Source organism: Sphingomonas sp. ERG5, from assembly GCF_000803065.1.
Taxonomy (GTDB): Bacteria; Pseudomonadota; Alphaproteobacteria; order Sphingomonadales; family Sphingomonadaceae; genus Sphingomonas.
The window spans coordinates 1-46,064 of sequence record NZ_JSXI01000028.1 but is presented as its reverse complement, the minus strand read 5'-3'; the positions used below and the strand labels follow the sequence as shown (position 1 = coordinate 46,064).

Below are 46,064 nucleotides of genomic sequence, written 5' to 3'. Positions count from 1 at the left end.
CGCTCGGCAACACGATCACCCGCACCTACACGGCCAAGAACGAGCTTCAGACCGAAACCCGCTATCTCGTGCCCGATCCCGATGGCGCCGGCAGCGGCACCCCGGGCACGCCGCAAACCACACGCTATCTTTATAACGCCGCGGGGCATGTCATCTATTCGGTCAGTGCCGAAGGCAAGGTCAGCTGGTTCGATTATCAAGCGACCGGCGAGCAGAAGACGTCGATCGTCTATACCGCTTCCTCATACGATCCGGCGACCTTGGTTTCGCTAACCGACGCCGATGCGATCACCGCTCTTAACAACTGGCGCACCGGCGCGGTGATCGATCGCTCCGCCGCGGTGCGCACTGATCGAACTTATGATGATGTGCGTGGGACACTGACCAGCGAGATCAGCTGGTCCAAACTCGATTCCACCGGTGCGTTCATTACGGCTGCAAACTCGGGTTCGGAGAAGAGCGAGACGAACTATCTCTATAATGCGCATGGCGAGCTTGTGGAGCGCAAGGTCGTCATCAACGCCAACGGCGACAAGAAGACCGAGACGTTCAGCTATGACGGGCTGGGCCGGGTCACCTCGACCACCGATCTCGAAGGCCGCACCACCACCGTCGCCTTTGGCGACACGCAGCAAAAGACCACCGTCACCTTCGCCAACGGCTCAACCGAAGTGTCGGTCTACAACCTTGCCGGCCAGCTCATCACTTCGACCCGCTCGGCGTCGGATGTCTCTGCCCAGGTGACCAGCTATAAATATGACGCGCTCGGTCGCCTGCGCATCGCCGCCGATCCGCTCGCCGTCAATGGCACGGTCGGCCATCGCACCTTCTTCTTCTACGATAATGTCGGCCGCAGGGCCGCCGAAGTCGATGCGGATGGCACGCTTACCGAATATCGCTACAATGCCAACAACGGCGTCACCAGCACGACGACATACAACACGCGCTTGCAAGCGGCCCTGTTGACACCCGCGTCGGGAACACCCCCGACTTCCCTGGTTGACCTGAACGGCAACCCGACCTCGCTCACGCTCGATGCGATCCGGCCTGTCGCCGATCCTGTGGCGGATCGCTGGAACTGGAATTATTACGACGCGTCCCAGCGCCTGATCCGCACGATCGATGCCACCGGTGCGGTCACTATGTTCGCCTATGACGGCGCATCGCAGCTGACCTCGACCACCGAGTTGGCGACACGGATGACGGCCAGTGACCTGGCCGCGCTCAAGAATGCAGCCGTGCCGGCCAATCTCTACACGAACCAGAATGTCGCGTCCTTCTGGTACACGGTCAATGCGACGCTGACGCCAAATGGGACGATAGACGGCGTCAACGCCTTCACGCTATCGGCCATCAACGGCGGACAGCAAACGATCGCGGCAAGCTATGGTCAACAGATCGCTGTGGCGGCCGGCGATACGCTCAGTTTCACGATTCAGTTCAAGTCTGGCTTGGTCTCTGCCGCGATGGCCGGCTTCCTCGGAACCCTGAGTTCGCTTGGTGACCCAGCGGATTCTTCGGCAGAGATACTCTCGGGCCCCGGCACGCTGACACGCGCCGCGGGCTCCGACTTCGCGGTTTCGGGGTTGAGTTCGTCCACCATCACCACCGTCAGGGTGACACGAACTTTCAAACAGGCAGAAAGCGTGTCGACGCGACTCTATGTCGGATCCAGTTACACCGGCCAGGCCGCAAACGACTCGGTCGTCTTCGCCAATCCTGTCCTGACCAAGAAAGCTGCCCCGGCGAATATCTACCCCAACCCGAACGCGCCGTCGCAATGGAATGCGGCGCAGTGGGGATCGACCCTGGTTGCCGATGGGACGATCGATGGCGTGACCGCGTATCGAATGGGTGTGCAGGCGGCTGGGCAACTCGCCGGCATGTGGTCGACGACTGCGGCTTCGGTCGTGGCCGGCGACGCAGTGTCGCTCACGCTGCAACTCAAAGCGGGAATCCGTGACACGGCCAGCATCGCGCTACGCGGCAGCGCGAGCGATTATGGCGTCAATGGCGATACGACCGCCGTGATCGTCGAAGGTCCGGGGACTCTGTCGCAGATAGGCGGCGGCCTGTGGATTATCACGGGGCTGAGCACGACAGTTGCCACCAAGGTCAAGATGGTGCGCACGATGCGCCAGACCGAGAATCTCTACACTGTCCTGTATGTTGGTCAGTTCCCGAACGGGGCAGCGACGGCGAATGATTCGATCATAGTCGCCAACCCGATACTCACGCGGCCTGTCAACGCGCCGCCGCCACTCCCGGCCGCCGACCCCGCCAACGACCGTGTCTCGCGGATGTTCTACGGCGCCGACGGCCAGCTGATCGGGACACTCGATGCCGAGGGGTATGTCTCGAAGATCGTCTACGACAAGGCGGGACGCAAGATCGAGACGATTGCGCGCAAGACCAGGGCGGGCACCACGACGGGTGACTTTGCGACGATCTTCGCCAGCGCCTCCACCAATAATGCCGCCGCCGACAATGCCATCGATATCCACAATTGGTGGCTGTATGACGCGCGCGGCTTTCTCGCCGCGACCATCGATGGCGAAGGCGGCCTGACGCGTTTTCACTACACCCCGGCCGGTTATGTCGATCTGCAGACCAAGGGCCAGAAACTCGATCCCGCGACACTGATCAACACGCCGCCAACGCTCGCAGGCTTGCCGGCAGCGCCTGCCGGTACGACCCTGGAGACGATCGGCTGGACTCGCAACGCGTTCGGCCAGGCATTGACCGAGACCCGCAGCCTGACCGGTACCGTCACGACGACTACGACCTATGGCTATGACGTCATGCGTCAGCTGATCTCGACCGTTACCCAGGCGGGTGGAACCGATCCGCGTACCTATAACCAGCGCTATGACGGGCTTGGCCGCCTGACCAGCGAGCTTTCAGGCATCGGCAGTTCCGTCCTCGCTGCGCTGTCCAGCCCCACCCAGGCGCAGATCGATCAGGTCTATATCGATTACGGCACGACCTATAGCTATGACGCGGCCAACCGGCTGACCGCCAAGCGCGGTCCAAAGGGCGCGGAGACCGAGGGCGCCCGGACGCTCTATTACTACACCGCCGACGGCGATCTCGCCTATCAGATCGACGCGCTCGGCGATGTGACCGAATATCGCTACAACAGCTTTGGCCAGCGCAGCGATACGATCGTCTATGCCGGCAAGCTTGCAGCCGCGACCATCGCCAGTTGGACCGGCGGAGAAATGACGGCGGCGGTCAGAAACGCCGTCACCGGCCTGGCATCGGCCGCGCTCGATACCGCGGTCCATCTCGATTTCAACATCGATGGGACGCTCAAGCAGTCGACTGACGCCAATGGCAGCATCTCGACCTTCACCTATAACGCATTTGGCGAACTGGTCGGCAGTATAGTGCAGCGCGATGCCGCGACCATCGCCGCGACCCGCAGCTATGATCGCCGTGGCCTGCTCAAGACCGAGATTGTCGATGCCGCCGCCGGCGGCAAGGCGATCACCACCAGCTATGGCTATGACGCGTTCGGACGCGCGATCCAGCTGACCAACGCCAACAACAAGATCACCAATTCGGAATATGATCGCGACGGCCGGCTCGTCAAAGTCACCGATGCGCTCACCAACAGCACCAGCTATACCTATGATGCGCGTGACAATCTGGTCGCGGTCACCGATGCCGATGGCAAGATCACACGCTATGTCTATGACAAGGCAGGCCGCAAGATCGCCACGATCGATGCGCTCGGCGGGCTTTCCAACACGACCTATGACGCCGACGGCCGGGTCGTTGCCACGCGCGACTATCTGAATCCGATCAGCCTCTCCGGGCTCGCGACCGAAGTCACCCAAGGCGATGCGGCACTTACCACGGCGCTGGGCAACACCAATGCCGGCGACCGCGTGACGCGCTACGCCTATGACAAGGATGGCCGGCTCCGTTTCGAGATCGACGGGCTCGGCCATGTCGTCGAACATGTCTATGACGCACGCGGCAACGCCATCCGCACGGTCGCCTATGACGGCGCCATCGGCGCCGATGGTACCGGCCTCTATTCCGCGGCGTGGATCGCAAGCCAGGTCGCAGGCCTCGCCACCGCGCCCGGCACGCGCATCTCACGCGCCGTTTATGATGCGGTCGGCCGGTTGACCTACAGCATCGATGCCCTGGGTCAGGTCACGATCGCGACCTATGATGCCAAGGGACAGCTGACCAAACAGGTCCAGGTCGCAGCGCTCTACACCACCGCGGGCGATCCGCTGCTCAGCGCGATGAACACATGGGCGACATCGAACGCCAATGCGACCAACGATCGCACGACCCGTTCGCTCTACGACCGCAAGGGTCAGCTCGCCTATGGCGTCGATGCACTCGGCTATGTCACGCGCTACGAGTATGACAAGCTCGGTAAGCTGCTGAAACAGACGCGCTACGAGAGCGCCCAGTCGGTCAACGATGGAACCACCGTCGACACCATCAGCATCACCTCTCCGGCGGCCGCGCGCGTCACCCAGTTCAGCTATGACAGCGCCGGCCGGCTCGAAACGACCACCGATCCTGCTGGCTTCATCACCAAATTGACCCTCGACCAGATGGGCCAGATCCTGTCGTCGACCGACGCGTTCGGCACCAGCGATGTCAGCACGACCGCCTATGAATATGATGCGGTCGGCAGTGTCACCAAGGAAACCCGCGGTTCAGGCACCGCCGAAGTGGTCGTCACCACCTCTATCTACGACAAGCTGCGTCGCCTGACCGACCGCACCGTCGCGGCCAACACTATCGATGCGGCCACCACTCACTGGGACTATGACGCGCTTGGCCGTGTCACCAAGGAGATCCGCGCATTCGGCATGACCGAACATGCCGACACATCGTTCGCTTATGACGCGCTCGACCGGCTCGTCACGCAAACCGACGCGCGCGGATCCGTCACCACCCGCGCCTATGATGCGCTCGGCCAGCTCTCATCCATCAAACAGGAGATGGAAACAGGGGCAGCGGACGACATCGTCACTGCCTATACCTACGACAATTTTGGCAATGTCTGGCGGGTCACCGACCCACGCGGCAATGCAAGCTACAGCTATTATGACAAGAAAGGGCGCCTGACCCTCAAGGTCGATGCCGAGGGCTATGCCACCGGCACCACCTATACCCGGTTCGGCGAAATCGAGTCGGTCACCCGCTATGAAAATCGGGTCGTCGGCACGCCAATTGCCGGCACGCCGCCTTCTCTGACCATCCTGAACCGCCTCGATAACAGTGAGTTCGCGGGTCTGAATGGCTGGATGATCGGCTATAATCCCGCAAACATCGTCAACAATGGATCACCCTTCACCGATGTCGGGTCTGGCCGTAGTTACATCAGAAGCGATTTCACGGCGACCACGGCGGGCCAGGTCGCGTCGATCGCGACGGATGGCAAGAATTGGTTCGCCGTTACCGAAGGCGCACGACTGTCGGTTCGGGCCGGGGTCGAAGGCCTGGGTGCGATCGGCACGCTCTATCTTGTCGTAAATTGGCGCACCGCCGATGGTACCTTTATCGGTGGCAGTGTTGTCGGCACGCTGAGCGGCCCTCAGTCGTTCAACACCAACATATCCGGCTTTGTCACTGCCCCAGCCGGAGTCGTTGATGCACGGTTCGAACTCTATATGTATTCCTCCGGAGCCGGCACTGGCTCCTTCACTCTCATCGAACCGATGGTCAGCCCTGCGACGTCAACTCAGACATTGGTCCCGGCCTATGCGCCCACCGGCCACAACGCGACGACCTGGTTCAACTACGACAAGCTCGGGCGGCTGGTCCGCACGACCGACGCCGAGAATAATAGCGAAGTCTATACGCTCAACGCTTTTGGCGACCGCACCCAGGTCAGGAACAAGCTCGGCGCGGTCATAACAAACGTCTATGACAAACGCGGTCTGTTGCTGACCACAACGCTGCCGACGACCGCCTATGACAACGCCGGCAACCTGACCAGTTCGACTGTCGTCAATCGCTATGAATATGACGCGCGCGGCAATCGCACCAAGATGGTCGAGGCGGATAATCTCTCCTACAAGCGAACCACCAGCTACACTTATGATAAGCTCGACCGGCTTGTCAGGACGACTCACGACGCCGTCGATGTCACCGCGAACGACTTGACCACGGTGACCAACGTCACGCCTTTTGAAGAGCTGACCTATGATGGACGCGGCAATGTCATCAAGAGCCTCGATGCTGCGGGTGCCGTCACCTGGTCCTACTATGACAAGCTCGATCGCCGGATTGCGCAGGTCGATGCGCGCGGTGCGCTGACGGTATGGACCTACAATGCCAGTGGCACGATTGAATCGGTTAAGGCCTATGGCACCGAAATCACCATGCCGCCGGGCCTTGGCGGTGCGGCGCCGGTTCCGGTCAACCCGACCGATGTCCGTACCACGACCTTTCAGTACGACCGGAACAACCGCATCACGACAAGCGTTGTGTCGGGCGGCAAGACCGGGTTCTGGAATGGCTCCGCCTATGTCGTCGTGGCGGACGCGATCATTACGACCAGAACATATGACGCCGCCGGCAATGTTACATCACTGACCGGCGGACGTCAGAATGCGGCATTGTCCTGGTATGACGCCAATGGTCGACAAATCGCACAGGTCGACCAAGAAGGATATCTCACGACGTTCGCGCGCGACGCCGACGGCAATGTCACGACCGAGAAGCGTTTCGCGACCAAGATAACCGCCACGGTCACCACCGATACGGCGGTAGGCACGCTGGCTGGCCTGGCCGGCACCAGCACGGACGATCGTACCACCACATTCGAATATGATCTGATGGGACGGCGTACCAGCGAGACACGCCTCGGCGTCGCCGCCGGCACTGTCGATGCGGCCGGCGGGCTGACCACAGGCACCGCCAACGCCCGGATCGAATATAGCTACAACGCACTTGGCGAAGCTCTCTCGAAGAAGGAAGCCAATGGCGACGTCACGACATGGAACTATGACGGCATGGGCCGTCAAATCGCCGAACTCGGAACGGCACATGTCAATCAGAATGGGGCGACCGTTCAGCAGCGGACAGAGTATAGCTATAACGGCTTGAGTGACGTCGTGCGGATCCGCGTCTTCGATGCCAATGGCAATTCGGGCGGCGAAGAGCATATCGCCACTTCCAGCTATGGCGCTGGCGGGCGACTGCTCTCGAGCACCGATGCGAACAACAATGTCCGTAGCTATCGTTACGATGCTGGCGGCCGGGTTATCGCAGAGCTCTACAACCGCACGACAACCGATGGCACGATTACAACGATTGAGAATGATGCCGTCACCTATCGCTACGACATTCTCGGACGCCTCATCTACCAGAGCATTGCGCGCAAGGCACCCGCCGCCTCATCATGGACCTTCGACCTCGATTCCACCCAGATACGCTACAATGCCTATGGCGAGATCACCGGCCGCGGGATGAATGGGCAGTGGCAGGAGAGCTATGATTATGATGCCACCGGGCATGTCTGGCGCTCAAATGCGGGCGATGGCAGCACCCGGGTCTATCTTTACGACAAGAACGGCAATGCCTCGCTGACCATCGAAACCTCGGGCGGCACAAGCGGCGTCAATCTGGCCGGCTATACGCTCGACAATGCCCTGGCCCTGGTGACGGGCTCATCCGGGATCGGCAACAGCGCTGTGGCCGGCGCGGTCGTGACCATCGGCGTGTTCGACAAGCGCAACCAGCAGGTCGAAACGCGCGCGCCGTTCCGCGAGCTCAATCCCACCGAAAGCGCGCTGATCCGCCGCCAGGTTAGCTATAATGCGTTTGGCGAAGTCGCGACCGAGATCGATGCGCGTGGGCTTGTCAGCAACGCCATGCCCGCGATCATCGCCGATTTCACCACGACCTATAGCTATAACACGATGGGCCGGCTGGTCGCCAAACAGGGCCCGGCGATCAACGTAACCGCAGAAAATGGCCAGGTCAGCGAGAAGGTCCATGTGACCGAAAGCTATGCCTATGACTTGTCGGGTCGGCTCGTCGCAAAGACCGATGCGAACCTGCACACCCTGACGCAACAACTGCTCGCCGGATCAGGCCATGGCGATGATGCGGTGCTGGTCTTGAAGGAATTCCACGGCGACGGCGGCATATTCGAAACAAAATACGACGTGTTCGACAATGCCCGCATCCTGCGCAACGAACTCTACAGCAGCAGCCTCAACAACGCGACTGGCAGCGACGAGGTGCGCAGCTACGACGCATTGGGCAATGTCACCAAAGTAACGCATCGCGGAGGCCTGCTCAGCGACTATTATCGTTATGACGAAACCGGACGGCGGATCTTCAGCTGGAACGATCAGTTCAACACCAACCCGCTGGCTCCCACGATCCAAGACATCACCAAATATGACGCGCAGGGGCGCATCGTCAGCCAGACGATCGCTGCGGGATCGAATGACGCCGTCACGTCCAGCACAGCTTTCGTCTGGGACAACGCCCATGGCTATTGGGTCAAGACCGAGACCAACAGCGCCGGGCTGACCGCGACCGAGTATGACGATTATTTTGGCCGCGTCCTTGAGCGCACTGATTTTGGTCAGCACCGCAGCGTCTACAGCTATGACAATGCCGGGCGGATCAGGTCACTGACCAATAGCGACGGCGGCACCGTGGCTTATAGCTGGTACAACAGCGGCAAGATCGCGATGATCGTCTCGAACTCCGAAAATGACAAAGCAGCCAGCACCGCAACCTCGAAATACAAATATGACATTGCCGGCAATCGGGTAGGCGAGAGCCATGCGGTTGTCGGCCATACCTATCGCTGGTTCTTCAACACGCCGGTTCCCTTCGCCACCTCATACCAGGACGCCAACGTCACTTGGGACGCGATGAATCGCATGGTGAGTTTCACCGACAGCGGTGCGAGCGGTTCCGCGCCGGTCTCGATCAACTATGAATATGATGCGGTCGGCAATGTCCGACACATGGTCGCCAATTACCGCACGCTGGACGATCAGGGTGCAGCCGCATCGACCCCGACGACGCAGGACTATTGGTACCGCTACGACGGTATGAATCGCTTCGTAACCACCATGGGCACGCTGCAGGGAGCGCGCGGTGCCGGCGTGATCGTGCGCGGCCTCACCGGCAGCGATATCGTCTATGGCAAGAGCGGACTGCGCCAGAGCGTTAGCCGTACGGTGGAGCGATCGTTCAAATACCATTTCAATGACGTCAAATGGTCCCGGGTTCCTTATTTGTCGGAACATCGCGAAGACTTCATCTATCGCGATGACGGCCAGTTGATCCAGGTCAAAGCCGCGGACGGCCTGATAGAGGATGATTACCCCTACACTCCGCCTGCGATCACTGCGGCACCGGCGATCGCAGCACTCCGCAGCATGGATGTGCGCGATGCGCTGGGGAGATCGACGAGTCATATCGAATACGCCGCCAATGGTACGGATGAGGTATATCGGGCGGCGTCAGATTATAACTACCGCAACGAACTGGTTCATCAGGATACGACGGTTGTGCGCGCTGGGGACAGTTATCGTTCGAACACGTATTACGACTATCGCGCGCAGAACGGTCCATCGAGCTTCACCGGTGCCTATATGGACGGCGCTGCAACGCATTCGATCTCGTATAATTACAAGAACGGGAATCCCGATCTGGCCGACAATCAGAGCTGGACCGGCTTCACATGGTGGGACACGGCAAAAGTATCGTCGACCGCGTACCAGCCCGATACGACCAACGGGGCGACCAACGATTCGACCTATTATTTTGACGACATGGGTCATCTGGCTTCGGTCAAGATCGATGATGACCGTGACCGCACGGTTACCTTTTTCAACAATGCCGAAGGCCTGATCGTCGAACGCAACGAAGAGGATGGAAACAGCACGGGCGATCCGGAGGAGATCCATTACTACTTCAATGGCGTGCGTCTCGGCGACACATCCAACAACGGCACTTCAAACATCGACTATGTCCAGTCGATTGCACAGCGCACGGCAACATCAGGCACCGGCCCGTTCGCCGGCGGCGCCACCAACGGCACACCCTATGGCGATTTCGACCAGAGCTATGATCCGATCAACGGCTTGAATTATTCCGCCGCGCCGAGCCGCTATACCGCCACCTCGGGCGACACATTGAAATCGGTCGCGACCCAGCTCTGGGGTGACGCCAGCCTGTGGTATATGCTCGCCTCGGCCAATGGGCTGAGCGATCCGGACGCGGTGCTGGTCGCGGGCCAGAGCCTGATCGTGCCGGCCGGAGTTTATTCCAACTCTAACTCGGCATCGACCTTCCGTCCCTACAATCCGAGCGAGGCACAGGGCGACCTCTCACCTACAGCACCCAAGCCGAACGGGAACAACAGCTGCGGCGTCGTTGGGCAGATCTTGCTGGTCGCGGTGGCTGTCGCGGTCACCTTGATCATCAGGGCCCCGATTTCACACTTCCTGACGGGACTTTTGGCAGGCCCCGGAGCGGTTGCCACAGCGGGCAGCGTGGCTGCCGTGGCCGGCTCGATCGCTGGGGCGGCGATAACTGGGGTGATTGCCAGTGCGGTCAGTCAGGGTGTCGGACTTGCGACCGGTATCCAGCAAGGAGGGTTCAGCTGGAAGAGCGTGGCGCTGGCCGGCATTTCGGCCGGCGTTGCACAAGGCCTTGGCGAGGTCGGTTTCCTGAACAATGCCAAGGGAATATTGGGCACGCTCCAGGATATTGGTCGGGGCGCGGCGGGTAACGCTTTCACTCAGGGCATTGCGGTTGCAACTGGCCTGCAGCACCAGTTCAGCTGGTCCGGCGTTGCGGTTGGCGGGGCCGTTGGTGGCGTGGTCGGTGGTATGAATCTTCCGGATCCTGCAGGCCGACTGCTCTCAGGCACGGCGGGTGCAATCGTCGGCGGAGCGGTTCGCAGCCTGATCGACGGAACCAACTTCGGCGACAACGTCCTGGCCGCATTGCCGGACGTGATCGGCAGTACTATCGGTGGGATCATCAGCGACAAGCTTGTCTCAATTGACAAGCCAATCAATCTCATCCCTGACAATTTCTGGGATCCGGTCCCGGATAGCGGTTACGCAGGCAGTGGTGACACAGGCGGCGGCTACTTCGCTGGCGGATTCTTCGGCGGTGGCGGTGGTGATCGCAACCTCTCTGGGAATGCTGGAGATATGATCTGGTCGAAGAACGCCGCCGCTGGTCAAACAGAGCAGGCACCAGATGATGTCGGCACGCTTTCTTCTACTGGCCCCTACGACAAGTGGTTGAGCGCTCCGTCCGGTCCTCTCAAGGATGGATTTGTTTTCGACGATATCGTGGTTACGACCACAAGGCTTCAAGCCGCTGAGGAGAAGCATGGTTTCGGCTGGAAGTTCTTCGAAGCACTGGGGATGCACAAAGGCGGAGTCATTTACAATATCTTCAATAACTTAGATTCCGGCGGTCGCCCTATCGCTGCTTACACGGCCCGCGTGCAGGTGGAGAGAGCTACTGCAGATGCAGTCCCGCGTATTATTCGCAACGTGGGAGCGGCGAGCGGCCGCCAGCTTGTTCGGTATTCTAAATGGGCAGAGGTACCCATGGGCGGGGAAGTGTCGCGCGTATACGATTATGCACCCGAGGATCCCGTCCAAATAGCCACGCTCCTTGCCAACGTGCCGGAATCACGGGGCATGCGGCCTGTTGACCGCGGAGATTTTGTCGACATGGGGCTTTCCGCGTTAGGCCTTGCCGGTGAAGCTGGTGCTGCCCTCCGAATTAGCTCTAAGGCTACAAAATTATTGGAAGCCGCAGAGGGAACGCTATACAAAGTGGGATCTGGTGGCGTGCGCGGCGAGAGCGCACTCAACCTCGCGCAACGGGCAGAAGTTGACGGTTATCTATCCAACTTCGATTTGAGAGGTGTCACCGTTCGCAATGTCGATCATTTGAATCTCAACACCGCTTACGGACATAGCTTCGAGGTTCTACAAATTGGATCAGACCTAGTGCCAGGAAACGTTGGTCTAGGAACTCTCACTGCGAATTCTCGCGTAAGCATTCGAGGTGCCCTGGGGCATGAAATCGTCGGCCATCGTGAGGCCGCATTGGCGGGAAGAACGCAGATGATCGACGCACTTGAAGAGGCCCAAGCTAGCATACGCGCAGCCCGGTTCGCGCCGGGCCTATCTTCCACTGAGCGAGTCACGCTTCTTCGCGATGGGGTCAGCCGCCTGCAAACGGCTCCGGGCGGACCAATTAGAGTTCGCGATGTGCGCGATTCGCTTTATATCAACCAGCGCTAGGAGGGCTATGAAATGCAGATCGCCCGGGTCGAAGACAGCTTTCCTCTCAACGGCCAAATCGTGTTGAACGGTATTGTCGTTATGGAAGGGTCACCATCACGCTCCCTGGTGCGTGAGCAGCTGGGGGCGATAGTCCTCCTTAGAACACCGGAGGGGCAGGAATTCCGCGCTGAGCTTCTAAAGGTTGATGTTCACGAGGCGTTTGGCGGCCAAATGCAAGTGATGATCGGGATTTCGCCATTGTCGATTGCGGGCGAAATTCCTCCGGGCACCGTCGTTCACTCGCTCAACTGACGGAGCTCTGTTGCCGCAGAGAGGGGTTTCTCCGCTTCAGGACGTGGTCTCGACACTATCCCGCTTTCCAGAAGCCCTGAACTGGGGAGCATCAGCACTACATCGGAGTTGCTAGAGCGAGGTTTGATCCCTGGCCGCCAAGGGGTTACGTTAGGTCAGAGAACTGAACCGCGCCGGGTTTGTCGGAGGCTCCAACTCCTGAGAAGGTGGAGCCTGTATGAGCAAGACGACGAACAAGTTTGCGCCCGAGGTACGCGCCCGAGCGGTGCGGATGGTGCTGGATCACGAAGCCGATCATCCCTCTCGGTGGGCGGCCATTGTGTCGATCTCAGAGAAGATCGGCTGCGTTCCGCAGACGTTATTTGAGTGGGTGAAGAAGGCCGAGGTGGACAGCGGCAAGCGTGCCGGTGTTCCCACCGAGATGGCTGATCGCCTGAAGGCACTGGAACGCGAGAACCGCGGTAAGCGAGGTCTGAAGGCCGCCTTGCGGGCTGGGCCATCGACGGGCTGATAGCCGCTCTTTGAGCGGGGCGGTGATGTCGGACGAGATCGGGTCAGCGGACGAAGGAGCGAGTAGTCATACGAGGGCTCGTATGACTACTCGGATGGAGATTGTCGGCAGGGTGTCAGGCCGTCGGCACTGGACCGTCGAGCAGAAGCTGGCGATCCTGCGCGATGCCTTTGGGCCGGAGGGCTCAGTCCGCGCGGCCATCGAGCGCCATGAGGTCGGTAGTGGCGCGATCTACACCTGGCGCCGCCAGGCGATGTCGGGTGCCCTGACGGGGATCACCAAGCCTGCGGTGCCGAGCTTTGCTGAGGTCCAGATCAGCGAGCCCACAGCGATGTTGCCGGCGCCGTCGCCGGCCGCGCCAGGCAGCGGGCAGATCGGGATTGAGCTCCCGTCGGGCGTACGGCTGACCGTCGACGCATCAGTCGATGCCGAGGCGCTGTCGCGGGTGATCGGTGTCCTGGCAAGATGATCCCGCTTCCCCCGCTGACGCGGATATTCCTCGCATGCGGCGCGACCGATATGCGCAAGGGGTTCGACGGCCTGGCGGTGCTGGTTCAGCAGGTGCTGGGGGAGAGCCCGCATTCCGGCGCGCTGTTCGCGTTCCGCGGCAAGCGCGGCGATCTGGTGAAGCTGCTCTGGTATGATGGGCAGGGATTGTGCCTGTTCTCCAAGCGCATGGATCGAGGCCGGTTCATCTGGCCATCCACCGCAACCGGCTCGGTCGCGATGACCGCGGCACAGCTATCGATGCTGCTGGAAGGCATCGACTGGCGGCGGCCGGAACGCACATTTACACCGTCGCTGGCAGGCTAAAAACGCCCGGATTCCGGCGCTTTTTCTGGCTCGGCGGACTGCGATCTGCTATATATTCGCGGTGTCGGACGCAGGCCTTTCCGCCCCTGATAAAGATGCTCGGATCGCCGAGCTGGAAGCCGCGTTGGCGACCGCGCACGCGGATATCACCGCCCGCGATATCCTGATCGATACGCTGCGCGTGCAGCTCGCCCGCCTCAAGCGCATGCAGTTCGGCAAGGCGTCCGAGAAGCTTACCCTCGAGATCGCCCAGCTTGAGCTGGCACTCGAAGAGCTCGAGGCTGAAGCCGCTACGGTGCGTGCGCAGCGCGTCGATCCTGCCACCCTCGATCGTCCCGCACCGGTTCGAGCGCTCCCGGACCATCTGCCGCGTGAAGAACGGCGGATCGAGCCTGAGTATGGCAACTGCACCTGCCCCGATTGCGGCGGTGCCCTGCGCCCGCTGGGTCAGGATAGCGACGAGATGCTCGACGCCGTACCGGTCCAGTGGCGGGTCGTCCGCACCATCCGGCCCAAGTATAGCTGTCGCGCCTGCGAGAAGGTCGTGCAGGCAGCAGCACCTGTAAAAGCGATCGCGCGCGGCAAGGCGACGTTCGGAACGCTTGCCCATGTCGTGGTAGCCAAGTTCGACCATCACCTGCCGCTCTACCGCCAGGCGGAGATGATGGCTGCGCAGGGCATCGATATCGATCGCTCGACCCTTGCGGGATGGGCCGGTCAGGCATCAGCGCTACTCGATCCGATCGTCAGCCGCATCCGCGAGACCGGACTCACCGCCACCAAGATCCATACCGACGACACGCCCGTGCCAATGCTCGATCCGGGACGCGGCAAGACCGCAACCGGCAGGATCTGGGCCTATGTCGTCGACGATCGCGGCGTCGGCGCCACCACGCCGCCGCTGGTCTGGTATCAGTTCACCCAGGATCGCACCGGCAGTCATCCCCAACAGCAGCTCGCCAGCTTCACTGGGTTCCTGCAGGCGGACGGCTATGCCGGTTACGACAAGCTCTACAGCACCAACCGCGTCACCGAGGTCGCCTGCTGGGCGCATTTCCGGCGCAAGATATTCGATATCCACGCGACCAAGCCGACGTCGCTGACCACCGATCTGCTGGCGCGCATCGCCAGCCTCTATCGGATCGAAGACGAGATCCGAGGGGCACCACCAGACGTCCGGCGACGCGGCCGGCTGGAACGAACAGCGCCTTTGATCGAGGCATTGCACACCGCCCTCGACGACGCCTTGCGACGCCTCTCGCCAAAGTCCGAGATGGCCAAGGCCATCGCCTATGGCCGCAAGCGCTGGACTGCGCTCACGCGGTTCCTCGACGACGGCCGGTTGGAGATCGACAACAACATCGCCGAACGCGCGATCCGCAGCATCGCGATCGGCCGCAAGAACTGGCTGTTTGCCGGATCAAAGGCCGGCGGCGAACGCGCCGCTGCCATCTACACCGTAATCGAGACCTGCAAGCTCAACGGTGTCGAGCCGCAGGCCTATATCGCTGACGTCATCGCCAAAATCGCTGGCAACTGGCCTGCCGCGCGCTGGGACGAGCTCATGCCGTGGAACTGGCGCCCAGACTTCCAGACGATCGCCGAAGCCGCATAGGGAGGTCGCAATTCGCCCAGTTGCGGTCATACCGCTCGTGTGAAATGATCCGCGGATGCATATTGCCATTTCGTATTGTCGCTCTCTGTTGAGCATAGGCGGCATCGCAGCGACTCTGGCGGCGTGCTCCCCCGCTCAATCGGAAAACAAGCAGACGCCCATGAGCAAGCACTTCAAGCTCTCAGCCGAGCAGATTAAGCCACTAGCTCTGGGCCGGGGCGGCGCGATCGCTAGCGATCGAATAACGGTCGATGGGCATCGCGTGGGGTACATGTATCGCACGAAGGCCCACAACAAGTTGGACAGCGGTTGGGCTTTCCTTGCTGGCGACGAGTCCGACGCTTACATGAACAATTCTAGCAATCACGCGATCTACGACGTGAACACGATTGCCAACTATGACCCCGAGATCATTCCTCTTCTCGATGCCCCTGCAGGGTCCGCCTTCATTCGAACCGCCTCTGGGCTCATCCCGGATCCGCAAGGCGCGCCGCACGATTGAGACCTAGCTACGACCGCTTTCGACCAATTGTCACCGTTCCGCGGTCTTCAGACCACCCTTACGAACCGCGAGCTGCGCCAGGCCAACGAGATACTACGTAAAGCATCTGCATATTTTGCCCAGGCGGAGCTCGACCGCCCGTTCAAGCGATGACCGCCTTCATTGACGAACATCGGGATGTTTATGGGGTCGAGCCGATCTGCAGGGTTCTGCCGATTGCCCCATCCAGCTACCGTGAGCGTGTCGCACAGCGGCGCGATCCAGCGCGGCTCTCGGTTCGTGCCCGGCGCGATCAGGATCTGAAGCCTGAGGTGGTGCGCGTCTTTGCCGAGAACTTCGGCGTCTATGGGGTACGCAAGGTCTGGCGGCAGATGAACCGCGAGGGCTTTGCGGTCGCCCGATGCACCGTCGAACGGCTGATGCGGGAACTGGGCTTGCAGGGCGTGATCCGTGGCAAGCACGTGCGCACCACGATCAGCAACAAGGCTGCGCCATGCCCGCTCGATCACGTCAACCGGCAGTTCCATGCGCTGGCGCCGAACATGCTGTGGGTGTCGGACTTCACCTATTGTCGCGACCTGGGCGGGGTTCGTATACGTCGCCTTCGTGATCGACGTTTACGCCCGCTATATCGTGGGCTGGCGCGTCAGCCGGACGGCACATGCCAGCTTCGTGCTGGATGCACTGGAGCAAGCGCTGCACGATCGCCGGCCAGCTCATCGCGGCGGTCTGGTTCACCACAGCGACCGCGGCGCCCAATACGTGTCTATCAAGTACAGCGAACGCCTCGCCGAAGCCGGGATCGAGCCCTCGGTTGGCAGCGTCGGCGACAGCTATGACAACGCTTTGGCCGAGACGATCAATGGCCTCTACAAAGCCGAGATGATCCACAGGCGTGGGCCGTGGCGCTGCTTCGAGGCGGTCGAATATGCCACGCTGGAGTGGGTCGACTGGTTCAACAATCGCCGGCTGTTGGAGCCCATCGGCAACATCCCGCCTGCCGAAGCCGAAGATCAATATTATGCTGCCGCGGACAACATCGATATGGCAGCGTGACTCACAACCAACGGCCTCCGGCAGACCCGGCGCGGTTCACTATCGCGGGTGATCGGTGTCCTGGCACGATGATCCCGCTTCCCCCGCTGACGCGGATATTTCTGGCGTGCGGCGCGACCGATATGCGCAAGGGGTTCGACGGCCTAGCGGTGCTGGTTCAACAGGTGCTGAAGCAGAGTCCGCATTCCGGCGCGCTGTTCGCGTTCCGCGGCAAGCGCGGTGATCTGGTCAAGCTGCTCTGGTATGATGGTCAGGGTTTGTGCCTGTTCTCCAAGCGCATGGACCGGGGCCGGTTCATCTGGCCATCGACCCCAACCGGCTCGGTCGCGATGACCGCGGCACAGCTTTCGATGCTGCTGGAAGGCATCGACTGGCGGCGGCCGGAGCGTACATTTACACCGTCGCTGGCAGGCTAAAAATGCCCGGATTCCGGCGCTTTTTCTGGCTCTGGGACCCACGATCTGCTATATATCCGCGGTGTCGGACGCAGGCCTTTCCGCCCCTGATAAGGACGCCCGGATCGCCGAGCTGGAAGCCGCATTGGCGACCGCCCGCGCGGATATTACCGCTCGCGATATCCTGATCGATACGCTGCGCGTGCAGCTTACCCGCCTCAAGCGCATGCAGTTCGGCAAAGCGTCCGAGAAGCTCAGCCACGAGATCGCCCAGCTCGAGCTGGCACTCGAAGAGCTCGAGGCCGAGGCCGCCACGGTGAGCGCGCGGCGCGTCGATCCCGCCAGGCTCGACCGGCCGTCACCCGTTCGCGCGCTCCCGGACCATCTGCCGCGTGAAGAAGAGCGGATCGAGCCCGAACATGGCAACTGCTCCTGTCCTGATTGCGGCGGCGCCCTGCGCCCTTTGGGTCAGGATAGCGACGAGATGCTCGACGCCGTGCCGGTCCACTGGCGGGTCGTCCGCACCATCCGCCCCAAGTATAGCTGCCGCGCCTGCGAGAAGGTCGTGCAGGCAGCCGCACCCGTAAAGGCGATCGCGCGCGGCAAGGCGACGTTCGGAACGCTCGCCCATGTCGTAGTCGCCAAGTTCGACCATCACCTGCCGCTCTACCGTCAGGCGGAGATGATGGCCGCGCAGGGTATCGATATCGATCGCTCGGCGCTCGCCGGATGGGCCGGTCAAGCGTCAGCGCTGCTCGATCCGATCGTCAGCCGCATCCGCGAGGCCGGGCTCACCGCCACCAAGATCCATACCGACGACACGCCCATGCCGATGCTCGATCCGGGGCGCGGCAAGACCGCAACCGGCAGGATCTGGGCCTATGTCGTCGATGATCGCGGCGCCGGCGCCACCACGCCGCCGCTGGCCTGGTACCAGTTCACCCAGGATCGCACCGGCAGTCATCCCCAACAGCAGCTCGCCAGCTTCACCGGATTCCTGCAGGCGGACGGCTATGCCGGCTATGACAAGCTCTACAGCACCAACCGCGTCACCGAGGTCGCCTGCTGGGCGCATTTCCGGCGCAAGATCTTCGATATCCACGCGACCAAGCCGACGTCACTTACCACCGACCTGCTGACACGTATCGGGAACCTCTACCGGATCGAAGACGAGATCCGAGGGGCACCACCAGACGTCCGACGACGAGGCCGGCTGGAACGAACCGCACCCTTGGTCGAGGCGTTGCGCACCGCGCTGGACGACGCCCTGCGACGCCTCTCGCCAAAGTCCGAGATGGCCAAGGCGATCACCTATGGCCTCAAGCGCTGGACTGCGCTCACGCGGTTCATCGACGACGGGCGCCTGGAGATCGACAATAACATCGCCGAACGCGCGATCCGCAGCATCGCGATCGGCCGCAAGAACTGGCTGTTCGCCGGATCGAAGGCCGGTGGAGAACGCGCTGCCGCGATCTACACCGTCATCGAGACTTGCAAGCTCAACGGTGTCGAGCCGCAGGCTTACATCGCTGACGTCATCGCCAAGGTCGCCGCCGACTGGCCCGCCGCGCGCTGGGACGAGCTCATGCCGTGGAACTGGCGCCCAGATTCCCAGACGATCGCCGAAGCCGCATAGGCAGTGTCGCACTTCGCCCCTTGCGGACGTTCCGATGTGCGGTAGGTTTGGTGGTATGAAGGATTACGCATCCGATCTGATCGCTCTGAACAAGCGGATACGTGCTGGCACCATTTTCTTCGATAACTTCGAGGGGAAGAACGCGTCAGAGGACCTATATCGCAACCTTGAGCGGTTCGGACTGGCGCGGTCCGACGTGATGATTTTGGGGGTAACCCCGGATGGCGACGACACAGTGACCGGCCATCTTATTACTAGGGACGGAAAAACATACACGTTCGATCTTGATTTGACTGATCCCGAATATTCACATGTTGAAGGCCCTCAAGACACCGTCGGCAAGAGGATATGTCATTCAGAGAGTGTGATCGAGGCGGTCACTCGCTGGTTTAAGGATACCTGACCAGCTTCCGCTGATGTCGGCATTCTACCAGTTACCAACGTTCCGCGGTCTTCAGACCACGCTTACGTCCGTCCGCCATGTCTCGATGATCCGTCTCGCCGCCGCCAGCGACGGGAACAGGTGTTCATTCAGGCACTCGTCGCGCAAGCGACCATTAAAGCTTTCGACAAAGCCATTTTGCTGCGGTTTGCCCGGCGCGATGTAATGCCACTCGACCCCAGTGTCCTGGCACCAGGCGAGAACGGCGTGGCTGGTCAGTTCGGTCCCGTTGTCGCTGACGACCATGCACGGCAGCCCGCGCCGTTCGGCGATGGCGGTCAGTTCGCGGATGACCCGACGGCCTGACAGCGAGGTGTCCACGATGCACGCCAGGCATTCCCGGCTGTAGTCGTCGATAACGTTGAGCATGCGGAACCGCCGGCCGCAGGCCAACGAGTCCGACACGAAGTCGAGCGACCAGCGCTGGTTGGGTTCCTGCGGGATCGCCATCGGTGCCCGCGTGCCCAGTACACGCTTCCGGCCGCCACGCTTGCGTACCGTCAGCCGCTCCTCGCGATACAGCCGATACACCTTCTTCAAGTTCATGCCTTTGCCCTCGCGCTTGAGCAGGATCGCCAGCCGTCGATAGCCGAACCGGCGTCGCTCGTTGGCGATCTCGCGCATCCGCACGCGCACGGCATCATCGCGCTCATATTGCCATGCCGACCGATTGACCCCGATCAGCCTGCAGGCGCGACGCTCGGAGAAGCCGTGATCGGCCATCAACTTCTCCACCGCAGTGTAGCGCTCCGCAGACCGGGTCAGTTTTTTCCCAGCAGATCCTTCAACGCCGACACGTCCAGCATCGATTCCGCCAGCAGCTTCTTCAGCCGCCGATTCTCGTCCTCCAGTGCCCGCAGCCGTGCCGCGTCGGACACCGTCAAGCCGCCGTACTTCGACTTCCAGTTGTAGAACGTCGCATCGCTGATCCCGTGCTTGCGGCACAGGTCGGCGGTCTTCACGCCAGCCTCATGCTCGCGCAGCACGCCAATGATCTGGTCTTCGGTAAATCGGCTTCGCCGCATCACTCGTCTCCATCTGACGAGCTAACTTACCAATGGCATGATTTCTGGGGAGCAGGTCACCTTGTCCCTGACAGTGTCGCGCTGGACGGGCAGCCACCAACTGTCCGCCCGCTCTTTGACATATCGAATACCGTAACGGCCTGTGCCCCGGGCGGCGGAAAGCGATGCGCGTCTCCCTTTCGAACGGGGAGGGGCCGTACATTTCTCGCGCCACCGCCTTGCCGGGTCATGAAATGGGGCGATGGCCGCAGAACATGTTTGCCGCTCCGCCGGGATCGGGAGCCGACCGCAATTCAAACAACTGGCACACTCGGGTGCACACATTCGCAAAGCGTGAGAAGCCGAATCGTTTCGATGGCGGCACGATTCACTCGAGCTCAAGGGAGCGAATTCTGGCCCGTCATGCGCCGACCGGAAATATTTTTGCGTCGGGTCGCATCCCTGATTTTCATGGAATATTTATCAATTTGCGACGAGCCGTGACCGCTGCCGCCTTGACCCGAATGACGCCATGTGTCTCATACTGGGACAGGGGGCGCGGGGGATATAATGCCAGGACTGATCGAGGCCGCGTCGGCCATTTTGAGCGCGTCCGAACGGCGTCTGGAAGCCGTTTCGTCAAATGTATCAAATGTTTCAACCGCCGGCTACAAACGCCAGATCAGCTTTGCCGATCTGATTTCCTCCAGCCGTACTGACGCGATCGGGAACCTCAGGATGAAGGTCCGTCCAGACCTTTCGCAGGGAAAATTGTCCGACACCAGCAATCCGCTGGATCTCGCGATCGGTGGCGACGGGTTTTTCCAGGTGCGCAGCGGTACCGAGCTTTTCTATTCGCGCAGCGGCCAGTTCCGCCTGGCCGAAGACGGTCGGGTCGTGACCGCGCAGGGCTTCGCGCTGCAACAGGCCGGCGGCGGCGATCTCATCCTGGATCGGGCGGGCGTCGAGATATTGACGAACGGCACGGTGCTCGACGGCGATCGCCCGATCGCGCGCATCGGCGTGTTCATGCCGAGCAATCGCAACGCGATCGAGGGATTAGACGGATCGACTTTTCGTTTGACCGGCGATGTCGAGGAAGTGGCCGAGCCGCAATTGCGCCAGGGCATGATCGAAGCGTCGAACGTCTCGATGGGCGACGAGATGGTCACGATGATGACCGCGCTTCGCCAGGCCGAAAGCGGCGCCCGGCTGGTGCAGACCTATGACGATCTGCTGGGTCGCGCGATCACCGCATTCGGGCAGAACGGGTAATGAACGGCGCCTTTTACATCAGTGCGATCGGCCTGGGGTCGCAGCAGCGCGCGCTCGACGTGATCGCCAGCAACATCGCCAACGTCAACACGCCATCGTTCAAGCGCTCGGAGGTGCGCTTTTCCGAGGTGCTGGCGGTCCGCAACGATCCCGATGTGCCGCGGGCCGACCTGGTCGACGCGCCGATCAGCTCGGGTGTGCGCCTCGACAGCGCGGTGATGATCGACGAAGGGGGCACCATTCAGTCGACCGGCCAGCAGATGGACCTCGCGATCGAGGGGCGGGGCTTTATCGAATTGATGGGCCCGGGCGGACAGACCATGTTGTGGCGCGGCGGACCGCTGCGCATCGGCGAGGAGGGCCTGCTCGGCGCTGCGAATGGTATGGCGTTGAAGGCGGCGATCACCGTGCCTGCCGACGCGACCGCCGTGATCATCGGGCGCGACGGGGTGGTTCGCGCCCGGACCGGCACGGACACGGCGCCGGTCGAAATCGGCCAGATCGCCCTTGTCAGGGTCGATGATACCTCCGCGCTGGAGCGTCTCGACGGAGGATTGTACCGGGCCCGCGACACGGCGAAGCTGACCGATGCGCAACCGGGTGAAGACGGCATCGGCATGCTCGTGCAAGGTGGCATTGAGCGTTCGAATGTCGAGATGACGACCGAAATGGTCCAGATGATGCTGGTCCAGCGCGCCTATAGCGCCAATGCGCAGGTCATTCAGGCGGCGGATCAGCTGATGGGCATCGCCAACGGCCTGCGGAGATAGGGCGATGATCGCGCTGATCATGGCGGCGGCTGTTGCCGCGCCGCTTTCTCCGCCGCTGGTCGCTGCATCGCGGGTCGACCTTGCCGAGCGTGTCGTGCGGATCGGCGATATCGTCGATCTGGCGGTATTGTCGGCGGCCCGGCGCGCCGACCTGTCCCGGCGCGTGGTCGCAAAACTGCCCATGGGCCGCGCGTCGATGACGATGTCGCGTGCCGCCTTGGTGCTGCTGGTCCGCCGGGCTGTCCCGGGCCTCTCGCCGGTGTCGGGCGGTATGGGTCCAATCACGCTGGCCGCGCGCATCCGCCTCGACACCGTGCCGGGCGGCACTTGCGCCATATCCACGGCGTCCGTGGCACGCGGCGCGGCGCTGACCGCCGATATCATCGCGCCGGCCGCATGTCGGGAGGACGGTGCCGCTTCCATCGTCTTCGACCGGCGGGCGAATGTGGCGCTGGCGGGGAGCGATCTGGCGGCGGGGGCTTATCTCGGGCGCCTGGCGACGCCGCGTGTGAAGGGCATTCGCAAGGGCGAGCCTCTGACACTGGTTTCGACTGTCGGGCCGGTGCGCATCGACCGCGTCGTGACGGCGATGCAGGACGGAAACGGCAAGCGTATCTTCGTGCGCGACCAGGACGGGCAAGTATTTGCCGCGCCGTTACGCCTTGCGGTCGAGGGAAGCGCGAAATGATGTGCCGCACGCGTCTGGCCGCGGGACTGGTGGCGGGAATGGCGTCGCTGCTGACGCCGGTCGCCTGGGCCGACGATTTGTACAAGCCCAATGGCTGGTCGGCGATGAGCGCCGATCGTACTGCGCGCCAGGTTGGCGATGCGCTGACCGTCATTGTCTATCAGGCGGCCGAGGCGACCAACACCGCGAAGAGCGATTCCAGCAAGAGCTCGCGGCTCAGTGGGCAGATCAGCGGTGGCTCGCTCGCGGAGTCCGGCAATCTGTCGTTCGGCGGCGGTTATACCGGTGGCGGCCAGGTGCAGCGCAGCGAGCGTTTCGTCACGCAAATCACCGTGGTGGTCAGCGAAGTCCTGCCCAATGGCGATCTGATCGTCACGGGTGAACAGCAGATGCGGGTCAATGGCGAGACCAGCAATATCGGCGTGCGCGGCCGCGTCCGCCTGGCCGATATCACTGCGGACAACATGGTCGCGTCAAACCGCGTCGCCAATGCGCAGATCAACTATGATGGGCGCGGTTTCGTATCGAAAAGCGCCAAGCCCGGACTGATCAATCGCGTCTTCCGCTTTCTTGGACTCGGCTGATGATCATGGTGTCGTGCGTGCGTACCCTGATCGCTGGAGCGCTGCTCTTTCTGACGGCCATCGCGGGTCCCGCAATGGCCCAGGAAGTCCAGCTGAGAGGCCTTGGCCGGTTTGACGGGTGGCGGGAGAATGCGCTGATCGGGTACGGCTTGGTAACTGGCCTTGCCGGATCCGGTGACACGCGCCGCAATGCCGTCACCCGTCAGGCGCTTCGCAACGTCCTGAGCCGACTCGGCACCACGGTAACGGAAGATCAGATCAGCAGCCGCAACGTGGCGGTGGTGATGGTCATCGCAACGTTGCCGGCATCGGCCAATGTCGGCGACCGTATCGATGCGACGGTCTCCTCGATCGGCGATGCGCGCAGCCTGGCGGGCGGAACCTTGCTGATGACCCCGATGCTGGGTCCCGATCAGCGGCCTTATGCCCTGGCGCAGGGCGCGCTTGTCGCAGGGGGCTACAGCTTCGAAAGCGAACTCAATCAGCAGCAGCGCAACTATCCGACCACTGCGTTGCTGCAGAGTGGGGCGACCGTCGAATCAGCGGTCGACGCGCAAATCCTGAAAAATGGCGAGCTGTCCTTCCTGCTGAGCGATCCGAGCTTCGGCACCGCGCAGCGCATCGCGGAGATCATCAATAGCCGATTTGGTTTTGGCACCGCATCGGCGAAAAGCGCGGATCAGGTCAAAGTGCGCTTTGCCGGCGATCCGTCGACGCTGACCGCATTCCTGGCGCAGATCGAAACATTGTCGGTCCGCCCCGAAAGCCATCCGCGAGTGGTCGTCAACGAGCGAACCGGGACGATCGTGGCTGGCGGCGATGTCCAGATTTCCAGCGTCGCCATTTCGCAGGGCGATATCAAGATTACGATCAAGGCCGAAAACTATGCCTCGCAACCAGGCTTCATCGCCGGATTCGCGAACGATGTGCGCAGCCTTGTCGTCACCAACACCAAATTGGATGTCGATGACACGGTGGGGGACACGGTGGTTCGCTTCCCCAATACGACGGTTGGTGACCTGGTTCAGGGCCTGTCGCGCTCGCGGGTCAGCACGCGGCGCATGATCAGTATCCTGCAAGCCATCAAGACTGCGGGCGCTTTGCACGCCGATATCATCGTTCAATAGGAATAATGGCATGGACGCGATTTCATCCGTGATCATCAATAAGGCGCTCGACGGCCTTTCGTTGCGCGCGCAGGCCACGGCGCAGAATATCGCGAGTGCGAGCTCGCGCGACTTCCGACCGGTGCAGGTCAAGTTCGAGGAAAGCCTGAAGGCGGCGGCGGCCAAGGGCCCCGATGCGGTGCGCGATATGACACTCCGGATAACCCGTGCCGACCCGTCATCCCTTGGCGATGAGCCGAGGCTCGACCTGGAACTGGCAACGGCGTCCGAAACGGCGCTTCGCTACACTGCCTTGCTCGACCTGCTCGGGCGCCAAATGCAGATTTCGCGCGTCGCCGTGCGTGGGGGGCAATAATATGGACGCGATGCAGATCAGCCGCACCGGCCTGGATGTCGAATGGCAGCGGCTCCAGGTCATTGCCCAGAATTTGGCCAATATGAACAGCAGCCGCACTGCATCGGGCGATCCGGTGCGAGCGATGCGGCTCGTTTCGGCCCCAAAAGTCAAGTTTGCCGACCTGATCGCGGCCAATTCGAGCGCCTCCGGTCCGAAGGGTGTCGAAGTGATTGGTCTGGAAGCAATGCCCGGTGGTGTCCGGCGAGTCTATGAACCGGGCGATCCTCAGGCGGACGCCGAAGGGTTTGTGAGTTATCCCAACATCGATCATGCCGGAGAGATGACGCTGCTGATCAAGACATCGCGCGCCTATGAAGCAAATCTGACGGCAATGAATATCGCGCACCAGATGTACAGCCGGGCGCTTGAGCTGGGGCAGCGGTCATGAGCGCCTTTGCAGGCATTACGGCGGTTTCGGCGATTACCGCGGATCCGGTCATCATGCAGTTGGGCGGCGCAGCGCTGCCCCAGCAGCCCGTCCAGGGTGCGGGTTTCGGCGACATATTGGCGGCCGGCATGAAGCAGGTCGAGGCGAAGCTTTCGACCGCCGATTCTCTCGTCAAGCAATTCGCTCTCGATGATTCGGTACCAGTCCATCAGGTGACCTTCGCGCTGGAGGAAGCGCGGATGTCGGTCGAACTGGCCATGCAGGTCCGCGCGCGTCTGGTCGAGGGCTATCGCGACGTCATGAACATGCAGATCTGACACCATGGCCAGTGAAACGATCAAGGACCCGGTGTCGGGCATTCGTCAGCGGCGCGTCGTCATCGGCGTGTTCGTTGCGCTGTGTGCGATATTGGCACTGGGCTATTATTTCTTCCTGCGCACCGACTATGCCGTCCTCTACACGAACCTGAAGCCGGCCGATGCGTCGGCAATCGTTGCTCAGCTGGACTCAAAGGGTATCGCTCATCGCTTGCGCGATGAAGGCACGACGATTCTCGTTCCGGTGGGCGAAGCGGATACCGTTCGGCTGGCCGTCGCCGGTTCCGATATCCCGCTAAAGGGCTCGGTCGGGTTCGAACTGTTCAACAAATCCGACATGGGCCTCACCGATTTCGCCCAGAAGATCAACTATCAGCGTGCGCTGCAGGGGGAACTCGCGCGGACGATCATGATGATGGAGGGCGTCGAGACGGCTCGCGTGCATCTGGCAATACCGGAACGCTCCCTGTTTCGCGGCAATCGCAGCACGCCGAAGGCGGCGATCGAGGTCGTGACCCGGCCAGGACAGCAGCTTGACGCGGCGCGGGTTGCCGGGATCCAGCAACTGGTCGCATCGGCTGTGCCCGATCTGCTTCTCGGGGAAGTCGCCGTGCTGGACGGGAATGGCCATGTCGTCAGCCAGCCGCCGACACGTGCTGCGGTTCCCGAAGTGGAAGAACAGCAGGCCGCGCAGAATTATTATAGTGCGCGCGTCAAATCTGCGATCGCCAATGTGCTGCCCGGATTGCAGTTTGACGTGAAGGCATTGATGCTGCCCGTCGGGGGTGGTGAAACCTTGGCCGGCGACGGCGCGCCAGGCGCCGCTACTGCCTCACCTGCGCCCTTTGGCAAGAACGGTGGCGAGCGCAATTTCAGGCTGCAGATGACGGTGCTGACTACCGCCCCGTTGAATGCCGAAGATCAATCTGTTGCACGGGGTGCGGTCGCGTCGGCGATTGGATTCGATCAGAATCGCGGTGACAATATCTCGTTCGAGCAGGGGCCTGTCATCGGACCTTCCGGCGCTTCGCCTTATGCGATGCCGTCCAGTGTACCTGCGCCCGCTCAGGGACCGGCAATTCCGCCGCAGGAATTGAAATTGGACACCGGTTGGGCCAGTTGGTGGACGATCGGCCTGGTCGGACTCTTCATCGCCGCCGGAGCGGCATTATTCATGCGGATGCGGCGACCGGTTATTTCCCTGGCTGAGCGTGATGCGTTTGTTGACCGGATCAGGCAGACAATAGGCGCAGGGGATGCGCGTGCCTGATTCGAGTGCGAGCCTTATCGATGAATTGTCGGCACTGCCGGCCGCAATGCGCAATGCGATCCTGTCGGCGCTCACTGCCGAAGAGCGTATTGCATTGGACGCGTTGCGCGTTCGGGTGGCTGCGGGATCGGTCAATGATGCCGTCGGGCCGACTGCTGGCGACGATGTGATATCACCATGGCTTGCCACGCTGATCGGTAGCGCGCGCTCGTCAAGCGACCGGTTCACGCCGGCAACGCGGCAGGCGTTGCTGCTTGCCGCCGACCTGGATCGGCCCGCCCAGATGCCTGGGATGGGCAAGGCGGATCCCGCTGGCCGATCTTTGCTCGGCGCCATGGGTGGGCTGCTCGGTCCTCGAAAGGGACGAGCATGACGGGCTTGATCAAGGCTCAGTCGGCAACCTCGTTGGTCAAACCTTTCGATCCTGGCCGGACAGGGCAGGGCGGTGCGGTGCCACACCCTGTATTGCCGCGTTCGGCGGTCGAGTTGGCGCTGGATGAAGCGCGGGCCGAGATCCAGGATTTGCACGATACGATCGTCAGGATGCGGGAAGATGGCGTGCGGGCTGAACAAGCCGCGCGCAAAGAGGGAGAGAGTGCGGGACGGAATGAGGTGACGAAAGAGGCCGACCGGCGGCTGGCGGCGATCGAACAGGCACTGCTTGCTGCCCGGATCAGCTGGGACGACAGGCTGTCGGCGCTCGATACTTTGGCGGTAATGATCGCTCGCTCGGCGCTCGCCAAGCTCGTGAAGGATAGCGACGATCTCGGCGATCTGGTCGCGCGTCTGATCGCGCACCGCGTCGATGCGATGCGTCACGAAAGCATCGCGACCATCCGCGTGAGCACCGACGATTTCGAGGATGATGATGCGCTGGATGCGCTGTCTGTGCGCACCGGATCTGGCGCTATCGAAATCGTTACGGATCCTGCGCTCGCATCGGGTGATTGCCGCTTCGACCTCCAACTCGGTCACATTGATCTCGGTGTGCGGTCGCAATGGCGCGAACTCGACGATTTTCTCGGTACATTGGTCGCCGAGGACGTGGCGCGATGAAGCCGCATGTCTTTTTGGAACGCCTTGCGGAAACTGATTTCGCGAACCCCTATGGACGAGTCCGTAAGGTGACGGCAGGCATGGTGGAAGCCAGTGGTCCGGTGGGGCAACTCGGCGATCTCTGCGACATCGAGTGCATCAGTGCCGACGGGCACGGGATACAGCTTGTTCCCGCCGAGATTGCGGCCGTCGATGAGCGTCGGATCATCCTGATTCCGCTTGAGCAGGACATGGCGATCAGGCTTGACGCGAAGGTGGTTGCCCGGCCCCGGCACGGCCGCGTTGCGGTCGGGGACGGTTTCGCTGGCCGTGCGGTTAACGCTCTCGGGCAGCCGATCGATGGCGGCGCGAAGGTGCGCGCCGATGCCCATGTACCGCTGGGCGGATCAGTGCCGAAGCCGATGGAGCGAGCGGATCCATCTCGCGTGTTGCAAACCGGGCTCCGCGCGATTGACGGTCTGTTGACATTGGGCGTCGGGCAAAGGGTAGGCATTTTTGCCGCGAGCGGCGTTGGCAAGACCAGTGTGATGGAACAGCTTGCGACCCAGGCAGGCAGCGATCGGACCATATTGTGCCTCGTGGGTGAGCGCGGCCGCGAGGTCGAGGCTTTGTGGCGGCTATTGTCGGCCCGCGAGGATGCGGGGCGCTTTACGCTCGTCGCGGCAACGTCCGATGAAAGTGCGGCCTTGCGTGTCCGTTCGGTGCAATATGCATTGTGCCTCGCCGACTATTGGCGATCACGCGGTGAGCATGTCGTTCTCATGATCGATTCGGTGACGCGCATGGCAATGGCGTTGCGCGAGATCGGGCTCGCTGCGGGCGCACCGCCGACCGTTCGAGCCTACACGCCCAATGTCTTTGCCGCACTTCCGCGAATCGTCGAACGATGCGGCGCCCTTGCAGGTGGGGGGGCGATCTCGGCGATCATGACCGTATTGAGCGAAACGGACGACGTCGACGATCCGATTGTGGAACTGATGAAGTCCCTGCTCGATGGCCATATCATTCTGTCGCGGACCTTGGCGGAGCAGGGGCATTTCCCGGCGATCGACATTGCCCGCAGCATCAGCCGGCAATCGGAACGGCTGGTGTCTGCTTCACATGCCGGCGCGATGCGCGAGGCGGCGGCGATGCTGGCGGTCTATGACGATGCGCGGGTGATGATCGAAAGCGGCGTCTACAAAACCGGCAGCAATCCGGCGGTCGACCGCGCCATCGCCGCGCGGGACCATCTGCGTGATTTCCTGCGCCAGACGCGGCATGAACAGACTATGCTTGTCGACACCGTCGAACGATTGCGGGATATTGTCGGCAAGGTTGCTGCATATGCGTAGGCAGCTTGACCCGATAAAAATCGCCAGGCTGGCAGAGGTTCATCAAGCGATGAAAACGCAGGCGGAGGACGCGGTGGCGCAGGCGCGCGCGGCGGAGACCGTTGCGTATGATGAGCAGCAGGCGGCGCATGAGGGTGCGCGGATCGCACGCGACCAGTGGATCGAATATCTGGCGCAATCCGGCTTCGCACCCGATTATTCGCGAGCGTTGGCAATTCGCCTGGTCGCTCGCGAAACCGCGGCTGAAAATGCGGATCAGCAGCACCGCGAGGCTGTCGATGTCCATCAGCGCCAGCAGGATATATGGCGACTTGCGGAAGCAAGGGTGCGTTTGACCACGGACAATCTCCGCAATGCCCGGCGCAATGTTGCGCGTCACCGGGAGGAAAAGCGGCTCGACGCTCTGTCCGACCGCATAACCTATGACTGGTCGCGCAGATGATCATCGCCAACGCTCATGCCGGTCCCGATGGAGAGAAACCCCGGGCTGCACCGCCGTCCAGAGTCAGCAGGGAATCGACGTCGAATTTCGATGGAATGCTGGCGGCTGCCCGCTCACGCCTTGCGGACTCTGGTTCCGATTCCGATGAAACCAGGTTGCAGGTCCTGTCCGCGGCGGACGTTTTCAACGAGCACGGATTTTTTCAGCCGCCGCCTGCTGCCGACCAGGCTTCGCCGCAGGGACAAAAGGCCGTGATGTCCCGATCCTCGGTCGAGCCGGATATCGAGAATGAAAAGCTGGATCCGTCCGCGCCAAGATCTCCATCAACGAACGCATTTTCGGGGGAAGTGGTTTCCTCTTCGGGCCTCGGCAACAATCCCGTCAAGCCGCGGCCGGAATTCATGATCAACACACCGTATGATTCGGCATCGATAGCGACGGGGCCCGCCTCTCGCCCGTCGCCAGCGAACCTGCCAGTCATTGCTACCGCTGCTGCGCCGACCCCGAACCAGCATCATGCACCCGCTCGACTTGAAGCGCGGGCGGAGAAGAATAGTGGCGGCGCCAGTCCACCGCGCACCGACCGTCGGCAACCGCCGCGACCCTTGGGGCCGTTGGATGGTGCGGCGCCCGAGACGCATCTTTCGGTCCAGGCCGGAGAGCATGGCATCGATATTCTGGCGCGGATCGAGAAATTCAGCCTCAACGAGCGGGCGACCCTGCGCGCCCGGATGATGGCGATGCTGTCGCGACACGGTTTTGTAATGCGAGAAATCCGTATCAACGGCGATCCGGGGACGCCTCCCTCAACTCCCCAGCAAGGCCATTGATGTGCAGGTAGACCCCGTCTCTTCATTCGCTGATTCCGCACCCAAACAATCTGCTCAAACAGCTGCGACATCGGCTTTCGGATTGAGCTTCGATGCGTTGCTGAAGATCATCCTGACCCAGCTGACCTATCAGGACCCGCTGAAGCCGATGGACAATTTCCAGTTCGTCTCGCAACTCGCCCAATTCTCGCAGATTCAGATCGGCCAGACGACCAATGATCGCCTTCAGTCACTGGTCACGGCGCAGGCGACCACTCAGGCATCGGGTCTTCTCGGCCAGCAGGTCGATATCGCTGTGAATGGGGGGCGTCTCACTGGCAAGGTTTCCGCGATTGCGTTCGAGAGCGGCGAGCCGCGGATCACCATGACGACCATCCCTGGCGGACAAGAGATCAGCAAGATCGCTCTCAGCAGCATCATCCAGATCCGGAAAGGAGCGCCGTAATGTTCGGATCAATCTATATCGGTCTCAGCGGGCTTAACGCTTATTCGCATGGGCTGCAGCAGATCAGTAATAATATCACCAACCTGAATTCGCAGGGCTTCCGGGCATCAACCGTCTCCTTTCGCGATTCCTTCGGTACAAAAAGCCGAAGCGTGTCCTACAACAACAACTACAATGGATCGGGGCACGGGGTCGAACTCGCGGATAGCCAGCTCAATTTCACGCCAGGCGAACTGCGCAAGACCGATCGGGATCTGGACCTCGCGATTGACGGTAGCGGCATGTTAACGCTCCTCGACGGCGACAAGACTCTGTACACACGGACCGGCAGCTTCGAGGTCAATAAGGATGGCTATATCGTCCTGGCGGGCACCAACTACCGGCTCGCGACGTTTGATGCCTCGGGTCAACCCGTCAGTCTCTCGATCGATACGGCACAGACCAACCCGCCAAAGGCGACAACGGAGATTAATTTTACCGGCAGTTTAACGACTCCAACCGGCTCCACCGCTCCCCCAACGGCGGGTAATATCAAAGTGTATGGCGCGGATGGGCAGCTATATTTGTGGACTGCCACCTTTACCAAAGCGACTGATCCAGTACCAGGATCCCCGGGGGCTCAATGGACCATTAAGATCACTGATGGAACCGGCGCAGAGGTCGGGAGTCAGACGCCGTCCAGAACATTAAAGTTCCTGCCGGACGGCACGCTCGATCCGTCAACGTCCTCATTCACTGTCAAAGGTGCGAACGGACTATCCGTCACGCTCAAATTTACTGGCGTGAACACCTTCTCGGGAGGAACGTCAATCAGCGCTTCACCCTTGGACGGATACCCGTCGGGCACGGCAACTTCAATTCTGGTCAACAGTTCGGGCCAGTTGGAGATCGCGTATTCGAATCAGCAGCGCAAGCAACTGGGATCGATCGCAATCGCCGATTTTCGCGACCCCCAGGCGCTGACGCAGCGCAGCGGAGGGCTGTTCAGCGATGATGGTACAGCGCAACGCGTATTGATGGCGAGCGGCGATCCTCGCGCGGGTAGCGTGAAGTCGCGGCAGCTCGAGGCGTCGAATGTTGATCTGTCAAAGGAGTTCGGTGATTTGATTCTGATCCAGCGTGGTTTCCAGGCATCCTCGCAGATTATCAGCGTCACCAATGACATGATTCAGCAGCTTTTCGGCATTCGCGGCCAGGGCTGATCGAACAAGAGTGAAGGGTGGAGTTTGTGCGGCGTATCCATAGAAATTGGCTGCCGGAGGCGGCCTTAGGAGATGCCGCATTAGGCGGGCTTCTCAATCAAGTGATCGGGCAATGGTCGGTCGCCTGGTTCGTACGCGCTGTCGTGCGGCCAATCGATATTAGCCCTTCATCCGCTGGGACCGCCGCAATGCGTGACGGATATTGGATGAAAGCCGGTCACGGCCTTGCGATCGCAGTTCCTGCTGCTGCGCCTACCAAGCTGGTGGCGCGCATGCTTGATGCATCGATACCGGAACACCCAAGTGAAGCGGATCAACGGGTCGTGAAGGACCTTGCACGGGCTTGTCTGGACGATCTTGGCCATCGACTGACAGTCGCGTTCCGATTGCCGTCCGACATCTCATGGGTAATCGTCGATCACGCCGATATGCCTGATATCGTCACCCCGCGCGAATTCGGTCTGGGTGTTGAACCGCAGGTGCCGTTGCTGCGGATTGTTGCCGGTGAGGACCTGGTGATAGACATGCGCAAGGCGGATATGCCGACCGCACCGCCCGGCGATAGACTTCTGCCGATGTCGATGGGGCTGGCGTTGCAGCAACTGGCGATATCAGCATCGCTTGGGAGGTGTTCGTTAACCGTCTCCGAGATGGCAGGGTTGAGTGAGGGAGACGTTCTGGTCTTTGATCAGGTGATTGAAAAACCAATCGCGCTGGTGCTCGACGGCAAGGCGGTCTTGCCGGGTAAATGCATGATCGATCACGTTGACGATAGTCTGCGGCTCAAACTCCTCGAACCCATTAACAGGTAACTTTCAACATGACCGAACAGAAGATCAAGGCTGGCGCTGCGCCGGCCGTGGCGCAGGTGACCCCGGCACGTGGGATCAATGCCAAGTTGATTGATTCGGTCGAGGTTGTGCTCGATGGATATCTTGGGCGAGCGACCATGACCGTGGCGGAATTAGGCGCACTCGGGCGAGATGCAGTGATCACGCTCGATGCTGCGCTCAATTCCGCCGTTGACCTCCGTCTGAACGGCATCACCGTCGCGCGAGGCGAACTGGTTGCGGTCGGCGATAATTTTGCCGTGAGAATAACAGAGATCGGACAGTGAAACTGGTGTCGCGGTTCTGGCCGATCATGCTGTTATGGGCATCGCCGACATTGGCGAATCGAGCCATGCCGGGGCGTTCGGTACCGTTGGGCGGTGGCGGAGATCTCGATGTGTCGCTTGGTCGGATCGTCGTCTCGCTGGTGATCTGCATTGTTATCGCCGTCCTTGCCGCGCTGTTGATCAAGCAGCGCAGCGGCAAGATCGATTTGAAGGCGTGGCTTGCTCGTATCGAGCCGCGCGCCGGTGCAATCCGGGTCGTCGAGACAAGGCGGCTCAGCGTGCACGCGGATATCAGCGTGGTACAGCATGGCGAACGCGAATATCTGCTGCTGCTGCAACAGAACAACGCGCAAGTCCTGCGCGATCGTCCGATCCCACCCACCGCGGATGGCAGTCTGCCATGCGATTAAGGACAATGGCTTCTGGGGCTGTGCTGTCTGGCCTGATGCTGACGGCGGCGACACCCGCTTGGGCGGCATCGGCGGTCCACGGCATGTCGTCTGACGTCGTGCGCACTGCGCTGATCCTCACCTTGCTGGCGGTCGTGCCCTCGATCCTGATCTGCATGACGAGTTTCATACGGATCATTGTCGTACTCTCGATGGTGCGCCATGCCTTTGGAATGCCGGAGACGCCACCCAATCCGGTACTTATCAGTCTTGCCTTGTTTCTGACCGCCTTCACCATGTCTCCGACGCTCAGCGCCCTCAATACTGCGGCCGTCCAACCTTTGCTCGCCAACAAGATCAGTGTGGAGGAAGCAATGGCCAAGGGCACCGCGCCGCTTCGAGATTTCATGCTGGCTCAAACGCGCGATGCGGACATCGAGGCGATCTATTCGATCGCCAAAGCGACGCCGCCTGAGCGGCCTGAGCAAATCGATATCCTCAAGCTTGCGCCGGCATTCATGCTCAACGAGTTGCGGGTTTCGTTTACCATTGGCTTTGTCATCCTGCTGCCGTTTCTGCTGATTGATCTCGTGGTGTCAGCAATATTGCTTTCACTGGGCATGATGATGGTGCCGCCGGCGACGATATCATTGCCGATCAAATTGCTGATGTTCGTATTGATCGACGGTTGGAGCTTGATCCTCCAGGGAGTGCTGGGAAGCTTTCGGTGATGCCGGGCCGTGCCCCCTCGGGTCTCGAGCTTGTTGTCGATCCGTTGCGGCAAGAAGCTTCACTCTGGCGTCGTTATCGCTTCGAAGATGATCTGCGTTGTCGTGAAACATTGTTCAATCGCTATTTCAACCTGGCGCGGGCGGTCGCGGCACGGCTTTTTCGCCAACGCATGACCACGCGCCTGGATCGCGGCGATTTCGATCAGTTCGCGTGCGAGGGACTATTGCACGCGCTGGATCGCTATGATCCGTTGCGCGGCGTTCCCTTCACCGCTTATGCCCGGCGTCGCATCGCGGGCAATGTCGCCGACGGCATCGCGACGATGAGTGAGATCGATGCGCAACTGAGTTACCGCCACCGCATCGAACAGGAACGATTGCGGTCGATGCCGTTGGAAGGCAATGACGCGCTTGCGGCACTGTCGGATCTTGCGGTGGGCCTGGCCCTCGGGTTGATGCTCGAAGGGACCGGGCTGATCGATCGGGGCGAAGCAGATACGCGGCCGAGCGCTTATGATAGCCTTGCCTGGCGCGAGTCTCAGGCAATTCTGGCAAGCGAGGTGGGGGCCTTGCCGGAAAACGAACAGGTCGTGGTGCGTCAGCATTACGATCATGGATTGCCGTTCGTGCAAATCGCCCAGTTGATGGGGCTGAGCCGGGGCCGTGTGTCGCAACTACATCACGCCGCTTTGAACCGGCTGCGCAAACGACTGAGAGCGAGAGGGTAGAGAAAGATATGACGAGCATTACGTTGTGCAGCGATGCCGATCTGCAAGACCTAATGGCAGCTATGCAATCGGATGATCAGGATGATCTTCTGCGCGCGGATCGGTTGATCGAAGCGTATCCAACGGACCCGCGGCTGCATTTTCTGCGCGGTTCGATACTCGCCTCGATCGGTCGGCCGATCGAGGCGCTGCCGTCGTTGAAGCAAGCGGTATCGATCGCCCCCGATTTTGCCATCGCTCGCTTCCAGCTCGGTTTCTTCCAGCTCACATCAGGCGAAGCGGTCGATGCATTGACGACCTGGGGGCCGATCGCGCTGCTGCCGGATGGACATTATCTACGTTTCTTCGTCGGGGGGCTGACCCATTTGATCCGCGATGAGTTCGACGAGGCAATCACCCGTCTGAATGAGGGGATCGCCGTCAACGATGAGAATCCAGCGCTGAACGGTGACATGCAACTCATCATCAGCCAGATCATTGAGGTCCAGCATGCCGTGGCATCCGATGCCGCAACGGGCAGCGACACAGCCTCCGCTACCAGCTTCCTGCTGGATCAGTTCTCTGGGCTCAAGCGGCCGAACTGAACAGCATGACCCGGATCAATCCCACCGATCAGGTCCTGTTGCTCTTGCAGGAACAGCTCAACCGGCTCGGCAAGGATCGAACTGTACAGCGTGGCCAACCCGCGCCGGTGCAAAGCGGTACGCCTGAACCAATGGCGCGCCTGCGCGCGCTGGCGGGACGAGAGGGCATCACCGATGAGGACATGAAGCGCGCGTTGGTTCGTGGTCTGATCGTTCAACAGCTCGGTGAAGCCATCGGCAACGATCCCGCCTTTGAGGCTATCGCGAGCGATGTCGCGAGGATCATCGAAGAATCTCCGGCTGGTCGCGATTTGCTCGACCGGGCGATGCGTCAGCTGGGCACGTCCTGACGGTCGGCTTGAAAGACGCGGAAGCGCGTATTTGGTGTTGCCGGACCGGGCCGCTTCGCGCTGCTGGTTCAAGATGCGCTGCGGGCGGCTCGACGACGGAACGGCGAAGCAGGGCGCATCGACTCACGTGATGCCCAGGCCCATCTTCGCCAATGCTTGACCGATTGTTCGGCCGCTATCGCCGATCGGCGTTCGTGCGGCATGGTCGAAGATACGTTGTGCGGTCGCGTGATCCCCGCCGCTCGCCGCGATGAGCGATTTGGCAAGCGCTGCTGAATAGCATTTGCGATCGAGCCGCAATGCGATGTCGCTCCTGCGGGTGGCTTCCGCGATATCGCCGCCGAGAAGATCGAGCACGGCAAGCGATCCATGGGTTTCGGCGAAATTCGGGTCCAGCGCCATTGCCGCATCGAACCTCGCACGGCTAGTTGCCGTATCTCCGGCAACGAAATGCGCCCACCCCGCTGCAATCCACGAGCCGAGATGATCGCCGAACAAATTCGCACCGCGATCGATATCGGCGGCGGCGCTGGCCGTCTCGCCCGTCAACATCTTCGCCAACCCAAGACCGACCCAGGCGCGCGGCAAGTCGGGATTGGCGGCAAGCGCCTGATCGAACAGATCGACCGCCTCGGTTGCGCGTTCATGACCCAGTGCAAGCGTCCCCATGGTGGTCAGTGCATCAGGGTGCTCGCCCGCCCTGGCGGCGCAGGCTTCGGCGAGGGCTTCGTCATCGATGTCCAACGCGAGGACCGATACGGCGGCCATCAGTCCGCGATGATCGGGATGACGAAGAATGTAATCGCGTGCAGCATCGCCCGCGCCGTCAAAATCGGCGAGCTGGTGCAGCAATTGAACCCGCAGCATCGCCGCTTGCGGAAGCTCCCGCGCGCTGTCGTCATCGAGAACCTCGAGCGCTTGCTCGAAATTCTTGAGGTTGGCCTGCGCCCAGGCGAGGTTGAACCTTAGCGCGTTGTCCTTGGCGCCGCCGGCAAAGAGCGTAGCGAAAATCTCCGCGGCCCGGTCGAACTGTCTCATCTGCAGTGCGGCGAGCCCTGCAAGGTTTGCTTCGCGCGACGGCAATGGCGAGATTGCGGCGTAGCGATCCAGTAAATCTCCCGCAATCCCCGCCTCGCGGAGGTCGAGCGCAGCTTCGGCGGCATCGGCAAGCAGCGCCAGATTGCCGGGGTCGCTTTCCAAAAGCGGCAAGAGGATAGCCAGCCGGTCAGGGCGTTTCGTCCCCGTATCCACGCCAAGGATATCCGTCATGACAATTTCTCCGGACTCATAGAGTGGAGGCTCATGCCTCCACTCGGATAATATCGAACGATCGCAGGTTGATGCGCATCGGGATTTCGTTGACCGATAGCACCGACAATTTTGGTACACTACGCCGGGTAAAGGCCTTCAGATGGCGACGCAATTCAGGGCCGCAGAGCAACACTGGCGCGCGTCCGTCGCGATACATCGCTTCGGCCATCGACGATAGTTTGCGGATCAGTTGCTCGGCGAGCCGGGGCTCGACCAGCATCGTGCCGGATGCCGCGCTTTGGGTGAGATTGGCGGAAATCTGGTTCTCGATCCGCGGGTCGAGACTGAGGACAGCCAGATCGATATGCTTGCCGCGCAACTGGTGACAGATTGAATAGCTCATTCGTTGCCGGACCAGCTCGGTCAATTCGGCCGGATCCTTCTGGGTTCGGGAAAGATCGAGCAGATGCTCAAGGATAAGGTCGAAATTTGCGACTGAGACGCCCTCGGCCAACAGATTCTGCACAACACGCTGGATGTCCGCGATCGCGAGCCCGTTCGGAATCAGTTCTTCGACGAGCCCCGGTTGTTGCTCACGGGCATCCTCCAACATCTTCACCACGACATTGCGCGTAACCAGGGTCGCCATCTCGCTGCGTACGATTTCAGCAAAATGGGTGATCATCACGGTAACCGGGTCGATTACGCGAAGCCCCATGTCACGCGCCTGGCCCGCAAGGGTCGGATCGATCCAGGTGGCAGGCAGGCCAAAGGCGGGGTCCCGCGCTTCGATGCCGGCCAGGCTGGTTGCCTTCTCGTCGGTGCGCACCGCCAGGACGGATTCGGGATGAATTTCGGCCATCGCGAAGCGCGACCCGAACAGCCGAATTTCATAGTCGAGTGGCCCGAGGCTGGCGCCGTCGGCAACCCGCACCGCTGGAAAGCCGATACCATAGTCTTGCTCGTGCAGCCGGCGCAGGCTTGCGATCCGATCCATGATGATTGGTTCGTCGCTTTTCCACGCATCGCTCAAGTCGCTTCCGAAGCGGAGCTCGAGTGGCGGGGCTGGACCGGCGGCAACCATGGTGCCGTCGTCGATGACCACACCCTTCTCGCTCGCGGCCAGTGCGGTCGCGGCGATACGCGCGCGATACCAGCCGAAAACAGACAGGGCGATGATTAGCGCGATAGGCCATTTCGGCATGCCGGGGAGCAGGAGCAGGACCATTAAGCTACCCGCGACGATCAGCGGGATCCGTGGAACCGATGCGAGTTGTCGGAAGACTTCGGTGCTGAGCTGCCGGTCGGCGGCGGAACGCGTGACGATGATTCCGGTCGCGATCGCGATGATCAGCGCAGGCAATTGGGTAGCGATGCCGTCGCCGATCGTCAGCAGAGAGAAATGCTGCAGGGCGTCGCCCCACTCCATGCCCATCTGGACGACGCCGACGATCCAGCCGGCTATGATATTGATCAGCAGGATGATGATACCAGCGATCGCATCGCCCTTCACGAACTTGCTCGCGCCATCCATCGCACCGTAGAAGGAAGCCTCTTTCTCCAGCTCTTCACGACGTCGCACCGCTTCCTTCTGGTCGATCAAACCCATGTTAAGATCTGCGTCGATGCTCATTTGCTGACCGGGCATGGAATCGAGCGTAAAGCGCGCGGCCACCTCCGAGACGCGCTGCGCGCCGGACGTGACCACGACATATTGGACGACGACCAGGATCAGGAACACCACCAGGCCGATGACGAAATTGCCCTGGACGGCAAAGGTGCCGATCGATGCGATGACATCGCCCGCGCTGCCGCCTGTCAGGATCAACCGGGTGGCAGCGACGTTGAGCGACAGACGATACAGGGTGGCAACGAGCAGCAGCGATGGGAAGGTCGAGAATTCCACTGGTTTGCCGACATAGAAGGTCAGCAGCAGGATGGTGAGCCCCAGCCCGAAATTGATGATGATCGCGAGATCGAGGATCGCCGGTGGGATAGGTGAAAACAAGATCACCAGGATCAGGATCATCCCGATGACCAGTGCAAGGTCCTTGGTGTTGCTGAGCAGCCGGTTGATCATCGGGAGTCCTTGTCGATCGGGTTCGCCCGCGTTGCAGCCAGCTTGAAATAGAATTCGGCGACGGCGTGATAATGGTCCTGGCCGATCTCGCGGCCAGGTTCGCAGTCGGCATAGAGGGCGCGCGCAAGGGCCGGGCTTTCGAAAATCGGAATACCCAATCGGCGAGCAATGATCTTCATCGTTTGGGCATGCAGGTTGCGGCCCTTGGCACGCACGATCGGCGCGTCGGATTTATCGTGGTCATAGGCTAGGGCTACGGCAACATGCTCGGGATTGACGATCAGCATGTCCGACCCCGGCAGCGCACTTAACCCGCCCGATCGCTTGACGAATTCGGCATGGAGTTGCTTGCGTTTGCTCTTGATACGGGGGTCGCCCTCGCGTTCCTTTGCTTCGCGCGTCACTTCACGCCGGCTCATGCGCATCTGCTTTCGGAATTCGCCGCGTGTGAGAATCTGGTCGAGTGCCGCGAAGAAGAACGCAATCGCGATGAACGTCCACAGCATCTTCATCGCCGAACTGCGCAGGGCGCCGCTCAGGGTCCAGGCATCGGTGATGGCGCTGCCGGGATCGCGGATTGCGGCGCGGATCAGCAGGAAGGCGACGACGGTATAGACCGTCATCTTGAGCAGGCTCTTCAATGCTTCCTTCAAGAGCCGTATCGAAAATAACCGCTTCAACCCCTTCGCTGGATTGATGCGGCTGAAATCGGGTTTCAGCGGCTGCGCGCTGAACACAAAGCCCCGAAGCTGGATGATCTCCAGCAAACCGACGACCGCGACGACGGTGCCGCCGAATAGGATAATCGGCTGGAGCGCTGGCCAATAGGATGCCGCCACGATTGCGGTCGCCTCATGGGGGTCGCCAGCTCGTTCAATCCCAGCGGCAAGTGCGCGACGCATCATTTCAGCCAACCGGCCAACCAGTGCTTCGCCAGCGATGGTCAGAAAGCCCGCCAAAGCGAGCAGGCCTGCAAAGAAACTTAAATCGGTGCCACGCGCGACCGATCCCTTCTCGCGGGCATGTTGGAGTTTGAAGGGAGTTGCTTCCTCGCTCTTGTTCTGTTCCTGGCTTGCTTCCGCCATGATCAGATCAGCCGCGGTGCTGTTTCGAGCGCGTAGCGCACCATGCGCAGAAACAGCGATGCCGCCAATGTGATTGCGAGCGGCAGGGTGGCGAGCAGCACCATGGCCTTCACCTGAAAGCCCAAGAGCATCACATTCATCTGGGGCAGGGTGCGCGACATGAATGCGATCGCCAGATCCGACAGGAACAGGGCGAGCATGATCAGCCCACCCAGACCAAAGGCCATGACGAAAACACCCGATATATATCCGCTGAGAACGGCGATATCGCCACCGATGGTCGCGCTGCCCAGCGGCACATGATCAAGCGAGGCCGACCAGATCGCGAGAAGATCAGCTGGCCCCTCCGTGGCAAAAAAAATCACACCCGCGGCATAGGCAAAAATAGTCCCGACGAGCGGCATATGCGATCGTGTTGTGGGATCGACCAGAACCGCCAGGCCGAACCCAGCCTGAATGTCGAGCGCGCGACCGGCTGTGAGCAGCGCCGCAAAGGCGAGCTGCAACGACAGCGATAAGGCAATTCCCAGAAACAATTCCCCGAGCGCAGTGACGAAGAGTCCTTGCGACCAGAAGTCCAGCTGCCAGCTTTGCGCTGGATGCGCCGATACGAGCCAGGCCGCCAGCGAGATGCTCAGCAAAACCCGAATCGTAGCCGGGACGCGCAGCAACGTGAACGGTGCCGCGAATGCCAGCGTCGGGGCGATCCGCAAGCTGATCAATACTATAGCGACCGCCTTGTCCGTCAATTCGTCCATTGCCGTGGTTCAGCCGGCAAGCGTCGGAATCAAAAGATAGAGTGAGGTCGCAAATTGTGTCAGCCGCCCGATCATCCACGGACCGATCGCAATGAGCAAAAATGCTGCGACGAGAATCTTGGGGACATAGCTCAGCGTGGCTTCCTGAAGCTGGGTCGTGACCTGAAAAACACTGACCAACAGGCCGACGAGCAGGGTTGCAATGAGCACGGGTCCAGCCACGATCAGGCTGTCCCACAACATCAGATTCAACATGCTCAACGCACGGTCCGCGCCCATTTTGCCCCCTTCGGATAACCGGCTCGCAATTCTGTCGAATCAGCAGCCCCAAGCCAGTGTCCCGAATCTAGACAATTCAGCGGGAGAGGCAAAGCAATTGATCTTGCAACAACTCTCGGTTCAACCCGCAAGCTTGAGCCGGATCATGTGTTCCGTAGCTCCGGCGGGAAGCGGTTTGGGAGCTGATCCAGCTGAGCCGCCCGATCGGCAAATCGGCAAACTGTTCGCAGACGACGGTCGCGGCGCTCGCGTTGATGAGTAACGCGGATCGTGAGCGATCGAGGGGCCCCGTGGCCATCGGAGTGCTCCGCCATATTTCGTTGATATTATCGTATAATTTACCGATTCTGGTCGTCGCCAACCTGACCTGCTCCCCGTTTTCAGGCCGCTGATAACTTAGCTTCGGTGTCCATATGCCCTTGGCGTGGGCGGTTCGTAAACTCGGCGGGTGCCAACCCGCCAAGGCTGCTGTGCGGACGCACGGTGTTGTAGTCAGTCCGCCATGCCTCGATGATCCGTCTCGCTGCAGCCAGCGAGTGGAACAGGTGCTCGTTCAGACATTCGTCGCGCAAGCGACCATTGAACGATTCCACAAAGCCGTTCTGCTGGGGCTTGCCGGGCGCGATGTAATGCCACTCGACCCCGGTGTCCTGGCACCAGGCGAGGACGGCGTGACTGGTGAGCTCGGTGCCATTGTCGCTGACCACCATGAACGGCAGCCCACGACGCTCGGCGATGGCGCTCAGTTCGCGAACGACCCGCCGACCCGACAGCGAGGTATCGACGATGCATCCCAGGCATTCCCGGCTGTAGTCGTCGATGACGTTGAGCATACGGAACCGCCGGCCGCAGGCCAGTGCATCCGACACAAAGTCGAGCGACCAACGCTGGTTGGGTTCTTGCGGGATCGCCATCGGCGCCCGTGTGCCCAGCGCTCGCTTGCGACCGCCTCGCTTGCGCACCGTCAGTCGCTCCTCGCGATACAGCCGATACACCTTCTTCAGGTTCATGCCTGTCCCCTCGCGCCTGAGCAGGATCGCCAGCCGCCGGTAGCCGAACCGGCGGCGCTCGTTGGCGATCTCACGCATCCGCTCGCGGACAGCATCGTCCTTCCCGCGAAGCGGCTCATATTGCCATGCCGACCGGTTGACCCCGATCAGCCTGCAGGCGCGACGCTCGGAGAAGCCGTGGTCGGCCATCAGCTTCTCCACCGCAGCGTAGCGCTCCACAGGCCGGGTCAGTTTTTTCCCAGCAGATCCTTCAGCGCCGACACATCCAGCATCGACTCCGCCAGCAGCTTCTTAAGCCGACGGTTCTCATCCTCCAGCGTCCGCAACCGTGCCGCCTCCGACACGGTCATACCGCCGTACTTCGCCTTCCAGTTGTAAAATGTCGCATCGCTGATCCCATGCTTCCGGCACAGCTCGGCAGTCTTCACGCCAGCCTCGTGCTCACGCAGCACGCCTATGATCTGATCCTCGGTAAAACGGCCTCGCCGCATCGCTCGTCTCCATCTCACGAGCTAACTTACCAATGGCATGATTTCTGGGGAGCAGGTCAAACCCTAAGCAATTGCTTGAAATCGGCTTGGCTGCTGCGCTGACGTCTATTGGCTCGGCATCTCGATCGACCAATTGCTGCTGCCCGATTTTGACGAGCTGAAGCTGCATTACCGGTCAGGCTATATCGACGGCGAGATTCGGCTTTACTGCCCCCTCCTGCGTGAGGGGCCATGGCCGAACCGATTCCCGATCAGCGGAGATCAGATGATCGAGTTGAGAATAGGTGACCTGTTCCAGTCGCGGCATGATTCCGTCCCGGCGAGGGCGTAGCCGTCCTGGCACGCTATTCTTTTTCCGCCGGCAGCGCTGATGGGTAAGGCTTTGCGCTGAGCCTTCGGTAGGGTCGCCGGCGTCAAACCAGGATCGTTCGAGCCCCGAGGTGCGGTTGAGGCACTCATACGCTCAGGTGACAATGACCTTACTCACCGGGCCAAGAATTTTTTGAGAAATCGCTAAACAATCCGGATTTTCTCCTGATCCCCCTTGTGATGGGACGGTGCGTGGTTGTGCGTGCGGGTCTTGATGTGGGGAATTGGGCAGATGGTAGCGATCTTCACCGGGGGCGGCACGGGTATCGAGCGCAGTTCGGCACGCGTGCTTGGCGGGTCTGGTCTGCTGGGGTCGGCGACGCTGGGGCGTTCAGGTGAGCAGGCTTATGTGAATGCTGCCTCCGGCAATCTGATGCTGACGGCGGTCGACGAGATGCTGCTTGGCCGCGGCCCGGATGCGGTGGTGTCACGGACCTATAACAGTTTTGGCGGCTGGGACGGCGACAATAATGATAGTTGGCGCGCAAGCGGCTACCGCCGGGTGTTCGGCCTGACCGGCGGAACCGGCTACGGCACGGCCGGCAGCACGGTCAAGCGCACCGATTGGGATGGGTCCGAGGTCACCTATAGCTGGGATGCAACCAACAGCGCCTATGTCGCGACAGACGGGGCCGGCGCTTATGATATGTTGACCAGGTCGGGCACCAACTGGACCTGGGTCGATGGTGAGACACAGGTTCGGGAAGATTATGACGATAGTAATTCGGGCCGGATCACCAGCCGATCCGACACCAGCGGCAACAACAGCGTCACTTATGGTTATACCGGCTCGCTGCTGACGCGGATCACGACCGCCGATGGCGGCTATACCCAGCTTCAATATGGCGGAACCGGGGGCCTTCAGCTCCAGTATCTCGAAACCCACAGTGTTTCGCCGGCCGTGACGAGCACGCGGGTATTCTATGAATATGACGCAAGCAACCGGCTTTCCAAGGTCAAGGTCAACCTGAACCCATTGGACAATAGCGCGGCCGTCACCAGTGGCGTGCCGGCAACCTATAATTATGAGACCAGCTATACCTATGACGGTACCAGCCAGCGTGTCGCGTCGATCAGCCAGAGCGACGGCACGCTGGTTGAGTTCAAATACGACACCAGTTTCCGGGTTTCGAAGATCACCGAGACGATCGGGGGCGGCGCGCCACAGCGCGTCACCGACATCGCCTATGACACGGTCGCGCGCATCACGACGGTGACCGATGCGCTGGGCCAGGCCACCAGGCTTGGCTATGATGCTTCGGGCAATCTGCTGTCGCTGATCCTGCCACCGTCTGGCACCGGTGACCCTGCGCCCGCGGTAAGTTTCACCTATGAAGCCAATGGCGACCTCGCCACGATGACCTCGGCCGGTAACACCACCACCTATGGCTATGACAACCGCGGCAATCGTACGCTCGAGCGTGACAGCCTCGGCAACACCGTAACGCGGACTTTTAGCGGCACCAACCTTTACACGGGAGCCAACACGCCCTCCTTCTGGACGGGGTCGAACGCGACCATCGCGCAGGTAACCGGCACGCCCGCGGGCACGGCCTTGTCGATGACGGCGACCGCCAACAATCTGTCGATCGCAATTCCAGCCACGCAACAGGTGCCGGTCGCCGCCGGCGATACGCTGACCTTTACCGTCCAGCTTGTCGGTGGCAATTTCACCACCGCCAGCCTCGCGCTGCTCGGCGGCACGTCCCTGTACGGCAATAATGGCGATTCCTCGGCCGTCATCCTGTCCGGACCGGGAACCCTGTCGCAAATCACCGGCGGCGCGTTCCAGGTCAGCGGTCTCTCCACCACCGCCGTCACCACCGTCAGCGTCACGCGCAGATTCACTCAGGCGGAATATGTCCAGTCACGGGTCTTTGTCGGCTCCGCTTCCGCTGGCACCACCAGCGGCAATTCGATCATCTTCGCCAACGCCAACCTCGCCGTCTCGCGGAACCTCTATACCGGGGCCAACACGCCCGCCTTCTGGACGGGCTCGAACGCGACCATCACACAGGTAACCGGCACGCCGGCGGGCACGGCCTTGTCGATGACGGCGACCGCCAACAATCTGTCGATCGCAATTCCAGCCACGCAACAGGTGCCGGTCGCCGCCGGCGATACGCTGACCTTCACCGTCCAGCTCATCGGTGGCAATT

The 46,064-nt window shown here is 61.2% G+C and carries 39 protein-coding genes, 3 pseudogenes and 1 other annotated feature; of the genes and pseudogenes, 35 read left to right on the top strand and 7 right to left on the bottom strand.

Annotation, left to right across the window (positions count from 1 at the left end; genetic code table 11):
* Positions 1–68: 68 nt before the first annotated feature.
* The 11 genes and pseudogenes from OO12_RS11795 to OO12_RS11745 all read left to right on the top strand — a co-directional run bounded on the left by OO12_RS11795 (position 69) and on the right by OO12_RS11745 (position 19,515).
* Positions 69–12,290 carry a LysM peptidoglycan-binding domain-containing protein gene (locus OO12_RS11795; RefSeq protein ID WP_235364764.1) on the top strand — a complete coding sequence of 4,074 codons (12,222 nt, stop codon included), beginning with the start codon at positions 69–71 and terminating at the stop codon, positions 12,288–12,290.
* 12 nt (positions 12,291–12,302) lie between these two features.
* Positions 12,303–12,584, top strand: a complete 282-nt coding sequence (locus OO12_RS11790) for a hypothetical protein (protein ID WP_034158891.1) — start codon at positions 12,303–12,305, stop codon at positions 12,582–12,584.
* A gap of 217 nt (positions 12,585–12,801) precedes the next feature.
* Positions 12,802–13,074, top strand: a pseudogene (locus OO12_RS11785) (transposase); the annotation flags it as partial.
* A gap of 103 nt (positions 13,075–13,177) precedes the next feature.
* Positions 13,178–13,564 (top strand): IS66-like element accessory protein TnpA, encoded by a 387-nt coding sequence (gene tnpA, locus OO12_RS11780; RefSeq protein ID WP_034158890.1) that lies wholly within the window; start codon positions 13,178–13,180, stop codon positions 13,562–13,564.
* Complete coding sequence (tnpB, locus tag OO12_RS11775; protein WP_034158889.1) at positions 13,561–13,908, top strand: IS66 family insertion sequence element accessory protein TnpB; 348 nt, start codon at positions 13,561–13,563, stop codon at positions 13,906–13,908. The genes tnpA and tnpB (OO12_RS11775) overlap by 4 nt, the downstream gene beginning before the upstream one ends.
* Before the next feature lie 10 nt (positions 13,909–13,918).
* Positions 13,919–15,523, top strand: coding sequence for an IS66 family transposase (gene tnpC, locus OO12_RS11770; RefSeq protein ID WP_082006496.1), 1,605 nt, complete (start codon positions 13,919–13,921; stop codon positions 15,521–15,523).
* Between the two features lie 160 nt (positions 15,524–15,683).
* The gene (locus tag OO12_RS11765) at positions 15,684–16,025 is read left to right on the top strand and encodes a DUF2185 domain-containing protein (RefSeq protein ID WP_034158900.1); all 342 of its coding nucleotides are present in this window, start codon (positions 15,684–15,686) and stop codon (positions 16,023–16,025) included.
* 63 nt (positions 16,026–16,088) lie between these two features.
* Positions 16,089–17,081 (top strand): annotated as a pseudogene (locus OO12_RS11760) (IS3 family transposase); the annotation flags it as partial.
* Positions 16,133–16,249, top strand: a sequence feature (AL1L pseudoknot). Its footprint overlaps the pseudogene before it by 117 nt.
* Before the next feature lie 68 nt (positions 17,082–17,149).
* Entirely contained in the window at positions 17,150–17,497 is a 348-nt protein-coding gene (gene tnpB / locus OO12_RS11755; RefSeq protein ID WP_034158887.1) for an IS66 family insertion sequence element accessory protein TnpB, read from the top strand.
* Between the two features lie 10 nt (positions 17,498–17,507).
* Positions 17,508–19,112: an IS66 family transposase gene (tnpC, locus tag OO12_RS11750; protein WP_443024564.1), complete on the top strand. Its 1,605-nt coding sequence runs from the start codon at positions 17,508–17,510 to the stop codon at positions 19,110–19,112.
* A gap of 55 nt (positions 19,113–19,167) precedes the next feature.
* Positions 19,168–19,515, top strand: coding sequence for a hypothetical protein (locus tag OO12_RS11745; RefSeq protein ID WP_034158885.1), 348 nt, complete (start codon positions 19,168–19,170; stop codon positions 19,513–19,515).
* 66 nt (positions 19,516–19,581) lie between these two features.
* Here the strand turns inward: OO12_RS11745 and OO12_RS11740 are convergent.
* A pseudogene (locus OO12_RS11740) lies at positions 19,582–20,579 on the bottom strand (IS3 family transposase); the annotation flags it as partial.
* Positions 20,580–21,128: 549 nt separating this feature from the next.
* On the opposite strand from OO12_RS11740, the gene OO12_RS11730 reads away from it, so the two are divergent.
* From OO12_RS11730 to OO12_RS28535, 23 genes are all read left to right on the top strand, one after another.
* Positions 21,129–21,833, top strand: a complete 705-nt coding sequence (locus OO12_RS11730) for a flagellar hook-basal body protein (protein ID WP_034158882.1) — start codon at positions 21,129–21,131, stop codon at positions 21,831–21,833.
* Positions 21,833–22,603, top strand: a complete 771-nt coding sequence (locus tag OO12_RS11725; protein WP_034158881.1) for a flagellar hook-basal body protein — start codon at positions 21,833–21,835, stop codon at positions 22,601–22,603. Before OO12_RS11730 ends, OO12_RS11725 begins: the two co-directional genes overlap by 1 nt.
* A 4-nt stretch (positions 22,604–22,607) precedes the next feature.
* Positions 22,608–23,291 (top strand): hypothetical protein, encoded by a 684-nt coding sequence (locus OO12_RS28545; RefSeq protein ID WP_034158880.1) that lies wholly within the window; start codon positions 22,608–22,610, stop codon positions 23,289–23,291.
* Positions 23,288–23,875, top strand: coding sequence for a flagellar basal body L-ring protein FlgH (locus OO12_RS27485; protein ID WP_034158879.1), 588 nt, complete (start codon positions 23,288–23,290; stop codon positions 23,873–23,875). Before OO12_RS28545 ends, OO12_RS27485 begins: the two co-directional genes overlap by 4 nt.
* Positions 23,875–25,002: a flagellar basal body P-ring protein FlgI gene (gene flgI / locus OO12_RS11710; RefSeq protein WP_235364763.1), complete on the top strand. Its 1,128-nt coding sequence runs from the start codon at positions 23,875–23,877 to the stop codon at positions 25,000–25,002. The genes OO12_RS27485 and flgI overlap by 1 nt, the downstream gene beginning before the upstream one ends.
* 10 nt (positions 25,003–25,012) lie before the next feature.
* Positions 25,013–25,357 carry a flagellar basal body rod protein FlgB gene (locus OO12_RS28540; protein WP_034158878.1) on the top strand — a complete coding sequence of 115 codons (345 nt, stop codon included), beginning with the start codon at positions 25,013–25,015 and terminating at the stop codon, positions 25,355–25,357.
* Position 25,358: 1 nt separating this feature from the next.
* Positions 25,359–25,787 carry a flagellar basal body rod protein FlgC gene (flgC, locus tag OO12_RS11700; RefSeq protein WP_034158877.1) on the top strand — a complete coding sequence of 143 codons (429 nt, stop codon included), beginning with the start codon at positions 25,359–25,361 and terminating at the stop codon, positions 25,785–25,787.
* Positions 25,784–26,104 carry a flagellar hook-basal body complex protein FliE gene (gene fliE / locus OO12_RS11695; protein WP_052215777.1) on the top strand — a complete coding sequence of 107 codons (321 nt, stop codon included), beginning with the start codon at positions 25,784–25,786 and terminating at the stop codon, positions 26,102–26,104. The genes flgC and fliE overlap by 4 nt, the downstream gene beginning before the upstream one ends.
* 4 nt (positions 26,105–26,108) lie before the next feature.
* Entirely contained in the window at positions 26,109–27,374 is a 1,266-nt protein-coding gene (fliF, locus tag OO12_RS26880; protein ID WP_052215776.1) for a flagellar basal-body MS-ring/collar protein FliF, read from the top strand.
* Complete coding sequence (locus tag OO12_RS11685) at positions 27,367–27,747, top strand: hypothetical protein (RefSeq protein ID WP_160296789.1); 381 nt, start codon at positions 27,367–27,369, stop codon at positions 27,745–27,747. The genes fliF and OO12_RS11685 overlap by 8 nt, the downstream gene beginning before the upstream one ends.
* Positions 27,744–28,430 carry a FliH/SctL family protein gene (locus OO12_RS11680; RefSeq protein WP_034158875.1) on the top strand — a complete coding sequence of 229 codons (687 nt, stop codon included), beginning with the start codon at positions 27,744–27,746 and terminating at the stop codon, positions 28,428–28,430. The genes OO12_RS11685 and OO12_RS11680 overlap by 4 nt, the downstream gene beginning before the upstream one ends.
* Entirely contained in the window at positions 28,373–29,764 is a 1,392-nt protein-coding gene (locus tag OO12_RS11675) for a FliI/YscN family ATPase (protein ID WP_327196020.1), read from the top strand. Before OO12_RS11680 ends, OO12_RS11675 begins: the two co-directional genes overlap by 58 nt.
* Positions 29,765–29,813: 49 nt before the next feature.
* Positions 29,814–30,206, top strand: coding sequence for a hypothetical protein (locus tag OO12_RS11670; protein ID WP_034158873.1), 393 nt, complete (start codon positions 29,814–29,816; stop codon positions 30,204–30,206).
* Positions 30,203–31,036: a hypothetical protein gene (locus OO12_RS28015; RefSeq protein ID WP_152616373.1), complete on the top strand. Its 834-nt coding sequence runs from the start codon at positions 30,203–30,205 to the stop codon at positions 31,034–31,036. Before OO12_RS11670 ends, OO12_RS28015 begins: the two co-directional genes overlap by 4 nt.
* A gap of 1 nt (position 31,037) precedes the next feature.
* Positions 31,038–31,481 (top strand): flagellar hook assembly protein FlgD, encoded by a 444-nt coding sequence (locus tag OO12_RS11655; RefSeq protein ID WP_152616372.1) that lies wholly within the window; start codon positions 31,038–31,040, stop codon positions 31,479–31,481.
* Positions 31,481–32,683 carry a flagellar hook protein FlgE gene (locus tag OO12_RS11650; protein ID WP_034158869.1) on the top strand — a complete coding sequence of 401 codons (1,203 nt, stop codon included), beginning with the start codon at positions 31,481–31,483 and terminating at the stop codon, positions 32,681–32,683. The genes OO12_RS11655 and OO12_RS11650 overlap by 1 nt, the downstream gene beginning before the upstream one ends.
* Positions 32,684–32,871: 188 nt before the next feature.
* A complete protein-coding gene (locus OO12_RS11645; RefSeq protein ID WP_034158868.1) occupies positions 32,872–33,495 on the top strand; it encodes a FliM/FliN family flagellar motor switch protein in 624 nt (207 codons plus the stop codon).
* Positions 33,496–33,503: 8 nt separating this feature from the next.
* Entirely contained in the window at positions 33,504–33,800 is a 297-nt protein-coding gene (locus tag OO12_RS11640; RefSeq protein ID WP_052215775.1) for a FliM/FliN family flagellar motor switch protein, read from the top strand.
* On the top strand, positions 33,797–34,210 hold the full coding sequence (locus OO12_RS11635) for a hypothetical protein (protein WP_034158867.1): 414 nt from the start codon (positions 33,797–33,799) through the stop codon (positions 34,208–34,210). Before OO12_RS11640 ends, OO12_RS11635 begins: the two co-directional genes overlap by 4 nt.
* A gap of 35 nt (positions 34,211–34,245) precedes the next feature.
* Positions 34,246–34,920 (top strand): flagellar type III secretion system pore protein FliP, encoded by a 675-nt coding sequence (gene fliP / locus OO12_RS11630; RefSeq protein ID WP_235364761.1) that lies wholly within the window; start codon positions 34,246–34,248, stop codon positions 34,918–34,920.
* Positions 34,920–35,648, top strand: a complete 729-nt coding sequence (locus tag OO12_RS11625) for a sigma-70 family RNA polymerase sigma factor (protein WP_052215774.1) — start codon at positions 34,920–34,922, stop codon at positions 35,646–35,648. The genes fliP and OO12_RS11625 overlap by 1 nt, the downstream gene beginning before the upstream one ends.
* A gap of 8 nt (positions 35,649–35,656) precedes the next feature.
* Positions 35,657–36,232 carry a tetratricopeptide repeat protein gene (locus tag OO12_RS11620; protein WP_152616371.1) on the top strand — a complete coding sequence of 192 codons (576 nt, stop codon included), beginning with the start codon at positions 35,657–35,659 and terminating at the stop codon, positions 36,230–36,232.
* A 5-nt stretch (positions 36,233–36,237) separates the two neighbouring features.
* Entirely contained in the window at positions 36,238–36,582 is a 345-nt protein-coding gene (locus OO12_RS28535; protein ID WP_034158865.1) for a hypothetical protein, read from the top strand.
* A 123-nt stretch (positions 36,583–36,705) separates the two neighbouring features.
* Here OO12_RS28535 and OO12_RS11610 read toward each other — a convergent pair whose 3' ends face one another.
* The 6 genes from OO12_RS11610 to OO12_RS11585 all read right to left on the bottom strand — a co-directional run bounded on the left by OO12_RS11610 (position 36,706) and on the right by OO12_RS11585 (position 43,536).
* Positions 36,706–37,851 carry a tetratricopeptide repeat protein gene (locus OO12_RS11610; RefSeq protein WP_034158864.1) on the bottom strand — a complete coding sequence of 382 codons (1,146 nt, stop codon included), beginning with the start codon at positions 37,849–37,851 and terminating at the stop codon, positions 36,706–36,708.
* A gap of 31 nt (positions 37,852–37,882) precedes the next feature.
* Positions 37,883–39,913 carry a flagellar biosynthesis protein FlhA gene (locus OO12_RS11605; protein ID WP_034158863.1) on the bottom strand — a complete coding sequence of 677 codons (2,031 nt, stop codon included), beginning with the start codon at positions 39,911–39,913 and terminating at the stop codon, positions 37,883–37,885.
* Positions 39,910–40,998 (bottom strand): EscU/YscU/HrcU family type III secretion system export apparatus switch protein, encoded by a 1,089-nt coding sequence (locus OO12_RS11600; RefSeq protein ID WP_034158862.1) that lies wholly within the window; start codon positions 40,996–40,998, stop codon positions 39,910–39,912. The genes OO12_RS11605 and OO12_RS11600 overlap by 4 nt, the downstream gene beginning before the upstream one ends.
* 2 nt (positions 40,999–41,000) lie before the next feature.
* Complete coding sequence (locus OO12_RS11595) at positions 41,001–41,756, bottom strand: flagellar biosynthetic protein FliR (RefSeq protein ID WP_034158861.1); 756 nt, start codon at positions 41,754–41,756, stop codon at positions 41,001–41,003.
* 9 nt (positions 41,757–41,765) lie between these two features.
* Positions 41,766–42,035 carry a flagellar biosynthetic protein FliQ gene (locus OO12_RS11590; protein ID WP_034158860.1) on the bottom strand — a complete coding sequence of 90 codons (270 nt, stop codon included), beginning with the start codon at positions 42,033–42,035 and terminating at the stop codon, positions 41,766–41,768.
* 380 nt (positions 42,036–42,415) lie between these two features.
* Positions 42,416–43,536 (bottom strand): IS3 family transposase gene (locus tag OO12_RS11585; RefSeq protein ID WP_152616369.1). Its coding sequence is split into 2 segments (ribosomal slippage): positions 42,416–43,287 and positions 43,287–43,536, totalling 1,122 coding nucleotides; the frame shifts between segments, so codons are not numbered across the junction.
* A gap of 601 nt (positions 43,537–44,137) precedes the next feature.
* On the opposite strand from OO12_RS11585, the gene OO12_RS11570 reads away from it, so the two are divergent.
* On the top strand, positions 44,138–46,064 hold a 1,927-nt coding region (locus OO12_RS11570; protein WP_034158858.1), incomplete at its 3' end, for an RHS repeat protein.

What these genes read in the sequence shown, in the direction of transcription:
- OO12_RS11790 (WP_034158891.1), top strand. Translation starts at nt 12,303, where the DNA reads ATGCAGATCGCCCGGGTCGAAGACAGCTTTCCTCTCAACGGCCAAATC.
- tnpA (WP_034158890.1), top strand. Translation starts at nt 13,178, where the DNA reads ATGACTACTCGGATGGAGATTGTCGGCAGGGTGTCAGGCCGTCGGCAC.
- tnpB (WP_034158889.1), top strand. Translation starts at nt 13,561, where the DNA reads ATGATCCCGCTTCCCCCGCTGACGCGGATATTCCTCGCATGCGGCGCG.
- OO12_RS11765 (WP_034158900.1), top strand. Translation starts at nt 15,684, where the DNA reads ATGAGCAAGCACTTCAAGCTCTCAGCCGAGCAGATTAAGCCACTAGCT.
- tnpB (WP_034158887.1), top strand. Translation starts at nt 17,150, where the DNA reads ATGATCCCGCTTCCCCCGCTGACGCGGATATTTCTGGCGTGCGGCGCG.
- OO12_RS11745 (WP_034158885.1), top strand. Translation starts at nt 19,168, where the DNA reads ATGAAGGATTACGCATCCGATCTGATCGCTCTGAACAAGCGGATACGT.
- OO12_RS11730 (WP_034158882.1), top strand. Translation starts at nt 21,129, where the DNA reads ATGCCAGGACTGATCGAGGCCGCGTCGGCCATTTTGAGCGCGTCCGAA.
- OO12_RS11725 (WP_034158881.1), top strand. Translation starts at nt 21,833, where the DNA reads ATGAACGGCGCCTTTTACATCAGTGCGATCGGCCTGGGGTCGCAGCAG.
- OO12_RS28545 (WP_034158880.1), top strand. Translation starts at nt 22,608, where the DNA reads ATGATCGCGCTGATCATGGCGGCGGCTGTTGCCGCGCCGCTTTCTCCG.
- OO12_RS27485 (WP_034158879.1), top strand. Translation starts at nt 23,288, where the DNA reads ATGATGTGCCGCACGCGTCTGGCCGCGGGACTGGTGGCGGGAATGGCG.
- flgI (WP_235364763.1), top strand. Translation starts at nt 23,875, where the DNA reads ATGATCATGGTGTCGTGCGTGCGTACCCTGATCGCTGGAGCGCTGCTC.
- OO12_RS28540 (WP_034158878.1), top strand. Translation starts at nt 25,013, where the DNA reads ATGGACGCGATTTCATCCGTGATCATCAATAAGGCGCTCGACGGCCTT.
- flgC (WP_034158877.1), top strand. Translation starts at nt 25,359, where the DNA reads ATGGACGCGATGCAGATCAGCCGCACCGGCCTGGATGTCGAATGGCAG.
- fliE (WP_052215777.1), top strand. Translation starts at nt 25,784, where the DNA reads ATGAGCGCCTTTGCAGGCATTACGGCGGTTTCGGCGATTACCGCGGAT.
- fliF (WP_052215776.1), top strand. Translation starts at nt 26,109, where the DNA reads ATGGCCAGTGAAACGATCAAGGACCCGGTGTCGGGCATTCGTCAGCGG.
- OO12_RS11680 (WP_034158875.1), top strand. Translation starts at nt 27,744, where the DNA reads ATGACGGGCTTGATCAAGGCTCAGTCGGCAACCTCGTTGGTCAAACCT.
- OO12_RS11675 (WP_327196020.1), top strand. Translation starts at nt 28,373, where the DNA reads ATGGCGCGAACTCGACGATTTTCTCGGTACATTGGTCGCCGAGGACGT.
- OO12_RS11670 (WP_034158873.1), top strand. Translation starts at nt 29,814, where the DNA reads ATGAAAACGCAGGCGGAGGACGCGGTGGCGCAGGCGCGCGCGGCGGAG.
- OO12_RS28015 (WP_152616373.1), top strand. Translation starts at nt 30,203, where the DNA reads ATGATCATCGCCAACGCTCATGCCGGTCCCGATGGAGAGAAACCCCGG.
- OO12_RS11650 (WP_034158869.1), top strand. Translation starts at nt 31,481, where the DNA reads ATGTTCGGATCAATCTATATCGGTCTCAGCGGGCTTAACGCTTATTCG.
- OO12_RS11645 (WP_034158868.1), top strand. Translation starts at nt 32,872, where the DNA reads ATGCGTGACGGATATTGGATGAAAGCCGGTCACGGCCTTGCGATCGCA.
- OO12_RS11640 (WP_052215775.1), top strand. Translation starts at nt 33,504, where the DNA reads ATGACCGAACAGAAGATCAAGGCTGGCGCTGCGCCGGCCGTGGCGCAG.
- fliP (WP_235364761.1), top strand. Translation starts at nt 34,246, where the DNA reads ATGCTGACGGCGGCGACACCCGCTTGGGCGGCATCGGCGGTCCACGGC.
- OO12_RS11625 (WP_052215774.1), top strand. Translation starts at nt 34,920, where the DNA reads ATGCCGGGCCGTGCCCCCTCGGGTCTCGAGCTTGTTGTCGATCCGTTG.
- OO12_RS11620 (WP_152616371.1), top strand. Translation starts at nt 35,657, where the DNA reads ATGACGAGCATTACGTTGTGCAGCGATGCCGATCTGCAAGACCTAATG.
- OO12_RS28535 (WP_034158865.1), top strand. Translation starts at nt 36,238, where the DNA reads ATGACCCGGATCAATCCCACCGATCAGGTCCTGTTGCTCTTGCAGGAA.
- OO12_RS11610 (WP_034158864.1), bottom strand. Translation starts at nt 37,851, where the DNA reads ATGACGGATATCCTTGGCGTGGATACGGGGACGAAACGCCCTGACCGG.
- OO12_RS11605 (WP_034158863.1), bottom strand. Translation starts at nt 39,913, where the DNA reads ATGATCAACCGGCTGCTCAGCAACACCAAGGACCTTGCACTGGTCATC.
- OO12_RS11600 (WP_034158862.1), bottom strand. Translation starts at nt 40,998, where the DNA reads ATGGCGGAAGCAAGCCAGGAACAGAACAAGAGCGAGGAAGCAACTCCC.
- OO12_RS11595 (WP_034158861.1), bottom strand. Translation starts at nt 41,756, where the DNA reads ATGGACGAATTGACGGACAAGGCGGTCGCTATAGTATTGATCAGCTTG.
- OO12_RS11590 (WP_034158860.1), bottom strand. Translation starts at nt 42,035, where the DNA reads ATGGGCGCGGACCGTGCGTTGAGCATGTTGAATCTGATGTTGTGGGAC.